The sequence below is a fragment of the Pseudomonas sp. Irchel 3H9 genome (genome assembly GCF_900187495.1).
Taxonomy (GTDB): domain Bacteria; phylum Pseudomonadota; class Gammaproteobacteria; order Pseudomonadales; family Pseudomonadaceae; genus Aquipseudomonas; species Aquipseudomonas sivasensis.
Map to the genome: position 1 here is coordinate 454,128 of NZ_FYDK01000003.1, position 57,671 is coordinate 511,798.

Annotated in this window: 48 protein-coding genes and 1 pseudogene (2 of these 49 cut by a window edge); 31 read left to right on the top strand and 18 right to left on the bottom strand. The window is 61.1% G+C overall.

The features are described from left to right. Nucleotides 1–228, top strand: partial view of an ABC transporter substrate-binding protein gene (locus CKW32_RS13880; protein WP_095185207.1) — the end only. 1,365 nt of this gene lie to the left of the window's left edge; only the last 228 of its 1,593 coding nucleotides appear in the window; its start codon lies off the left edge, out of view; the stop codon is at nucleotides 226–228. Between the two features lie 27 nt (nucleotides 229–255). Here CKW32_RS13880 and radC read toward each other — a convergent pair whose 3' ends face one another. Further along, on the bottom strand, nucleotides 256–930 hold the full coding sequence (gene radC, locus CKW32_RS13885) for a DNA repair protein RadC (protein ID WP_032884400.1): 675 nt from the start codon (nucleotides 928–930) through the stop codon (nucleotides 256–258). 143 nt (nucleotides 931–1,073) lie between these two features. Here radC and coaBC point away from each other — a divergent pair, with 143 nt between their 5' ends. From coaBC to argB, 4 genes and pseudogenes are all read left to right on the top strand, one after another. Then, nucleotides 1,074–2,282 carry a bifunctional phosphopantothenoylcysteine decarboxylase/phosphopantothenate--cysteine ligase CoaBC gene (gene coaBC / locus CKW32_RS13890; RefSeq protein ID WP_016970585.1) on the top strand — a complete coding sequence of 403 codons (1,209 nt, stop codon included), beginning with the start codon at nucleotides 1,074–1,076 and terminating at the stop codon, nucleotides 2,280–2,282. 5 nt (nucleotides 2,283–2,287) lie between these two features. Then, entirely contained in the window at nucleotides 2,288–2,743 is a 456-nt protein-coding gene (gene dut, locus CKW32_RS13895) for a dUTP diphosphatase (RefSeq protein WP_032884403.1), read from the top strand. Between the two features lie 240 nt (nucleotides 2,744–2,983). Further along, nucleotides 2,984–4,405, top strand: a pseudogene (locus tag CKW32_RS13905) (phosphomannomutase/phosphoglucomutase); the annotation flags it as partial. Between the two features lie 19 nt (nucleotides 4,406–4,424). After that, nucleotides 4,425–5,330, top strand: coding sequence for an acetylglutamate kinase (gene argB, locus CKW32_RS13910; protein WP_017735763.1), 906 nt, complete (start codon nucleotides 4,425–4,427; stop codon nucleotides 5,328–5,330). A gap of 62 nt (nucleotides 5,331–5,392) precedes the next feature. On the opposite strand, the gene pyrE is transcribed toward argB, so the two are convergent. After that, nucleotides 5,393–6,040 carry an orotate phosphoribosyltransferase gene (pyrE, locus tag CKW32_RS13915; RefSeq protein WP_027608288.1) on the bottom strand — a complete coding sequence of 216 codons (648 nt, stop codon included), beginning with the start codon at nucleotides 6,038–6,040 and terminating at the stop codon, nucleotides 5,393–5,395. Nucleotides 6,041–6,122: 82 nt separating this feature from the next. Here pyrE and CKW32_RS13920 point away from each other — a divergent pair, with 82 nt between their 5' ends. Further along, on the top strand, nucleotides 6,123–6,902 hold the full coding sequence (locus CKW32_RS13920; protein ID WP_003195493.1) for an exodeoxyribonuclease III: 780 nt from the start codon (nucleotides 6,123–6,125) through the stop codon (nucleotides 6,900–6,902). A 58-nt stretch (nucleotides 6,903–6,960) separates the two neighbouring features. Here CKW32_RS13920 and CKW32_RS13925 read toward each other — a convergent pair whose 3' ends face one another. Continuing rightward, nucleotides 6,961–7,329, bottom strand: a complete 369-nt coding sequence (locus tag CKW32_RS13925; protein ID WP_032884406.1) for a DUF4870 domain-containing protein — start codon at nucleotides 7,327–7,329, stop codon at nucleotides 6,961–6,963. A 22-nt stretch (nucleotides 7,330–7,351) separates the two neighbouring features. After that, nucleotides 7,352–8,074 carry a ribonuclease PH gene (gene rph, locus CKW32_RS13930; protein WP_017735760.1) on the bottom strand — a complete coding sequence of 241 codons (723 nt, stop codon included), beginning with the start codon at nucleotides 8,072–8,074 and terminating at the stop codon, nucleotides 7,352–7,354. Between the two features lie 216 nt (nucleotides 8,075–8,290). Here rph and CKW32_RS13935 point away from each other — a divergent pair, with 216 nt between their 5' ends. From CKW32_RS13935 to CKW32_RS13965, 7 genes are all read left to right on the top strand, one after another. Continuing rightward, the gene (locus tag CKW32_RS13935; RefSeq protein WP_095185208.1) at nucleotides 8,291–9,154 is read left to right on the top strand and encodes a YicC/YloC family endoribonuclease; all 864 of its coding nucleotides are present in this window, start codon (nucleotides 8,291–8,293) and stop codon (nucleotides 9,152–9,154) included. A gap of 10 nt (nucleotides 9,155–9,164) precedes the next feature. Continuing rightward, nucleotides 9,165–9,785: a guanylate kinase gene (gmk, locus tag CKW32_RS13940; protein WP_032884410.1), complete on the top strand. Its 621-nt coding sequence runs from the start codon at nucleotides 9,165–9,167 to the stop codon at nucleotides 9,783–9,785. 167 nt (nucleotides 9,786–9,952) lie between these two features. Next, nucleotides 9,953–10,216, top strand: a complete 264-nt coding sequence (gene rpoZ, locus CKW32_RS13945) for a DNA-directed RNA polymerase subunit omega (protein WP_017735757.1) — start codon at nucleotides 9,953–9,955, stop codon at nucleotides 10,214–10,216. A gap of 60 nt (nucleotides 10,217–10,276) precedes the next feature. Next, nucleotides 10,277–12,382 carry a bifunctional GTP diphosphokinase/guanosine-3',5'-bis pyrophosphate 3'-pyrophosphohydrolase gene (spoT, locus tag CKW32_RS13950; RefSeq protein WP_032884411.1) on the top strand — a complete coding sequence of 702 codons (2,106 nt, stop codon included), beginning with the start codon at nucleotides 10,277–10,279 and terminating at the stop codon, nucleotides 12,380–12,382. 40 nt (nucleotides 12,383–12,422) lie between these two features. After that, nucleotides 12,423–12,803: a RidA family protein gene (locus tag CKW32_RS13955; protein ID WP_003176922.1), complete on the top strand. Its 381-nt coding sequence runs from the start codon at nucleotides 12,423–12,425 to the stop codon at nucleotides 12,801–12,803. A gap of 56 nt (nucleotides 12,804–12,859) precedes the next feature. Beyond that, the gene (locus tag CKW32_RS13960; RefSeq protein WP_095185209.1) at nucleotides 12,860–13,600 is read left to right on the top strand and encodes a hypothetical protein; all 741 of its coding nucleotides are present in this window, start codon (nucleotides 12,860–12,862) and stop codon (nucleotides 13,598–13,600) included. Between the two features lie 77 nt (nucleotides 13,601–13,677). Next, on the top strand, nucleotides 13,678–14,400 hold the full coding sequence (locus CKW32_RS13965; RefSeq protein WP_032884413.1) for a hypothetical protein: 723 nt from the start codon (nucleotides 13,678–13,680) through the stop codon (nucleotides 14,398–14,400). 26 nt (nucleotides 14,401–14,426) lie between these two features. On the opposite strand, the gene CKW32_RS13970 is transcribed toward CKW32_RS13965, so the two are convergent. Next, nucleotides 14,427–15,278 carry an SDR family oxidoreductase gene (locus CKW32_RS13970; RefSeq protein ID WP_095185210.1) on the bottom strand — a complete coding sequence of 284 codons (852 nt, stop codon included), beginning with the start codon at nucleotides 15,276–15,278 and terminating at the stop codon, nucleotides 14,427–14,429. A gap of 189 nt (nucleotides 15,279–15,467) precedes the next feature. Here CKW32_RS13970 and exbB point away from each other — a divergent pair, with 189 nt between their 5' ends. The 6 genes from exbB (at nucleotide 15,468) to CKW32_RS14000 (ending at nucleotide 22,236) form a co-directional block, all read left to right on the top strand. Continuing rightward, on the top strand, nucleotides 15,468–16,436 hold the full coding sequence (exbB, locus tag CKW32_RS13975) for a tonB-system energizer ExbB (protein ID WP_095185211.1): 969 nt from the start codon (nucleotides 15,468–15,470) through the stop codon (nucleotides 16,434–16,436). A 6-nt stretch (nucleotides 16,437–16,442) separates the two neighbouring features. Further along, nucleotides 16,443–16,868: a TonB system transport protein ExbD gene (gene exbD / locus CKW32_RS13980; protein WP_032884416.1), complete on the top strand. Its 426-nt coding sequence runs from the start codon at nucleotides 16,443–16,445 to the stop codon at nucleotides 16,866–16,868. After that, nucleotides 16,865–17,614, top strand: a complete 750-nt coding sequence (locus tag CKW32_RS13985; protein WP_032884417.1) for an energy transducer TonB — start codon at nucleotides 16,865–16,867, stop codon at nucleotides 17,612–17,614. Before exbD ends, CKW32_RS13985 begins: the two co-directional genes overlap by 4 nt. Nucleotides 17,615–17,753: 139 nt before the next feature. Next, complete coding sequence (locus CKW32_RS13990; protein ID WP_003213305.1) at nucleotides 17,754–18,674, top strand: hydrogen peroxide-inducible genes activator; 921 nt, start codon at nucleotides 17,754–17,756, stop codon at nucleotides 18,672–18,674. An 8-nt stretch (nucleotides 18,675–18,682) separates the two neighbouring features. Further along, a complete protein-coding gene (gene recG, locus CKW32_RS13995; protein WP_032884418.1) occupies nucleotides 18,683–20,758 on the top strand; it encodes an ATP-dependent DNA helicase RecG in 2,076 nt (691 codons plus the stop codon). Nucleotides 20,759–20,835: 77 nt separating this feature from the next. Beyond that, nucleotides 20,836–22,236, top strand: a complete 1,401-nt coding sequence (locus CKW32_RS14000) for an aminoacyl-tRNA deacylase and HDOD domain-containing protein (protein ID WP_032884419.1) — start codon at nucleotides 20,836–20,838, stop codon at nucleotides 22,234–22,236. 76 nt (nucleotides 22,237–22,312) lie between these two features. Here the strand turns inward: CKW32_RS14000 and CKW32_RS14005 are convergent, their stop codons facing one another. After that, the gene (locus tag CKW32_RS14005) at nucleotides 22,313–22,687 is read right to left on the bottom strand and encodes a hypothetical protein (RefSeq protein WP_003195530.1); all 375 of its coding nucleotides are present in this window, start codon (nucleotides 22,685–22,687) and stop codon (nucleotides 22,313–22,315) included. A 300-nt stretch (nucleotides 22,688–22,987) separates the two neighbouring features. Between CKW32_RS14005 and CKW32_RS14010 the strand changes: the two genes are divergently transcribed. Continuing rightward, nucleotides 22,988–23,833, top strand: coding sequence for a hypothetical protein (locus CKW32_RS14010; protein WP_095185212.1), 846 nt, complete (start codon nucleotides 22,988–22,990; stop codon nucleotides 23,831–23,833). 70 nt (nucleotides 23,834–23,903) lie between these two features. Here CKW32_RS14010 and tagQ read toward each other — a convergent pair whose 3' ends face one another. The 12 genes from tagQ to tagH form a co-directional block, all read right to left on the bottom strand. Beyond that, the gene (gene tagQ, locus CKW32_RS14015; protein ID WP_032884422.1) at nucleotides 23,904–24,830 is read right to left on the bottom strand and encodes a type VI secretion system-associated lipoprotein TagQ; all 927 of its coding nucleotides are present in this window, start codon (nucleotides 24,828–24,830) and stop codon (nucleotides 23,904–23,906) included. An 84-nt stretch (nucleotides 24,831–24,914) separates the two neighbouring features. Beyond that, nucleotides 24,915–26,627: an SUMF1/EgtB/PvdO family nonheme iron enzyme gene (locus CKW32_RS14020; protein ID WP_032884423.1), complete on the bottom strand. Its 1,713-nt coding sequence runs from the start codon at nucleotides 26,625–26,627 to the stop codon at nucleotides 24,915–24,917. Then, entirely contained in the window at nucleotides 26,620–27,804 is a 1,185-nt protein-coding gene (locus CKW32_RS14025) for an ABC transporter permease (RefSeq protein ID WP_095185213.1), read from the bottom strand. The genes CKW32_RS14020 and CKW32_RS14025 overlap by 8 nt, the downstream gene beginning before the upstream one ends. Next, on the bottom strand, nucleotides 27,804–28,508 hold the full coding sequence (locus tag CKW32_RS14030) for an ABC transporter ATP-binding protein (RefSeq protein ID WP_032884425.1): 705 nt from the start codon (nucleotides 28,506–28,508) through the stop codon (nucleotides 27,804–27,806). The genes CKW32_RS14025 and CKW32_RS14030 overlap by 1 nt, the downstream gene beginning before the upstream one ends. Continuing rightward, nucleotides 28,508–31,480, bottom strand: a complete 2,973-nt coding sequence (locus CKW32_RS14035; protein WP_095185214.1) for a serine/threonine-protein kinase — start codon at nucleotides 31,478–31,480, stop codon at nucleotides 28,508–28,510. The genes CKW32_RS14030 and CKW32_RS14035 overlap by 1 nt, the downstream gene beginning before the upstream one ends. Then, a complete protein-coding gene (locus CKW32_RS14040) occupies nucleotides 31,477–32,196 on the bottom strand; it encodes a PP2C family serine/threonine-protein phosphatase (RefSeq protein ID WP_032884427.1) in 720 nt (239 codons plus the stop codon). The genes CKW32_RS14035 and CKW32_RS14040 overlap by 4 nt, the downstream gene beginning before the upstream one ends. Beyond that, on the bottom strand, nucleotides 32,197–32,850 hold the full coding sequence (gene tagF / locus CKW32_RS14045) for a type VI secretion system-associated protein TagF (RefSeq protein WP_095185215.1): 654 nt from the start codon (nucleotides 32,848–32,850) through the stop codon (nucleotides 32,197–32,199). Next, the gene (gene tssM / locus CKW32_RS14050) at nucleotides 32,847–36,347 is read right to left on the bottom strand and encodes a type VI secretion system membrane subunit TssM (protein ID WP_095185216.1); all 3,501 of its coding nucleotides are present in this window, start codon (nucleotides 36,345–36,347) and stop codon (nucleotides 32,847–32,849) included. Before tssM ends, tagF begins: the two co-directional genes overlap by 4 nt. Continuing rightward, nucleotides 36,344–37,633, bottom strand: a complete 1,290-nt coding sequence (locus CKW32_RS14055) for a DotU family type VI secretion system protein (protein ID WP_032884432.1) — start codon at nucleotides 37,631–37,633, stop codon at nucleotides 36,344–36,346. Before CKW32_RS14055 ends, tssM begins: the two co-directional genes overlap by 4 nt. A gap of 6 nt (nucleotides 37,634–37,639) precedes the next feature. Beyond that, nucleotides 37,640–38,974 carry a type VI secretion system baseplate subunit TssK gene (gene tssK / locus CKW32_RS14060; protein ID WP_095185217.1) on the bottom strand — a complete coding sequence of 445 codons (1,335 nt, stop codon included), beginning with the start codon at nucleotides 38,972–38,974 and terminating at the stop codon, nucleotides 37,640–37,642. An 18-nt stretch (nucleotides 38,975–38,992) separates the two neighbouring features. Next, nucleotides 38,993–39,502, bottom strand: coding sequence for a type VI secretion system lipoprotein TssJ (tssJ, locus tag CKW32_RS14065; RefSeq protein WP_095185218.1), 510 nt, complete (start codon nucleotides 39,500–39,502; stop codon nucleotides 38,993–38,995). A gap of 57 nt (nucleotides 39,503–39,559) precedes the next feature. Then, the gene (gene tagH, locus CKW32_RS14070) at nucleotides 39,560–40,891 is read right to left on the bottom strand and encodes a type VI secretion system-associated FHA domain protein TagH (protein WP_095185219.1); all 1,332 of its coding nucleotides are present in this window, start codon (nucleotides 40,889–40,891) and stop codon (nucleotides 39,560–39,562) included. Nucleotides 40,892–41,285: 394 nt separating this feature from the next. Here tagH and tssA point away from each other — a divergent pair, with 394 nt between their 5' ends. The 11 genes from tssA to CKW32_RS14125 all read left to right on the top strand — a co-directional run. Then, the gene (gene tssA / locus CKW32_RS14075; RefSeq protein ID WP_095185220.1) at nucleotides 41,286–42,305 is read left to right on the top strand and encodes a type VI secretion system protein TssA; all 1,020 of its coding nucleotides are present in this window, start codon (nucleotides 41,286–41,288) and stop codon (nucleotides 42,303–42,305) included. Nucleotides 42,306–42,359: 54 nt separating this feature from the next. Next, entirely contained in the window at nucleotides 42,360–42,866 is a 507-nt protein-coding gene (gene tssB / locus CKW32_RS14080; protein ID WP_010207547.1) for a type VI secretion system contractile sheath small subunit, read from the top strand. A gap of 2 nt (nucleotides 42,867–42,868) precedes the next feature. Continuing rightward, complete coding sequence (tssC, locus tag CKW32_RS14085) at nucleotides 42,869–44,365, top strand: type VI secretion system contractile sheath large subunit (protein ID WP_032884437.1); 1,497 nt, start codon at nucleotides 42,869–42,871, stop codon at nucleotides 44,363–44,365. 171 nt (nucleotides 44,366–44,536) lie between these two features. After that, nucleotides 44,537–45,025, top strand: coding sequence for a type VI secretion system tube protein Hcp (locus CKW32_RS14090; protein ID WP_017735732.1), 489 nt, complete (start codon nucleotides 44,537–44,539; stop codon nucleotides 45,023–45,025). A gap of 92 nt (nucleotides 45,026–45,117) precedes the next feature. Next, a complete protein-coding gene (gene tssE / locus CKW32_RS14095) occupies nucleotides 45,118–45,633 on the top strand; it encodes a type VI secretion system baseplate subunit TssE (RefSeq protein ID WP_005792513.1) in 516 nt (171 codons plus the stop codon). Further along, nucleotides 45,630–47,489 carry a type VI secretion system baseplate subunit TssF gene (gene tssF, locus CKW32_RS14100; protein WP_095185221.1) on the top strand — a complete coding sequence of 620 codons (1,860 nt, stop codon included), beginning with the start codon at nucleotides 45,630–45,632 and terminating at the stop codon, nucleotides 47,487–47,489. The genes tssE and tssF overlap by 4 nt, the downstream gene beginning before the upstream one ends. After that, entirely contained in the window at nucleotides 47,453–48,496 is a 1,044-nt protein-coding gene (tssG, locus tag CKW32_RS14105; protein WP_095185222.1) for a type VI secretion system baseplate subunit TssG, read from the top strand. Before tssF ends, tssG begins: the two co-directional genes overlap by 37 nt. Beyond that, entirely contained in the window at nucleotides 48,489–51,164 is a 2,676-nt protein-coding gene (gene tssH, locus CKW32_RS14110) for a type VI secretion system ATPase TssH (protein WP_095185223.1), read from the top strand. Before tssG ends, tssH begins: the two co-directional genes overlap by 8 nt. Nucleotides 51,165–51,323: 159 nt before the next feature. After that, entirely contained in the window at nucleotides 51,324–53,264 is a 1,941-nt protein-coding gene (locus CKW32_RS14115; protein ID WP_095185224.1) for a type VI secretion system Vgr family protein, read from the top strand. A 15-nt stretch (nucleotides 53,265–53,279) separates the two neighbouring features. Further along, complete coding sequence (locus CKW32_RS14120; RefSeq protein ID WP_032884442.1) at nucleotides 53,280–53,711, top strand: DcrB-related protein; 432 nt, start codon at nucleotides 53,280–53,282, stop codon at nucleotides 53,709–53,711. Between the two features lie 12 nt (nucleotides 53,712–53,723). Then, nucleotides 53,724–57,671: the 5' portion of an RHS repeat-associated core domain-containing protein gene (locus CKW32_RS14125; RefSeq protein ID WP_095185225.1), read on the top strand. Its footprint extends 504 nt past the window's final position; 3,948 of the gene's 4,452 nt are visible here — the first part of the coding sequence; its start codon is at nucleotides 53,724–53,726; its stop codon lies off the right edge, out of view.

Sequence of the window (57,671 nt, forward strand, 5' to 3'; positions counted from 1 at the left end):
TACTGCGACCCGGCGCTGGACAAACTGATCAGTGCTGGCAAAACCACCAGCGAGCAAGGGGTGCGCAGCAAGCTGTATCAACAGGCCCAGGCGCAAATCCAGCAGCAGGCGCTGTGGCTGCCACTGGCGCATCCGACGGCGTTCGCCCTCGCGCGCAAGAGTGTCGACGGCTATCAAGTAAGTCCGTTCGGGCGCCAGGATTTCTCGAAGGTCAGCGTCAAGCCCTGAACCGTAACCCCACCTGAAAGGGTGGGGTTACATCCATCCGTATTCCGCCATCGATAACGGATCACCATCTCCCACGATGATGTGATCCAGCACCCGCACGTCCACCATCTCCAGCGCTTTTTGCAGGACTTTGGTCAATTTTCGATCAGCTGCACTCGGCTCCACGCTTCCCGAAGGATGGTTATGACAGAGGATCAACGCCGCCGCGTTGTAAGCCAACGCGCGCTTGACCACTTGCCGGGGGTACACCACAGCAGCGTCGATGGTGCCCTCGGATAACGCCTCGAAGCCCAACACCCGATGCTTTGAATCGAGAAACAGGCAGCCAAAGATCTCGTGGGGCTCATGACGCAACAGCGCCTTGAGGTATCCCCGCACGACTTCCGGACTTTCCAGTGCCGATTCATTGCGCAACTGTTCGGCCATATGCCGCCGGGACATCTCTAGTACCGCCTGCAACTGGGCAAACTTCGCCGGCCCCAAGCCCAGTTGCTGATTGAACAGCGCCTGGCTTGCTTCCAGCAGCGGGCGTAAGCCGCCAAATTGCGCTAGCAGATGGCGCGCCAGGTCCACCGCGCTCCGACCTGCGACACCGGTGCGCAGGAAGATTGCCAGCAGTTCAGCATCCGACAGACTCGCCGCGCCCCACGCCAAAAGCTTCTCCCTGGGCCGCTCTGCCGCCGGCCAATCACGAATACTCATCCCACCTCCCTGTACATGTGCGCCGCTGTTGCGGGGCAGACGCTGTGTTATCGTAGGCCCTCTTTTTTGCGTGCGATTTCACCTGGGGAGGGGAGATCGCACGCACCACTGAACTGGCTTCACTGAACTGGAAAGGCAAACCAATGCAGCGTCTGTATCGGAAACGCATCGTTCTCGGCGTCGGCGGCGGCATTGCCGCCTACAAGAGCGCAGAGTTGGTTCGCAGGCTCCTGGACCAAGGTGCCGAAGTGCGCGTGGTCATGACCCGTGGCGGGAGCGAGTTCATCACACCCCTGACCATGCAGGCCCTGTCCGGCCACCCGGTTCATCTGGACCTGCTGGACCCGGCGGCCGAAGCCGCCATGGGCCACATCGAACTGGCCAAATGGGCCGACCTGGTGCTGATCGCCCCGGCCACTGCCGACCTGATCGCCCGCCTGGCCCAAGGTATCGCCGATGACCTGCTGACTACCTTGGTACTGGCCACCGACGCCACCGTTGCCATTGCCCCCGCGATGAACCAGGCCATGTGGCGCGATCCGGCCACTCAGGCCAACACCCAACTCCTGCAAAGCCGTGGCCTCAAGGTGTTCGGCCCGGCATCGGGCAGCCAAGCATGTGGCGACGTGGGCATGGGCCGCATGCTCGAAGCCACCGACCTGGCCCTGTGTGCCGCCGAGTGCTTCCAGCACTTGGCCCTGACCGGCAAGCACGTGTTGATCACCGCCGGCCCGACCCAGGAAAACATCGACCCGGTGCGTTACATCACCAACCATAGCTCAGGAAAAATGGGCTTTGCGCTGGCAGAAGCCGCGGTCGAGGCAGGCGCCCGCGTCACGCTGATCACCGGACCGGTACATCTACCGACCCCTGATCGCGTCACGCGAATCGATGTAGTCAGCGCCCGAGACATGCTCGCGGCCTGCGAAGCGGCTATTCCCTGCGACCTTTTTATCGCCTCGGCAGCGGTTGCGGACTACCGCCCGGAAGTCGTCGCCCCGCAAAAGCTCAAGAAAGACCCTACAAGCGGCGACGGCCTGCTCCTGCAAATGGTGCGCAACCCGGACATCCTGGCCACCATCGCCACACGTCCTGACCGCCCGTTCAGCGTCGGCTTCGCCGCCGAGACCGAGCATCTGCTGGACTACGCCGCACGCAAATTGAAAGACAAAAACCTCGACCTGATCGTTGCCAATGATGTCGCCAACCCGAGCATCGGCTTCAACAGCGAGGAAAACGCCTGCAGCGTGATTGACCGCGACCTGCACGCGACACTTTTCGCCCAGACCAGCAAGGGCAAGATTGCCCGCCAACTGATCTCTTTTATCGCCCAACGGCTGAACCAGGTTTAATTTCCATGCACGCTTTGCAAGCCAAGATCCTCGACCCACGCATCGGCACCGAATTCCCACTGCCGGCCTACGCCACCCCAGGCTCTGCCGGCCTGGACCTGCGTGCCATGCTCAAGCAAGACACCCTGCTTGAGCCGGGACAGACCGTCCTGATCCCTACCGGCCTGTCGATCTACGTGGGCGACCCTGGTCTAGCTGCGCTGATCCTGCCGCGCTCCGGCCTGGGCCACAAACACGGCATCGTGCTGGGCAACCTGGTAGGCCTGATCGACTCGGACTACCAAGGCGAGCTGATGGTGTCGTGCTGGAACCGCGGCCAAACCGCATTCAACATCGTGGTCGGCGAGCGCATTGCCCAGCTTGTTCTTGTGCCGGTGGTACAGGCGCACTTCGAACTGGTGCAGGAATTCGACGAAACCCAACGTGGTGCAGGCGGCTTTGGGCATTCAGGCAGTCTCTGACTAAGCTGAACGTGGCCGGGTGCTTTTGCCCGGCCAGACGCCACCGCATGGCTTTTCAGGATGAAGAATGCGCGGAATTTATCAGCGAGATTTCCCTAGCTAAATCAATGTATTACGCAGAAATAAGCCTGGCTTCCAAACGCCGATGGCATTTTTGCACCACGAACTCTCTGCCGAAAACACCGTCATACCCTTCAGTTTGAGCCTGCCGGTCAGCCACTTTAAGGCCAGCCTTGCCCCCTTCAGATGGAGTTTCCCCCCGCGATGAGTACCGCAGCCCGAGTAGCCCCGACATTCCCCGACAGCATCTTTCGCGCCTATGACATCCGTGGCGTGGTGCCCAAGACCCTGACTGCCGAAACGGCCTACTGGATCGGCCGCGCCATCGGCGCCCAGAGCCTGGCTCAGGATGAGCCCAACGTATCGGTAGGCCGTGACGGTCGTTTGTCCGGCCCGGAGCTGGTGGAGCAACTGATCCAAGGCCTGGCCGACGCCGGCTGCCATGTCAGCGACGTCGGCCTGGTACCAACGCCAGCTCTGTACTACGCCGCCAACGTCCTGGCCGGCAAGTCCGGGGTGATGCTCACTGGGAGCCATAACCCATCGGATTACAACGGTTTCAAGATCGTCATCGCTGGCGACACCCTGGCTAACGAACAGATCCAGGCCTTGCATACCCGCCTGAAAACCAACGACCTGACCAGCGGCAAAGGCAGCATCACCAAAGTCGACATCCTGCAGCGCTACTCCGACGAAATCACCCGCGACGTCAAGCTCGCCCGCCGCCTCAAAGTGGTAGTGGACTGCGGCAACGGCGCGGCCGGTGTGATCGCGCCGCAACTGCTCGAAGCCCTGAACTGCGAAGTAATCCCGTTGTTCTGCGAGGTTGACGGCAACTTCCCCAACCACCACCCGGATCCAGGCAAGCCAGAAAATCTGGTGGACCTGATCGCCAAGGTCAAGGAAACCGGCGCCGATGTAGGCCTGGCCTTCGACGGTGACGGCGACCGCGTAGGTGTGGTGACCGAGACCGGCGAGATCGTATTCCCCGACCGCCTGCTGATGCTGTTCGCACGTGACGTAGTGGCGCGCAATCCCAACGCAGAAATCATCTTCGACGTGAAGTGCACCCGCCGCCTCACGCCGCTGATCAAGGAATACGGCGGCCGCCCGCTAATGTGGAAGACCGGTCACTCGTTGATCAAAAAGAAAATGAAGGAAACCGGCGCGCTGTTGGCCGGTGAAATGAGCGGTCACGTGTTCTTCAAAGAGCGCTGGTTCGGTTTTGACGACGGTATCTACAGCGCCGCTCGTCTGCTGGAGATCCTCAGCAAGGAAAAATCCACTGCCGAAGAGCTGTTTCAGACCTTCCCGAATGATATTTCTACGCCAGAGATCAATATCCATGTGACCGAGGAGAGCAAATTCAGCATCATTGACGCACTGCACGACGCGCAATGGGGCGAAGGCGCCAACCTGACCACCATTGATGGTGTGCGAGTCGATTACGCCAAAGGCTGGGGCCTGGTTCGCGCGTCCAACACCACACCGGTGCTGGTGCTGCGTTTCGAGGCGGATACCGAGGCTGAGTTGCAGCGCATCAAGGACGTGTTCCACGCCCAGTTGAAACGTGTTGCCCCTGATCTCCAATTACCGTTCTGATTTTTTACCGGAGCCCTGAATGACCCTCGAACGCGAAGCCGCTGCCAACACCGCCAAGGTCCTGTCCGAAGCGTTGCCTTACATTCGACGCTACGTCGGCAAGACGCTGGTGATCAAGTACGGCGGCAATGCCATGGAAAGCGAAGAGCTGAAAACCGGCTTTGCCCGCGACATCGTGTTGATGAAAGCCGTGGGGATCAACCCTGTGGTGGTGCACGGTGGCGGCCCGCAGATCGGCGACCTGCTCAAGCGCTTGTCGATCGAGAGTCACTTCATCGATGGCATGCGTGTCACTGACGCGCAGACCATGGACGTGGTGGAGATGGTCCTCGGCGGCCAGGTGAACAAAGACATCGTCAACCTGATCAACCGCCACGGCGGCAGCGCCATCGGCCTGACCGGCAAGGACGCCGAGCTGATCCGCGCGAAAAAACTGACCGTTACCCGTCAGACGCCGGAAATGACCCAGCCGGAAATCATCGATATCGGCCAGGTAGGCGAAGTGATCGGCATCAACACCGACCTGCTGAACCTGCTGGTCAAGGGTGACTTCATCCCGGTGATCGCGCCGATCGGCGTGGGTGCGAACGGTGAGTCCTACAACATCAACGCCGACCTCGTCGCCGGCAAGGTCGCCGAGGCGCTGAAGGCTGAAAAGCTGATGCTGCTGACCAACATCGCCGGCCTGATGGACAAGGAAGGCAAGGTGCTGACCGGCTTGACCACCCAACAGGTGGACGAACTGATCGCCGACGGCACCATCTACGGCGGCATGCTGCCGAAGATCCGTTGCGCGCTGGAAGCAGTGCAAGGCGGCGTTGGCAGCTCGCTGATCCTGGATGGCCGTGTACCGAATGCAATCCTGCTGGAAATCTTTACCGATACAGGTGTGGGTACGCTGATCAGCAACCGCAAGCGCCCTTAAAACGCTGAAAACAAAAAGCCCCGCTCAACTTGGTTGAGCGGGGCTTTTTTATGGTTCGGCGATTACTGAACGCCGAACTGCTCGCGATACGCCTTAACTGCCGGCAAGTGCTGCTTGAGCTGCGGATCATCTTCCAGGAACTGCAACACCTGGTTCAACGAAACGATGCTTACCACCGGAATACCGAAATCACGCTCCACTTCCTGGATCGCCGACAACTCACCGTTGCCGCGCTCCTGGCGGTTCAGCGCGATCAGCACGCCAGCAGCCTTGGCGCCGTCTTGGGAAGCGATAATCTGCATCACTTCACGGATGGCGGTGCCGGCGGTGATTACGTCGTCAATGATCAGCACGTCGCCGGTCAGCGGCGCGCCCACCAGGCTGCCGCCTTCGCCATGAGCCTTGGCTTCCTTGCGGTTGAAGCACCATGGCAGATCGCGCCCATGGTGTTCCGCCAGGGCCACGGCTGTTGCAGCTGCCAGGGGGATACCCTTGTAGGCCGGGCCAAACAGCACGTCGAAGGAAATACCGCTTTCAACAATGGCTGCCGCGTAGAAACGCCCCAACTGAGCCAGGGCCGAACCCGAGTTGAACAAGCCCGCATTGAAGAAGTACGGACTGGTGCGCCCGGACTTGAGGGTGAACTCACCGAAGCGCAAAACCCCGCGATCGATGGCAAAACGAATGAAATCGCGTTGATACGCCTGCATGAAAAAAGCCTCAGATACCACGGATTTAGCTAATTAGGTAGACGGCGTGTATCATACACGCACGCGATTTTTGGGGCCATTTATGCGGATCATCAGTGTGAACGTTAATGGTATTCAGGCTGCAGTCGAGCGTGGTTTGCTCAGTTGGCTGCAAGCTCAGAATGCCGACGTCATCTGCCTGCAGGACACCCGCGCCTCCGCCTTTGAACTGGACGACCCAGCCTTCCAACTGGATGGCTACTTCCTTTATGCCTGCGATGCCGAAGTGCCCACCCAAGGTGGCGTGGCTTTGTACTCGCGGTTGCAACCCAAGGCGGTCATCAGCGGCCTCGGCTTCGAGACAGCCGACCGCTACGGGCGCTACCTGCAAGCCGATTTCGACAAGGTCAGCATCGCGACCTTGCTGCTTCCTTCGGGGCAGAACGGCGATGAAGACTTGAACCAGAAGTTCAAGCTAATGGACGATTTCGCCCGTTATCTGGATAAACAGCGGCGTAAACGTCGCGAGTACATTTACTGTGGCTCGCTGTACGTGGCGCAACAAAAGCTGGATATCAAGAACTGGCGCGACAGCCAGCAATCCCCAGGTTTCCTGGCGCCGGAACGGGCCTGGATGGACGAGATTGTCGGCAACATGGGCTATGTGGATGCCCTTCGTGAAGTCAGCCGCGAAGGCGACCAGTACAGCTGGTGGCCAGACAATGAACAGGCTGAAATGCTCAACCTGGGCTGGCGCTTCGACTACCAGTTGCTGACCCCAGGTCTGCGCCGGTTCGTACGCAGTGCACGTTTGCCGCGCCAGCCGCGTTTCTCGCAGCACGCGCCGCTGATCGTGGACTACGACTGGACACTGACCATCTAAGGTCTTTCTCCAGGCACAAAAAAACCGACATCGCTGTCGGTTTTTTTGTGGGCGATCACTATTTGACCAAACGCCAGGTCCATGGGTATCGGTAGGCTGTGCCGTTGTTGGCTTTAACGCCGCCAATGATCGTCAGCACCAGCGCCGCAACCACGAGCACCAACATCAACACAAAGCCGATCACCACAAACCCCAGCACCATGCAGACCAACCAGGCGATGGCCACCGTGATCTGGAAATTCAGGGCTTCCTTGCCCTGATCATCGATAAGCGGGTCCATATCCTTCTTGATCTGCCACACGATCAACGGCCCCAACAGGCTGCCAAAGGGGAATACCAACCCCAGAAACGCCGCGAAGTGACACAACATCGCCCATTGGCGAACTTCCTTGGTCGGTGCCGGAACCGGCAATTGACTGTCACTCATGGCGCTTCTCCTTGAAGTCGGCTTAGTCAGCCAGTGCGGCGTTCTGCAGTTCGAAGATCTCGGTCATGCCTTTCTGGGCTAGGGCCAGCATGGCGTTCAGCTCGGCCGGCTGGAATGGCGCGCCTTCAGCGGTGCCCTGCACTTCGATGAAACCACCGGTGCTGGTCATCACGACGTTCAGGTCAGTCTCGGCAGCCGAATCTTCCAGATAGTCCAGGTCCAGCACAGGCTCGCCCTGGTACATACCCACCGATACAGCGGCAATCATTTGCTTGAGCGGGTCGCCGCCTTTCAGGCCGCCACGTTTCTTGATCACTTTCAGTGCGTCGACCAAGGCCACCATCGCGCCAGTGATGGATGCAGTGCGGGTGCCGCCATCGGCCTGGATCACGTCGCAGTCGACGTAAAGGGTCACGTCGCCCAGCTTGGACATGTCCAGGGCTGCACGCAGGGAGCGACCGATCAGGCGCTGGATTTCCAGGGTGCGGCCGCCTTGCTTGCCACGGCTGGCTTCACGCTGGTTACGTTCGCCGGTGGCGCGCGGCAGCATGCCGTATTCGGCGGTCAACCAACCCTGGCCCTGGCCTTTAAGGAAACGCGGCACGCCATTTTCAACGCTGACGGTGCAGATAACCTTGGTATCGCCAAACTCGACCAGTACAGATCCCTCGGCGTGTTTGGTGTAGTTGCGGGTGATGCGGATCGAGCGGAGCTGATCGGCAACGCGACCACTTGGACGTTTCATAGGGGATACCTGTACTGAGGACGAAAAACTGCCGAGCATTATAGAGCCGCGAGCCGATTCGGGGCACTTCTAAAAATCTGGTTACGAATGGTCAGCCTATCGCCCATTGTTTGGGCGCACTCGCCCCACTGCGCTACAATCCTGCGCCTTCGCAGCCTGTCGGCTTCAATTTACCCATCAGCCCGTGTTTGCGGGACTGCATCGCGAGGTACCTCCATGGTGCACAGCATGACCGCCTTCGCCCGCGTCGAAAAAGCAGGCGCCCAAGGCACCCTGAGCTGGGAACTGCGCTCGGTCAACAGCCGCTACCTGGAGCCGCACCTGCGCCTGCCGGAATCCTTCCGCGACCTCGAAGGCGCCGTGCGTGAGGCACTGCGCCAGGGCATCTCCCGCGGCAAGCTGGAATGCACCCTGCGCTTTACCGAAGAAACCACCGGCAAGCCGCTGCAGGTAGACCGCGAGCGCGCCGCGCAACTGGTCGCTGCCGCCGAAACCATCGCCGGCCTGATCAAGCAGCCCGCAGCGCTGAACCCTCTGGAAGTGCTGGCTTGGCCCGGCGTGCTGGTGGCCGATGCCTCCGATCCGCAAGCCCTCAATGCCGAAGCCCTTGCCCTGTTTAATCAGGGCTTGAAGGAGCTCAAGGCCGGCCGCGAACGCGAAGGTGCCGAACTGGCACGCCTGATCAACGAGCGCCTGACTTCGATCGAAGCAGACGTGGTCATCTTGCGCGAGCTGGTGCCGCAGATGCTCGCCACCCAACGTCAGAAGGTTCTCGACCGCTTCACCGACATGAAGGCCGACCTCGACCCGACGCGCCTGGAGCAGGAAATGGTCCTGCTGGCCCAAAAGAGCGACGTCGCCGAAGAGCTGGACCGCTTGAGCACCCACATCCTCGAAGTGCGTCGCGTGCTCAAATCCGGCGGCGCCGCCGGTCGGCGCCTGGACTTCCTGATGCAGGAACTCAACCGCGAAGCCAATACACTCGGCTCCAAGGCATTTGACCCGCGCAGCACCACGGCTGCCGTCAACCTCAAAGTGTTGATCGAGCAAATGCGCGAACAAGTACAGAATATTGAGTAAGGCAACCTACATGACCCACAGCACCGGCACCCTTTACATCATTTCCGCCCCTTCGGGCGCGGGCAAGAGCAGCCTGGTCAAGGCCCTGACCGACGCTGACGAGCAGATTCGCATCTCGGTCTCCCACACCACCCGTGCCATGCGCCCGGGCGAGGTGAACGGCGTGCACTACCACTTCGTCGAGCGTACCGAGTTCGTCAAAATGATTGAGCACGGCGACTTCCTGGAGCGTGCCGAAGTGTTCGGCAACCTCTATGGCACTTCGCAGAGCCATCTGCAGCAGACCTTGGACGAAGGCCACGACCTGATCCTGGAAATCGACTGGCAGGGCGCCGAGCAAGTTCGCCAGCTGATGCCCAAGGCACGCTCGATCTTCATCCTGCCGCCGTCGCTCGAAGCCTTGCATCAGCGCCTGACCAACCGTGGTCAGGACAGTGACGAGATCATCGAAGGCCGCATGCGTGAAGCCGTCAGTGAAATGAGTCACTACGTCGACTACGACTACCTGATCATTAACGACGATTTTTCCCACGCACTGGACGACCTGAAGGCGATTTTTCGCACGAATCAGCTCCAGCAAAAGCGTCAACAGCAGCGTTTCGGCAAATTACTGGCCGAACTGCTTGGCTGATTGGGTCTTCCCAAAACGGCTGCAAGGGCTTTACATTGGCCCTTGTAGCGGTTTTGCGAGGGCCTGCGAAAAATCAGCGCTTCCCTAAACGCTGGTGATTTTTTAAACTGCTCAGTCCGCTCGCCCAACCGGGCAGCGCGCATCTTGCATTCGCTCCGAGGAATATCATGGCCCGCGTAACCGTTGAAGACTGCCTAGACCACGTGGCAAACCGCTTTGAGCTGGTCATGCTCTCTACCAAGCGTGCCCGTCAACTGGCCACTGGCGGCAAAGAGCCCCTGGTCCAGTGGGAAAACGACAAACCTACCGTTGTAGCCCTGCGTGAAATCGCTGAAGGCCTGATGAGCTACGAGTTCATCGCCAACGCTGAGATCGTTGAAGACGAACCGCTGTTTGCAGCGTTCGAGGACGAGTCCAACGAGGCCGTCTAAGCCTATGCCTGGTCGACGTAGCACGGCGCGGAGTCACAGCCTTCGGCAGGAGTTCACACTTTGCCGAGCATAGACGCCCTCGCCGATCGCTTATCGACCTACCTCGGCCCCGACCAGGTTAACCTGGTCCGCCGAGCGTATTTCTACGCCGAACAAGCCCACGACGGCCAACGCCGCCGAAGCGGTGAGGCGTACGTCACCCATCCTCTTGCGGTGGCGAATATCCTGGCCGACATGCACATGGACCATCAGAGCCTGATGGCCGCGATGCTGCATGACGTGATCGAAGACACCGGTATTGCCAAGGAAGCGCTCAGTGCGCAATTTGGCGAAACCGTGGCCGAACTGGTCGACGGGGTCAGCAAACTGACCCAGATGAACTTCGAAACCAAGGCTGAAGCCCAGGCGGAAAACTTCCAGAAGATGGCCATGGCCATGGCCCGGGACATCCGGGTGATCTTGGTCAAGCTGGCCGACCGGCTGCACAACATGCGCACGCTGGAAGTGCTGTCCGGCGAAAAACGTCGGCGCATCGCCAAGGAAACCCTGGAAATCTATGCGCCCATCGCCAACCGGCTGGGCATGCACGCCATTCGTATCGAGTTCGAAGACCTCGGCTTCAAGGCCATGCACCCGATGCGTTCGGCGCGCATCTACCAAGCGGTCAAGCGTGCCCGTGGCAATCGCAAGGAAATCGTCAACAAGATCGAAGAGTCGCTAAGCCATTGCCTGGCGATCGACGAAATCGAGGGCGAAGTCAGCGGGCGGCAGAAGCACATTTACGGCATCTACAAGAAGATGCGCGGCAAGCGTAGGGCCTTCAACGAGATAATGGACGTGTACGCGTTCCGGATCATCGTCGACAAGGTTGATACCTGTTACCGCGTGCTGGGCGCTGTACATAATTTGTACAAACCCTTGCCGGGCCGCTTCAAGGACTACATCGCGATTCCTAAGGCCAACGGCTATCAGTCACTGCATACCACGCTGTTCGGTATGCATGGCGTGCCGATAGAAATCCAGATCCGCACCCGCGAAATGGAAGAGATGGCCAACAACGGCATTGCCGCCCACTGGCTGTACAAGTCCAGTGGCGACGAGCAGCCAAAAGGCACCCATGCCCGCGCCCGCCAATGGGTCAAAGGCGTGCTGGAAATGCAGCAACGTGCTGGCAACTCCCTGGAATTCATTGAAAGCGTGAAGATTGACCTGTTCCCGGACGAGGTCTACGTGTTCACGCCCAAAGGCCGGATCATGGAGCTGCCCAAAGGCTCCACGGCGGTCGACTTCGCTTACGCGGTGCATACCGACGTGGGCAACAGCTGCATCGCCTGCCGGATCAACCGTCGCCTTGCCCCACTGTCCGAGCCGCTGCAAAGCGGCTCAACCGTGGAGATTGTCAGCGCGCCTGGCGCACGCCCGAACCCGGCGTGGCTCAACTTCGTGGTCACCGGCAAGGCGCGTACGCACATCCGTCACGCCCTCAAACTGCAGCGCCGCTCCGAGTCCATCAGCCTCGGCGAACGCCTACTGAATAAGGTGCTCAACGGTTTCGACAGTGCTCTGGATAAGATCCCGCAGGAGCGTGTGCAAGCGATGCTCCACGAGTATCGCCAGGAAACCGTCGAAGACTTACTGGAAGATATCGGCCTGGGCAACCGCATGGCTTACGTGGTCGCCCGCCGCCTGCTTGGCGAAGGCGAGCAGTTGCCAAGCCCCGAAGGCCCACTGGCAATTCGCGGCACCGAGGGTCTGGTACTCAGCTACGCCAAGTGTTGCACGCCGATCCCGGGCGACCCTATTGTCGGCCACCTTTCCGCAGGCAAAGGCATGGTCGTGCACCTGGACAACTGCCGCAACATCACCGAAATACGCCACAACCCGGAAAAATGCATCCAGCTCTCGTGGGCCAAGGATGTCACCGGCGAATTCAACGTTGAGCTGCGGGTGGAGCTGGAACACCAGCGCGGCCTGATCGCCTTGCTGGCCAGCAGCGTCAACGCGGCCGACGGCAATATCGAGAAAATCAGCATGGACGAACGCGATGGTCGCATCAGCGTTGTCCAACTGGTGGTCAGCGTGCACGACCGCGTGCACCTGGCCCGCGTGATCAAAAAGCTGCGTGCCTTGACCGGCGTGATCCGCATCACCCGCATGCGCGCATAGCTGTTCAGATAAGTCATCGCCCCATTACAAGGAGTCATTCATGACCAAGACTGTTATCACCAGCGACAAGGCCCCGGCCGCCATCGGTACTTACTCCCAGGCAATCAAGGCGGGCAACACTGTCTACATGTCCGGCCAGATCCCTCTGGACCCGAAGACCATGGAACTGGTGGAAGGCTTCGAAGCACAGACCGTGCAAGTTTTCGAGAACCTCAAGTCCGTCGCCGAAGCTGCCGGCGGTTCGTTCAAGGACATCGTCAAGCTGAACATCTTTCTTACCGACCTGAGCCATTTCGCCAAGGTCAACGAGATCATGGGCAAGTACTTCGAACAGCCTTACCCAGCCCGCGCCGCCATCGGCGTTGCTGCTCTGCCAAAGGGCGCGCAGGTTGAGATGGACGCGATTCTGGTCATCGAGTAAAACACCCGGCGCAGCCCTCACAGGCCGCGCCGACTTCGTTTTAAAAGGATTTCATGATGCGCAAAGCGCTTGTAGCCACTTCGTTGCTCGCCCTGATGCTCGGCGGCTGCGCCAGCAACCCGGCCGACCTGGATGTGAGCGGCACCTGGATCAACCAGGTCGCCATCGATGCGGCAGCCAAAGGCGGCCCTTTGCGCGAAGCACTGCAGAGCTTTGGCCCGAACCTCGAGTGGGAGGTCAACTCCAAGGCGGCGCAGGCGCGCTACTACAACGGTTTTGAGGTTGCCGAAGGCAAGCTGCTCGGCGAGCAATCCGGCGCCTGGAGCGTGGATTTCTACGGCAGCTCCGCCACTGAGCTCAAGCGCAAAGGCAAACAACTGCTGCAAGTGGCGAACGACAATGAGCCCGAACAGCGGTTTGCTCGCGCCAAAGATCCAGCCCCGGAAGGCGCGCCGCTGGGCGCGAACTTCGAACGTGCGCTGTATGCGGCCTATATGGGCGGCGACTGGAAGATCACCGACGGCTTCGGCAGCGGGGCCACGGTGCAATTCCAGTCTGACGGCAAAGTCGCCGGCTTACCGGGCGTCGATCGGTACTCACTGTGCCTGGCAGGTGATTGCGCATCCATGAGCGGCGGCTACGACAGCATGTGGCTGCAACTCAACGGCGTGGGTAACCCATGGATTTTTGCCCGCAAAGGCAAACAGCTGGAAATTTTCCAGGCGATCAACACTGCACAGACCGATGAGGTGCCTTCGTTTACGCCTGGGCCACGTCAGTGGTTGCTGGAAAAATAGTGATACAGAACAAAGGAGCCCAAAGGCTCCTTTTTCTTTAGCCTGCGCCACGGTTTCTTACCCTCAGAGATGGCTCCATGCGCGCATTGCTTACCTTCGGCCTGCTACTGCTTGGCGGATGCACCCATACGTCGCCGAAAACGGATATCAGCGGCATCTGGATCAACCAGACAATCCTTGATGCCGCTGCGTTGAGCCAATCGCTGAACACTCAGGGCTCAAATCTGGAATGGAATATCGATATCCACGCCGGCAAGGCGCAGGTGAGCAGCGGCTTCGAAATGGCCGAAGGCAACCTGTTGCAAACATCCCCTGACGCCTGGACCGTCGACTATGGCGGCTATAGCAGTGACGCACTGCGCCTCGACGGCAAACAGCTCATCCAACTGGGCAAAGAGCATATGAAGGAACAGGTGTTCAGCCGCCCTATCGACACCGCTAAAACCGAAGAAAGGTGGGGCAGCACTTTCAGGAGGGCCCTGAACGCCGCTTACATGGGTGGAAAATGGCGCATCATCGAGGGGCCAGGAACAGGTGAAACTGTAACGTTCACCGCGGATGGCCAGGTCTCAGGGCTTGCAAAAACGGACAGATACGAACTATGCCTGGACGGTGACTGCGCCTCCCAAGGCGCAGGCAATAACACCCTTTTCCTGACCAATGGAGACGTCGGTAATACCTGGATCTTCGTGCGCAAGGGCAAGCAGATGGAAATCCTCCAGGCAATCAACGGCGCGCAAAGCGACGAAATACCCACGTTCACGCCCGGCCCGCGCCAATGGCTGCTAGAACAGCAATAACACAGATCCAACGGTGGGGAGGGGCTTCAGCCTTTTAGAATGGCCGCATACCCTTCTCGATAGCTCGGATACGTCGGCACCCAACCCAGCGCTTTGATGCGAGCATTGCTGCATTGCTTGCTACCAGCACGCCGCACGCTGGCGTCCTCGGACCACTCCGTTACGCCCAGGTAGTCACGCAACCAGGCCACCACCTCGGCCAAGGGAGCCGGCGCATCGTCGACGCCGATATAGATTTTATCCAGCGAACCGCCCTGCTCCACATGGCGCAACAAGAAGGCCAGCAAACCCGCCGCGTCGTCCGCGTGAATGCGGTTGCCATATAAAGGTGGATCGATCGCCACGCGATAACCCTGGCGTACCTGGGTCAGAAGCCACTCGCGGCCCGGACCGTAAATGCCGGTCAGACGCACAATGCTCGCAGGAATGCCGCTATTGAGTGCGACCTGTTCGGCCTCCAGCATGACCTGCCCGGAATAGCCCTTCGCCTTGGTTTCAGAGGTTTCGTCGACCCACTCGCCATTCAGTTGCCCATATACGCTACTGCTGGATACAAACAACAAATGCTTGGGTTCCTGACCGTAATCTTTTAGCCACTCCAACACATGCTGCAATCCTTGCACGTAGGCCGCGCGATAACCGGCCTCATCGTGATCCGTCGCGGCAGCGCAATACACCAGGTAATCCACCCCGCCAATGGGCCAGGTGTCGGGGCAATCCTTGTTGAAGAGGTCGCCGGCAATGCCGATCACGCCGTTGGGCAAACGCGAAATGTCGCGTCGCAGGCCATAAACCTCCCATTCCGAGGCCAGCAATTGGCTAGCCAGGCGACCACCCACATCGCCGCATCCGGCAATCACAACAGAAGGTGCAGACATCACAAAACTCCATTCTCAAAGGTCTAGGTTAGCCTTCTCGGCTGACCAGCGGCCAGAAAAAGCACAAATAAAGTTACTGTATTACTTTTGTTAACAAGAATTACTTGCAATAATGACCGCCCATTTGTCCTCGGCCGCCTAGGGTCTGGTAGGACGATCACTCATTTTTTCTTCTCAGGTCCGGCCAGCATGACACGTAATACCACCCCCGCTTCGCCAACCAAGCTTCACAGCCCGTCCCGCGCCTGGCGCGCGATTGCTGCGATGCTGTTCAGCGTGCTGCTGGCGCCGACCGCCGCATTCGCTGATGCCAACGCCCCAGCCACGCCGGCGGCCGTCGAGCAAAACGCTGCTGCCCCGGCCGCTCCAGCCGCCACCGATCCAGCCCAGGCTGCTGCCCCAGCCGCCACTGACGAAACTGGCGTCGTGCTGGAAGAAGACAACACTCTGGGCATGGCCCATGACCTGTCGCCGTGGGGCATGTACCAGAACGCAGACGTCGTGGTGAAAGCCGTGATGATCGGTCTGGCCATCGCTTCGATCATCACGTGGACCATCTGGATCGCCAAAGGCTTCGAGTTGCTGGGTGCCAAGCGCCGTCTGCGTACTGAAATCGTCCGCCTGAAAAAGGCCACTACCCTCAAGGAAGCCAGCGAGAGCGCGACCAAAAAGGGCACCCTGGCCAATACCTTAGTGCATGACGCACTGGAAGAAATGCGCCTGTCGGCCAACACCCGTGAAAAGGAAGGCATCAAGGAGCGCGTGGCGTTCCGCCTGGAGCGACTGGTAGCAGCCTGCGGCCGTAACATGAGCAGCGGCACCGGCGTACTCGCCACCATCGGTTCCACCGCGCCGTTCGTCGGTCTGTTCGGTACCGTGTGGGGCATCATGAACAGCTTTATCGGCATCGCTAAAACCCAGACCACCAACCTCGCCGTCGTTGCCCCCGGCATCGCCGAAGCGCTGCTGGCAACCGCCCTGGGCCTGGTTGCTGCAATTCCTGCGGTGGTGATCTACAACGTCTTCGCCCGTTCGATTGCCGGCTATAAAGCCCAGGTATCCGACGCGTCGGCAGAAGTCCTGCTGCTGGTCAGCCGCGACCTCGATCACCTGCCTACCGAGCGCAGCTCGCAACCGCACATGGTGAAAGTGGGGTAATCGGCCATGGGCCTGCATTTGAATCAAGGCGACGATGAACTCGTCGAGAACCACGAAATCAACGTCACGCCGTTTATCGACGTAATGCTGGTACTGCTGATCATCTTCATGGTGGCCGCTCCCTTGGCCACCGTGGATATCAAGGTCGACCTGCCCGCGTCCAGCGCCAAGCCTGCGCCGCGGCCCGAGAAACCGGTGTTTCTCAGCGTCAAGGCGGACCAACGCCTGTTCCTGGGCGAAGAAGAAGTCAAAGCTGAAACCTTGGGCCAGGTCCTCGACGCCAAGACCCAAGGCAAGAAAGACACGACGATCTTCTTCCAGGCCGACAAGGGCGTGGACTACGGCGACCTGATGAGCGTGATGGATGCCCTGCGGGCAGCCGGCTACCTCAAGGTAGGCTTGGTCGGACTTGAGACGGCAGCCAAGAAATGATCACGACGCGCCACAAACTGACGCGTTATGGCACCAGCCTTGCCGTCGTGCTGGGCGTGCACGCCGTCGCGATTGCTATCGCGCTCCATTGGTCGGCGCCGCGCACTGTGCAGCTGCCGCCGGCCGCCATGGTCATTGACCTGGCGCCGATGCCAGCACCGCCGCCACCGGCTCCACCGAAAGTGGTCACGCCACCGCAACCGCCCGCACCGGTGGAAGAGTTGCCTTTGCCGAAACTGGCCGAGGCACCCAAGCCGACGATCCAGGTGCCCAAGCCGGTCAAGCCCAAGCCCAAACCTCAGCCGCCCAAGCCGGTAGAGAAAAAGATCGAGCCACCCAAGGAGAAACCTTCCGAGGATCCGCCGAGCGATGCTCCGCCGACCAAAGCGCCGGCCGAAAAATCGGCGCAGCCGGCTCCAGGCCCGTCGCCGCAGCAGCTTGCAGCCAAGGCCTCTTGGGAAGGCACCCTGCTGGCGCATTTGCAGAAGTACAAAAAGTACCCGCCAGGTGCCCAGGCCCGTGGCAAGGAAGGCCTGAACCGCTTGCGCTTCGTGGTCGATGCCGAAGGCAACGTGCTGTCCTACGAGTTGGTGGGCCGTTCCGGCAACGCTGACCTGGACCGTGCAACCCTGGACATGATCCGTCGTGCCCAACCGCTGCCCAAGCCACCGGCCGACATGGTGAAAAGCGGCAGTGTCGAGATCGTTGCACCGTTCGTGTACAACATCGAAAAGCGCCGCCGCTGATATGACTGTGGCAAGGGGCAACCCTTGCCATTCTCAGCAAACAGCAAAATCCCCCGCTCAATCCCCAACAAACTTCTGATAACGTGCGTCTATCGATTGCAGCCGGTATGCTTGGCCCGCAACTTCATGGACGCCTGCTATGACTCTTACAGAATTACGCTACATCGTTACCCTCGCCCAAGAGCAGCACTTCGGCCATGCGGCCGAGCGTTGCCACGTCAGCCAGCCGACGTTGTCGGTGGGCGTGAAAAAGCTTGAAGACGAACTCGGTGTGCTGATTTTCGAGCGCAGCAAAAGCGCCGTGCGCCTTACCCCGGTGGGTGAAGGCATTGTTGCCCAGGCCCAGAAAGTCCTGGAACAAGCGCAAAGCATTCGCGAGCTGGCACAGGCCGGTAAGAACCAGCTGACCGCTCCGCTGAAAGTCGGCGCCATCTACACCGTCGGCCCGTACCTGTTCCCGCACCTGATCCCGCAACTGCACCGCGTCGCACCGCAGATGCCGCTGTATATCGAAGAAAACTTCACCCACGTGCTGCGCGACAAACTGCGCAACGGCGAGCTGGACGCGATCATCATCGCCCTGCCGTTCAACGAGGCCGACGTGCTCACGCTGCCGCTCTACGACGAGCCGTTCTACGTGCTGATGCCCGCCTCCCACCCGTGGACGCAGAAAGACACCATCGACGCCGGCCTGCTCAATGACAAGAGCCTGCTGCTGCTTGGCGAGGGCCACTGCTTCCGCGACCAAGTGCTGGAAGCCTGCCCGACGCTGACCAAAGGCAACGACGGCGCCAAGCACACCACCGTGGAATCCAGCTCCCTGGAAACCATTCGCCATATGGTCGCTTCCGGCCTGGGCATTTCGATCCTGCCGCTGTCAGCGGTGGATAGCCATCACTACGCCCCCGGCGTTATTGCAGTACGCCCGCTCACACCTCCGGTGCCCTTCCGCACCGTGGCAATCGCCTGGCGTGCCAGCTTCCCACGGCCTAAAGCCATTGAGATCCTCGCCGACTCGATCCGCCTCTGTTCGGTGGCCAAGCCGCCTGCTGCGAGCTAAGTAGCCGTATGACTGAGCTGTCGCAGGTGTCGGTGACGGCACTCAAGGGTGTCGGTGAAGCCATGGCCGAGAAGCTGGCCAAGGTCGGGCTGGAAAACCTCCAGGACGTATTGTTCCACCTGCCCTTGCGGTATCAGGACCGCACCCGCGTGGTGCCCATCGGCCAGTTGCGCCCAGGGCAAGACGCTGTAGTGGAAGGCACCGTCAGCGGGGCCGACGTGGTCATGGGCAAGCGCCGCAGCCTGGTCGTGCGCCTGCAGGACGGCACCGGCGGTCTGAGCCTGCGCTTCTACCATTTCAGCAACGCGCAGAAGGAAGGCCTCAAACGCGGCACACGCGTGCGCTGCTATGGCGAGGCGCGACCCGGTGCCTCGGGCCTGGAGATTTACCATCCGGAATACCGCGCGATCACCGGCGACGAACCGCCTCCGGTGGACACCACCCTCACGCCGATCTACCCGCTCACCGAAGGCCTGACCCAGCAACGCCTGCGCCAACTGTGCACGCAGACCCTGACCATGCTCGGCCCGAAAAGCCTGCCCGACTGGCTCCCACTGGAGCTGGCTCGCGACTACCAACTGGCGCCGCTGGACGACGCAATTCGCTACCTGCATCACCCGCCAGCCGACGCCGACGTCGACGAGTTGGCCCTGGGTCACCACTGGGCCCAGCACCGCCTGGCCTTCGAAGAACTGCTCACTCATCAACTGTCCCAGCAGCGCCTGCGCGAAAGCATGCGTTCCCTGCGCGCCCCAGCGATGCCCAAGGCCACGCGCCTGCCTGCGCAATACCTGGCCAATCTTGGCTTCGCGCCGACCGGTGCCCAGCAACGTGTAGGCAATGAAATCGCCTACGACCTCAGCCAAAAAGAACCCATGCTCCGGTTGATTCAGGGTGACGTGGGTGCAGGCAAGACAGTGGTCGCCGCCCTCGCCGCCTTGCAGGCGCTGGAAGCCGGTTACCAAGTGGCGCTGATGGCACCCACCGAGATTCTCGCCGAGCAGCACTTCATCACCTTCAAGCGCTGGCTCGAACCCTTGGGCCTGGAAGTCGCGTGGCTGGCGGGCAAGCTCAAGGGCAAGAACCGCGCAGCGGCACTGGAGCAGATCGCCGGCGGCGCCCCGATGGTGGTAGGTACCCATGCGCTGTTCCAGGAGGAGGTGAAGTTCAAGAACCTGGCCCTGGTGATCATCGACGAACAACACCGCTTCGGCGTGCAGCAGCGCCTGGCCCTGCGCCAGAAAGGCGTGGGCGGTCGCATGAACCCGCACCAGTTGATCATGACCGCCACGCCGATCCCGCGCACGCTGGCCATGAGTGCCTACGCTGACCTCGACACCTCGATCCTCGACGAACTGCCGCCCGGCCGCACTCCGGTCAACACCGTGCTGGTCACCGATACCCGGCGTGTCGAAGTGATCGAACGGGTACGCGGCGCCTGTGCCGAAGGGCGCCAGGCTTACTGGGTGTGCACGCTGATCGAAGAGTCTGAAGAACTGACCTGCCAGGCCGCCGAGACCACCTATGAAGACCTCACCAGTGCCCTCGGCGAACTCAAGGTCGGGCTGATCCACGGGCGCATGAAGCCCGCCGAAAAAGCCGCCGTGATGGCCGATTTCAAGGCCGGCAACCTGCAACTGCTGGTGGCCACCACGGTGATCGAAGTCGGTGTGGACGTGCCCAACGCCAGCCTGATGATCATCGAAAACCCCGAGCGCCTGGGCCTGGCGCAACTGCACCAACTGCGCGGCCGCGTCGGCCGGGGCAGCGCGGCCAGCCACTGCGTGCTGCTGTATCACCCGCCGCTGTCGCAGATCGGTCGCCAGCGTCTGGGCATCATGCGCGAGACCAACGACGGGTTCGTCATTGCCGAAAAAGACCTCGAACTGCGCGGTCCCGGCGAAATGCTCGGCACCCGCCAGACCGGCCTGCTGCAATTCAAAGTCGCCGACCTCATGCGCGACGCCGACCTGCTGCCCGCCGTGCGCGATGCGGCACAGGCCCTGATGGAGCGCTGGCCGGATCACGTCAGCCCGCTGTTGGATCGCTGGCTACGCCATGGGCAGCAATACGGCCAAGTGTGACGCCTGACTCACTTAAGCGACCTACAAATGTATCAAGCTGGTTATACTCCGATGACTGTAAGAAATTGGATCAGGCCATGTCAGAAGTTGCCCTCGCCACAGCCCCGCTGACCGCCCCACCGGTCATCCGGGCTCTGCTCGCAAAGCTCGCCATCCCCTACACGGAAGTTGCTGAACACCCTGGCCTGAATCCTGCGCAAAAGGTGCAGGCTGTGCTGCTGGAAGATGCGGTGGGTGCACTGATGGTGCTGTTCCCCCAAAACCAGTTGCTCGACCTCAACCGCCTCGCCGAACTCACCGGTCGCCGCCTCATCGCGGTGTCGCCGGATCGCGTCAAGCGTATGCTGGACAAGCATGAGCTGAGCCTGCTGCCAGGCCTGCCGGCACTCACCAGCTCGCCGTGCCTGTACGAAGGCAGCCTGCTCGACGAGCCGAGCCTGCTGGTGCATTCGGGCGAGCCAGGGCTGCTGCTGGAGATCGCCAGCGATGCGTTCAAGACCATGCTCACCAAAGCCAGCGCCGCAAACTTCGGCGAGCCGCTGAGTAATATCCGACCGAACCTCGACCGCCCCAATGATGACCGAGAGGAAATCACCCAGGCGATGCAGGCGTTCACCGCTCGCCGTATCCAGCAGCGCCTGGAAGCGACTATCGAGATTCCACCACTGGCTGACACCGCGCAGAAGATCATCAAGTTGCGCGTCGACCCTAACGCCACCATCGACGACATCACCGGCGTGGTCGAGACCGACCCGGCCTTGGCGGCCCAAGTAGTCAGTTGGGCCGCGTCGCCGTACTACGCGTCGCCCGGCAAGATCCGTTCAGTAGAAGACGCCATCGTGCGCGTACTGGGTTTCGATCTGGTGATCAACCTGGCACTGGGCTTGGCCCTCGGCAAGACCTTGAGCCTGCCCAAAGACCACCCTCACCAGGCCACGCCGTACTGGCACCAGTCGATCTACACCGCCGCCGTGATCGAAGGCCTGACCCGCGCCATGCCCCGCGCACAGCGCCCGGAAGCAGGCCTGACCTACCTGGCCGGCCTGCTGCATAACTTCGGTTACCTGCTGTTGGCCCACGTGTTCCCGCCGCACTTCTCGCTGATCTGCCGCCACCTGGAGGTCAACCCGCATCTGTGCCACAGCTACGTGGAGCAACATTTGCTGGGCATCAGTCGCGAGCAGATCGGTGCCTGGTTGATGCGCTACTGGGACATGCCGGACGAACTGTCCACCGCCCTGCGCTTTCAGCACGACCCAACCTACGACGGCCAATATGCCGAATACCCGAATCTGGTTTGCCTGGCCGTGCGCCTATTGCGCAGCCGAGGGATTGGTTCTGGGCCGGATGAGGCGATCCCGGATGCGTTGCTGGAGCGCCTGGGGTTGAGCCGTGACAAGGCTGAAGAAGTGGTGAGCAAGGTGCTGGATGCAGAAGTGCTGTTGCGTGAGCTGGCGTCCCAGTTCACTCAAAACTGAATCTGTCGCCTCTCAGATAGCTATCGGGGGCAGTGCGACTTGCCCCCGATGAATCCAACTTGGTTTCCCTGAACGCCTACTTCTTTTTCTTCGGCTTCAAATACTTGGTCAACCCCTGGAACCAGATCACCAGCGCCGGGTTGCCCTTGATCTGTATCGACTTGTCCTGAATCCCCGTCATGAACGCCAGTTGCTTGTTCTTTGCCTGCATCGTGGCGAAGCCGTACGCGGCATCTTTAAACGCAATGGCGAACGCCGGCGCAGGATGAACACCTGAGCGGCTGGTAATACGTTGGTCTTTGACGATGAAGTGACGGGCAACCTTGCCGTCGAGGGTCTGCAACTGGAACGCCAGGTCTTTATCACCCAACTGTTGCTGGAAGGCGGGATTGGTCCGGCTGGCTTTGCCCATCATCAGGCCCAGCACCCAGAGGAGAAGACGAAATTTCATAAACTCACAGACCTCGCAAAGGTGAACGGCTCGCGCAGTTTAGCGATTCTTTTGGGGAACGCCACTATCGCTTTTTAGTTCACCTCCTTGCGTTTTATTACTGCCACGCAATGACTGAACAGTCTAAATTCAGCCTCTAAAGTCCGCTCGGCCAATATCGCGTTGATTCCATTCCCGAATACCGTGTATTCAAAAAAACTCTAATTACCTGTGAAGGATCACAGTATCCCCTGATCTGCACGCGCACTAGTCTGGCCCAGTACTAAACCTTAGAGAGTCTGTATAAAGGAGCGCGCCAGCATGACAACTAATACAACAACTCGAGCGGGACAAGTAAGGGTCAAAATCACACAGTCCGGTGCTACTCATCAATTTGTCTCACAAATCACCAGGGCTACGGTAAAAGACAACTATATGGTGATTTATGCCAGTCAGAATGCCTTTTCACCCTTTCGTATTTATTCCCTCGACGTGAAAGTCGCCCTGGGTGCCACGCCGGGTACTTATACGCTTGATGGTCAAGCGGGAAACATCGTCGGCCTGATCTATCTTCCGCCGGATACAAACTTGCTGAACTATTACCAAGACATTTCCGGTGAATTCAGACTCAAGGAGAACGCATCGTTGCAGCAGGTCGAGGGTAGTTTTGATTGCACCGTAAAAAGCGTAGGGTCTGGTGGTGAGGAAGCCGAGTTAACCGAGGGTGAGGTCACATTCAGCCAATCACTTGATACAGACACTAAGGGGTATCTGCGCGGCACCGTCGACCCGGATGGCTATACCTTTGACTCAACTATCCTGAGCATGCAGTTTGTAGAGCCTAAAAATCACCCGCACTTTCTCGAAGTGCTCGCGGTGACTGACAAGCACGGCGACAAGCGGGTTTACCTGCACATTCCAAAATCAAAACTAGGGGAAACGTCACTGCCAATTACCAACAACGAAAATGGGGAATCAGCGATTGCGACGTTATTATTTGCGGGCGTACACCGGGCTACCGAAGGAACCGTCACTTACACGTACGATGCCGACTCGCAAAGACTGAGCGGCCAACTGAGCTTCAAGGCTCTCGTTCCCGGCCAACCCACTGTCCAATTTGAAAACGGCAAATTTGATATCGCCGGGCTGACCCCGACGGCCTCATAGATACACAAAAACCGCCAGCCGATCATTCCACTATCGACTGGCGTTAATGCGTCAGGACAACGCGCCGCCCTTAAACGTTAGGGCAAGGCACCGGCGCCCAGTCGGCCAGGTTTGGATCGCGGCAAGTGCCTTCGATCTGCGCTTTACCGGCGCTGGCGACCTTCTTGCTCTCATCTTGCTTGGTCTGGGCAGTCTGGAAGGTTTTTTCGGTGCTCACTGCTTCTGTTGGGACAGTTGGAAGAGGCGGCTTCTTCGGCGGTTTAGTGCCTGTACCTTTCTTCTTACCCGGTGTCACAACGGGTTTTGAATCGGCCTGGGCCACGGTGACCACGTCGGCACGCTGTACGCCAACCTGCTGCAGGTCTTTCTCATAAGCCTGGGTGTAGTTGTTCAGGTCTTCGCTGGCCTTGCCGTTGACTGCAACAATCAGGTCATTGGATTCCTTCAAGCCCGAGACGATTTCCGCCAGGCGCTTGCGGCCTTCGGTGTCGTTGACGGTCTTGGCCTTACGGTCAGCCACCAGCTTGGTGAACGCGCTCTGATAGCACTGTTGCGACGCTTTGGCATACGCGGTGCTGCGGTCGATGTCGGAGGCGCTTTTGTTTACGTCAGCCGCATACGAAGCAATGCGCTGGTTGTCGTCGGCGATCTGCTTCTGACGCTCGGTGTAGTAACCCGCCGCGCCGCCGGCGAGGGCGCCGCCCGCTGCGCCAATGGCAGCATTACGGCCGCGCTTTTCGGAGTCGCCGGTCAGGGCGCCCAGCAGTGCACCGCCGGCCGCGCCGATGGCCGCGCCGGTGACAACCGACTTGGTCATGTTCGAATCGGTGGCGCGCAAGTGCTGCACCGGCTCGTAGCAGTTGGGGTAGTACTCGACCTTGGTGCTGGACGCCACCTTGGAGGCCGGCGATGTGGCGCAGCCTGTCAGCACGGTGCTGAAGCCAGCGGCAATCAGCAACAGGTGACGCTTGGAAACCGCCTTACGGGAAAAAAGCATAGGTTGTGTTCTCTTCTAAGTTTGACTTGCCCAGCGCGGCAACTGCCGCCTGAGTCCCTTCCAAGCTCGCTATACAGCCAACGATCAAGACCGCTGACCGCTCGCTGCGAGCAATTCCTTCAAGATCGTCGCCGGGTCAGCCCGCTGTTGTTTGCGGTAGTTGCCGACATGGCGGACGAACAGTGTCGCGCGCGTCACCAGGCTCTTGCCGAGCACTGGCTTGCGATCCAACTCTTCCTTGATCCTTTGAAACTGCGCCTGGATCACCGCATCGGTGTAGCGCGTGCCCGTCGCCAAGTTATCGATGTAAATCGCGACCGCGCCGTCGAGGGCACTGCGGCCGTTGGCAATGGCCATATCAAACAGCTTCGCGCTGGCCTCATCCTTATTGTCCAGAGACTGTTGGCGGCTCTTCTGCAGGTTGGCCAGGCGGATGTTGTAGTTGCTGATGGTCTCAGCCACCAATGCAGCCGACTGAATCAGGTTGCCCGCCGCTTCTTCGCGTTGCTGGGCGATCAGCGAGACGTTGCGCTTGAGCTCTTCGTTAACCAGCCCCAATTCGGCTTGCAGCTTGGGGTCGACGCTGGCGGCGATGATGCTGTCCAGGCGTTTGGTCGGGTCTTGGGCGTCATCGATGGCGTCGGTCAGCGCGGCCAGGCGCCCTTCCTTTTGCCACTGCGCAAACAACTCCTTGTAACGTGAACGCGGGGCCGACAACGCACCAATTGCCACGCGGAAACCGGTGGTTTCATTGCTTTGCTCGGTGCCGTCGGCGGCGAAAAGCGGGTATTCGCGGCGCATGCCAGTGAACAGCGTGCCCTCGCCTTCCAGGTAGTTGCCGCCCTTGACCACAAAGCCGCCGTAAGTGCCCTGGCGTCGACCGGCATGGACCAATTGGAAAGACTCCTGGACCATTTCCGCCGCGTTGCCGATCACGTCGAACATGCCAATTGGGTTGGGTAATTTGGTGCCAATGGGCATCAGGCGCGCCGCCTGGCCAGTACCGCCAGCAACTTGGTTGAACACGGCGTAATCACCCAGAGGGCCATCGCTTTCGCTGCCTTCAGTGCGACGAGGAAACAGACGCCCCTCCAGATCCTGACGGCTCACCGCCTGGCCACCGCGTGCGGCAAACTCCCACTCCACTTCAGTGGGCAAGCGCACAAAACCAAGGCCGCCGTCTTCTGCCGACGAACCGCGCCCGCTCACCGGTAGCAAGTCGCGGTGGTACTTCATCAGCCAGGCGCTGTACACCGCAGAGAACCGCTCGGCCTCAAACCGCGACAGTTTCACCTTGGGCAAACGCCCGGCCATACCGGTCGGCGCATCGCAGGCCGGCGCCGGCTCGCCACTGGCCAGGGACTGCGCCTGGGCCATCACTTGGGCGTATTGGCGAGCGGTCACTTCATACTTGCCGATGAAGTACAGCATCGGCTTGAGTGGGGTCTTGGCGTCTGTCTTCGGCATCAACGGCGCGATGACTTTGTTCCAGTCTTTCGGCAAATCCTTGAGGGTGAACTGGCCGTTGATAAAGTCGCGGCGATAGCCGGAAATAAACGACTGCTGGTAACCGGCCTCGCCTTCGGCGAAGGGGTAGCCGAGGCTGATTTCGCGGTCATCCAGAGTGCCTTGGGCCAGTACGTAGGCGTAGCGGAACACCATGTTGCCCTCGCATGGCAGCGGCAGGCTCACGTCATCCGGCAACGGTTTGGGGTTGTCCAGTTTATCGCTTGCTTCATCGGCCCAGGCCATCGAGGCCAGGCTCAGCGCCACGACGGCGCCCAGTAACTTATACATCTCTGATTCCTTCAGAAGCCTGGATACGCGCCACTCGCCAGCCACCACACGCCGCCGCCACGGCGCTGACGCCGAGGACTGCAACCAGGGCCATGCCGTAATGACGCGCCAGCAGATGACTGGCGTACTCGCCCGGCACTTGCGCAAATAATTTGTTCAACGCTGCTTCGGCCAAGCCATACAGCCCGGCGCTGAGCAAGGCCGCAAACCCTGCGCTATACAGCGCCTGCACCACTACAAACAACAACAACCCGCCGGTGGAAAACCCCAACAGGCGCAGCACTGACAATTCCCGTCGCTTGCGCGCCACGGCGGCCAAGGCCCCAGCGAAGATCGCCGCAAACGCCCCCGCCAACGCCAGCCCGGCGATAACCCAGAATACGATCGACAGGTTGCGGCTCAACGACTGCACCTGGGCGATGGTGTTCGCCTGGGTCGATACCAACACGTTCTGCCCAGCGAAATACACCCGCAGGGTTTCTACATCAGTGAGATTGCGCGCGTACAGGCGAAACGCCGGGTACACCCGCTGCTCACCCACCGCCACCTCTTCGCCCGTCCATCCCAACGCCGGTACGGCGCGACCATCGCGGTAATCTTCCGCCGCTTCCAGCAGGGCCAGATCGGCGAACAAAGCGTCCCGCGCGAAGGCTTCCAGCGGCAGTACCGCAACCACCTGTACCTTTGTGCGCTGCTCCTCGACACGTCCTGCTACCTGGCGGGCAAAGCGGGTTTCCAATAGATCCCCAGGCCGCGCTGCAAGCTTCTCGGCAGCGGTGTGGCTCAGCACGATCTGGTTCAGGCCATGCGGCAGCACCAGCGCACCCAACAACGGATCACCCGGCGCTGTCGGCAGCATCTCCAACGTCAGCGCGCCCACCTGCGCCGTCGCCGCAATCTGCCGCGTACGCGGTATGGCAAACGCCACATCGGGGCGCTGGGCAAGCTGCTCAATCAATGCGCTGCTGAATCGACCACCGCCCAACGGAATAATTTCACGGGTGGCGGGGTCGGTCTGTAAACGTTCGGTCAAACTGCTAACCAGTCCAAATTTCAGGCCGAATAACACCAGCAACGGCGCGATCACCGCCACCAATGCCAGCACCGAACAGGCCGACAGCCACGCGTCGTTGCGGTAATCCTGCCAGGCCAGGGAAGCGATCAAGGGGATGCGCATCAGCACGCCTCCCCAAGGGTGGCGGTGACGCCACCGTCAGCATCGCGACGGCAACTGATACGCCGAATCTGCAAGCCACTGGCACGGGCCAGAGGTTCGTCATGGGTGGCGATCACACAGGCGGCGCGGTGCTCATGGGCCTGGGCCAACAGGGCGTGCATCACGCGCTCGGCATTCAACGGGTCAAGGGACGCGGTCGGCTCATCCGCCAGCACCAGTTGCGGTGCATGGGCCAGGGCTCGGGCGCAGCTCACGCGCTGGCGCTGGCCCACCGACAGCGCCGAGGGTTTCTTCGCCAACTGGTCACTGATTTCCAACTGCTCGGCCAGGCGCGCCACACTGCCATCGTCTTTCAAGCCCAGCAGTTGCCGGGACAGGGCGATGTTGCCGCGCACATCGAGAAAGCCAAGCAGGCCACCGGTTTGCAGCACGTAGCCCAAGTGCTGGCTGCGCAACTGCGCCAGCCGCGATTGCTGATCCGCACGCCACAGACTGCCAATGTCGATCGCATTAAATTCGAAGTGCCCCACCTGATCCGGCGCCAGGACCAACGCCAGCAAATCCAGCAAGGTGCTCTTGCCGCAACCGCTGGGCCCAACAATCGCCACTTGCTCACCCGCGCGCAGCGCCAGCGCCGGGATCACCAGGCTATAGCGCTGGCTACCGACGCCCCGGCTCTTGTGCACCGCGCTCAGGGTCAGCATTACGGCAGCGTCGACAACGGCACGCGGTACAACGCATCGCCCGGCTCGGCATCGCCGAAACGGACCCAGTTGGCCACGTCGTTATGGAAGGTTTCGTAGAGGCGGATTTTCGAATCCAGCTCGTCGATAAAGTCTTCCTGCTCGGCCACGCTCAACGACAACCACAAGTCCTGGGTCATGTTCAGCGACTTGCTGCGGTACGGCAGGCCTTCCAGGTATTCGCCGAGAATGCCGCCATCGGCCAAGTTGCCGCCCTTGCGCAGGGCTTGCGGGTCGCGGCTCATGTAGGCAGAGGCGCTGGCAATTTCCTGGAAGAAATCCTTGGGTGACGTCTGGGTCTTGCGCGCCGCGTCAACGATCAGTTTGAGTGACTGCTGCAAATCGTTGAGCTGCAACTTGGTCAGCATCACGCACACCTGGAACGCCGGCAGCGCCGGGTTGGTCAGGTCGCGATCGGCAGTCCAGGCGCTAACCAGCTGCGGCGCCTGGCTCGCGGTTTTGCGGCCCAGGAAATCCATGTGCATGGCGTAACCAACGGCGGCAGATTTATCCGCCAAGGTCGGTGCCGAACTGAGCAGCGGGACCGGTTGCGGCGTGTTGCTGCGCACTTGATGCACCAGGTTGGCGAACACGCTGCCGATCTCGTCGACACGCTCACCCAACTTGCGCACATCACCACCGGGCACCGGTGTGTACAAGTCGCCGATCTGCGGGTTGGCGTCGGCGGTGAGGATGCGGTACTGGCTCTCGGCGCCAGCGTGAGTTTTCTTGCCGGCGTCGGTGCGCAGGTGCAGAGCGTAAATCTTGATCTGCTTGCCCAGCGCGGCCTGGCGCACTTCGGCTTCGTTCATCTGGGTGGCGGCGAACGGGTCGTTCTTGCGCAGCGCCCCAGCATCGGTGACCAGCAGAATGATGCGCCCGCCATAACCGGACCAGTCCATGCCGTCCACAGCCTGCATCACCCCGGCAAACGCGTCTTCGTTGAACGAATGGCTGGAAACGCTGGACGCTTTGACTTGCCGCGCCATGTCGAGGAAGCGTTGTGGATCACGCCCCTGGTCGAGGCTGATCAGGGTTTTGGCCACGTATTCCAGGCCAGGGGTTTTCTTGATGCTGCTGCGAAAACCGACCATACCGAAGCTGACGCTATCGAGTTCGCCGCGTTCGGCGATGCGGGTTTGCAGCTCATGAACCACGTCACGGATCTGGTCGATATACGGCTGCATCGACACGGTGGTATCCACTACCAGCACCACCGCAGTGCGGAAGGCATCGGCATTGGCGTTGATCACCGGCGTGGCGGGCTTGGCCACGGCGCTGCTGCCGGGGTCGATGGAAGCGACATTGAGCAACTGCACCGGCTGACCGTTTTCGTCGAAGCTCTCTTTGGAGTCAAAGATCGGCAACAGGTAAAACTGGTTCTGCGGCACGGCGCTGGCCGTCGGTTCCAGGGCAAGGATTTGCCCGTTGTCTTCGCTGTTTTTCTGCGCTTTGGCCAGCGCGCTCTTGGCGGCGGCCGGGTCGGCGAGCAGCTTTTCCACTTCCCCCGATTGCCGCAGGAACATCACCGGCGCACGGCCCGAGCGCTCGGTGAACTTGAGCACCAGGCTTTGTTTCCAGTCGCTGACTTGCGAGGCCGGCAACCAACCGTCGCTGCGCCCATCGGTGGCGGTGCCGACGCGTACCCACGGTTGACCCTCAATGTCTTTGCGTTGGTACACGTAAAGCACCGAGAACGCCGGCAGCGCCTTGCCAGCCGCGCTGCCTGCCTCATCCGAAAGCTTCGCGCCCGGCTTGCTGAGGACGCGCTGGAACAGGGTTTTCTTGCCCGCCATCAACAGCGGACGTTGACCGCCATCCGCCTCAACCACTGCCGCTGCAGGTGTTGCTGGGGGTGTTGCTGCGGGGACTACGGCGGCCGGTGGTTTGGCCGGTTCATCATCGCCACTCAGCCACCAATAGGAAGCGCCGCCAATCGCCAGGGCAACCGCCACAGCCACCGCTGCCAGCGCCAACACAGGCCCGCGACGCTGCTCGCTGTGCTGCGTCGGCGGCACCACCGGTTGGCGCACTGGCTCGGGTTTGGCTGTCGGGATTTCGATGGACTCCGGCGTGATACCCGCCAGGTCAAAACTCACCGGGATCGGGAGTGGTCGCACCAGCGTGGCTTCCGGCGAATCCGCCGGCAGTTGGTCCAGCGCCAGCAGCAATGCCGCTGCATCCGGGAACCGCTCGGCCGGATCCTTGGCCAACAACTTACGCAACACGCCCTGATAACGACCGTGGTGCACCGGCAATTCCGGCAACGGTTCGGTCAGGTGCGCCAGCGCGGTGGAGAGCGCATCGGTGCCGCTATACGGCAGCTTGCCGACGAGAATTTCATAGAGCACCACGCCCAACGCATACAGGTCAGCGCGCCCGTCGATCTCCTGGCCCCGCGCCTGTTCCGGGCTCATGTAGCTCGGCGTACCGACGGCGAAACCGGCCTGGGTGAACTGGGTGCGGTCGTCCAGGGACTTGGCGATGCCAAAGTCCGAGAGCACCGCCGTACCGTCAGCGCGGAACAGGATGTTCGCCGGCTTGACGTCCCGGTGTACCAATCCTTGAGCGTGGGCATACCCCAGCGCCGAGGCGATCTGGCGGATCAATGTCACGCCCTGTTCCGGCGTCATACCCGCGGCGATACGCTCCTTGAGCGTACCGTTGGGCAGGAACTCCATGGCCATGTAATACAGCTCACCGACATTGCCGATGTCATGGATGGTCACCGTATGCGGGTGCGACAGGCGCGCCAGGGTCTTGCCCTCGCGCAGGAAGCGCTCGCAAAAGCTCGGGTCGGCTGCCAATGCCGCCGCCATCACCTTCAATGCCACCTTGCGCTCCAGCGAGCGCTGGGTCGCCAGGTACACGCTGGCCATGGCGCCTTCGCCGATCTCGCCTTCGATGTCGTAGCCAGGAATCACAATGTTCATGCCGATACCTTCACAACGATGGCGGTGATGTTGTCCGGCGCGCCGCGATTGAGCCCCAGGTGCACCAGGCTGCGCACGATTTCATCCGGCGCGTCGTGGCTGAGCACTTCGCGAATTTCATGGTCTTCGACGGTCTTGTTCAAGCCATCGCTGCACAGCAGGTAGCTGTCGCCGGGGGCGATCAACAGGTCGACCACCGCCACTTCAAGCTGGGCTTCCACGCCAATGGCGCGAGTGACGATATTGGCGCGCGGATGCACGCGAGCGTCGGCTTCGCTGAGCAGGCCGCTGTCTTGCAGGTCTTGCACGTAGCTGTGGTCGCGGGAAATACCTTCGAGCACGCCATCGCGCAGGCGGTACAGGCGACTGTCACCAGCCCACAGGCATACACCGCGCAAGCCACGCGTGGCGAGTACGACCACGGTGCTGCCCATCATGGTCACGCCACGATTGGCGGTTTCTTCGCGCACGGCGGCGTTGATGCGGATCAGGTCATTGCGCAGGGCCGCCGAGTATTCGTCCAGGGAACGGCCCAACGGCACACTGCGCAGGCTGTCGACGATCAGGCTGCTGACATAGTCCCCTGCCGCATGCCCGCCCATGCCATCGGCCACCACCCACAGGCGGTTTTCCGGCAGGTCCAAGCACGCGTCTTCGTTAACTTGGCGCACCATGCCCACATGGCTTTTGCTCGCGGATTTGTACGTCGCCCCCATCTACACCACACCTTCTTGTCCGAGCAAAAACTGCGCAAAATCACCGGCGGCAGGCAAGCCCTGACACCGTAATAAACCAGGGGAAATACGTTCCGACCCTCGGCCCCACCACAGGCTTGCGCCTTCGCAGGCCTGTTCGGCGAGCGCGGTCATGCGCCCATGGGGCACGGTGGCGGACACCCTTTGCAGGCCCGCGAAACGGCTATCGACCGCGCGCGGCTCACTGGCTGGAAAGCCGAGGGTATCGAGGCCATCGTTGAAGCTTTCAAAGGTCGCGCCGGTGTCCAGCGTGCTGAGCAACAGCTCTTCGGCATGCTCGAACCACGTGTCCGGCCCGCCTACCAGTGAGGCGGGATTGGTGTCGTGATCAAGCAAGGCCACCACCGCCAACGGAAAATAGCGCCCGACCCGATCGATACTCGGCATCACCACACCCGCCGCCGCATCCGGCCCGCACACGCCCGGCGCCAGTACAAAACGCCAAAGCGGACTGACTAGGTAAACGTTGAGCCAATCACCGCCCAGGCTGTTCTGGCTGGCCAGCAAACCCGCGGCCAGCCAACTGTCCCACGGACCGACAAAACTCTGGGGCAATGCGCGGCTGACAAAATCCCCGCGACTGGCCAACTTGCCGTAGAAACCCAGTGTCGTCATAGCCGCTCCGGCAGGCTGAAGCCACTGAGCACGCGGCTCTTGAACGGGTTGAAAGCACTGTTGGCGCGCAACTCGTAGGCGATGCTCGCGCCGTCGACCCGCAGCCGCAGATTGAAGCGGTCCGGCGAGTTGCCAGCGGTGAGGTCCGATTGCTCCAACAGGCGGAACCACGCCCATGGGCCGTCAAGTGTCACGCCCGAACGGCCGCTGGCCGATGGCGGCATGATGGAAATGCGCACCACGCCAATGCTGCCGGGGTTAGGCCATTGCATCGCCACCGGGCGGCTTGGACCGTGGTCGTAGCTCAGTTGCTGGCCGTCGAGATCGAGCAGGAACTGGGTGATGGTCGGGTCCATCGACACCGGTTTGAGTTCGAAACGGACGATGGGCTGCGTGCCCCCGGAGCGGAAAAACGCATCGCGGATTGTCGCGGCGCGCTGGAAGGTTTGCAGCACACCCGGCGCGATCCCCAGCTTCTGCGCCGCGCCCGGCTGCCAGCGCCAAGTCTGCGCAGACGTGTCCACATACGGCTGCAGGTATTTGCGGAAGTAGTTATCCATCACCCCGCCCACACCAAAGAACTGCCCGAAGTCATCCAGCGTGGCGTCCCGCGCACTGCCCGGCGACATCGGATAACGCCCTGCCAGGGACTGGCGATACACGTTGACCACTTCGCTGACCCATGCCGCGTTCAGTTGGTTACGCACCCCGCCCATCATGCTGTTGGTGGTGGAGTTGACCACCGACTTGACCATGCCCTGCACCAGCGGCGGCTGGCGTTCGGCGTTCAGGCTGACCCGCGTGGCAGCAGCGGCCGCCTGGTTCTTCGCCTCACCGAGCAACGCGTCGCCACTGGCACCGACCATGGCGCTGACCTGCACATACAGCGCGTTCATGTCCGACAACAAGCCATCAATAGCGGCTGGCTCGCCTTCATTTTTACTGACGATGCTGTTGAGTTCAGCAAAGTGCGCGGTGACCGGATCATCCGCTGCCGCCGGCGCATTGGCCGTCGGTTGCTCCTGGCCGAGCAGGCTGCCGAGGCGCTCCTTGAGCTTGTCGACGCCGCCTTCCACCGGCACGCCTTTGGCGGCCAATTGGCGCTCTTCAGTTTGCAGATCGGTTTCCTTGGCCACCGCCACCAGCAGCTTTTTCAGCGGTGAAGTCGGCCCGGAAATTACCCGCAGGACATCGGCCGCCTGGGCCACGCTGGTGATCGGCACAAAGTCGATGTCGGCGAGCAAGGCATCCCACTGGCGCTGGTAGTCCTGGAAGTACAGGCGACGCACATCGGCGGCGAGGCTGACCACGTTCTGCTGATCGGCCTGCTCGCGGCCCAACACCCACTGCTCTTCAGCCAAGGTGCCGGTCTGGTTCAGGCTGCTCAGCAGGAATGCCTGGCGATAGCCCTTGGCGGTGAAAAAACCACTCAACGGCTCGCCCAACGGCTTGCCGCTTTTACGGCTGAACACCAGCGCGGCATCGCGGCCAGCGGCTTCGTTGATACGGAAGTCCGGGATGCCTTCAGGCAGTTTCTGGCGTTTGACCCGGTCGTAGACGCGCTGGGCCACTGGCAGCTGTTGCAACTGGCGACGCAGGTCATCAATCAAGCGCGGATCGAGGCGTGCGCTCGGAGGGTGACGATCAAACAGCGCCTGCAAGTGCCCGGTCAGCGCCTGGCGCTGATCGGCCGGCAGGTCGCGCGGCAGGTTGCGGTCCCAATCGAGGGCGATCCAGGCCTTGATGAAGTCCGGGTCGTAATGCTCGCTGTCGGCGAGCATCAGGTAGGCCTTGAGGCCTTCGTAGAGGAAATCGGAATTGCCACCGCCGTGCAGCTGCTCCTCGATACGCGTCACCAAGCGTGGCGCGAAGACCGCGATCAACAACTTGCGGTACACGCTGGCGGATTCGGCTTCGAGCATGTCGCCCTGATACAAGCCAAGACCTTCGGACCAGCTCGGCGAGTCGCCCGCGAGGTTCTTCACCGCGTTGAGCAACGGCAGTACGGCGAGGACTTCACGCTGCGCCGGGCTTAGGTTCTGCACGGTCTGGCCCAACGGCGCGACCTTTTGGTCGACCTGGGCGATATACGCCTGGTTGGCGCGATAACTCACCCACCACAGGCCGCTGACCACCACCACCAACGCCACGGTGGCCGCCAGCACGCCGCGCGCAATCCACTTGCGCCGCCGCTCGACCTTCGGGTTCACCCCCACCAAGCCACGCTCGGCAAACGCCACCGCGGTGAAGAGTTTTTCGATGAAGTAACTGCGCCCGGTGCCGCTCTGCCGTGCCAGGTGCTGGCGGTCCAGGTTCATGCTCTGGGCCATGGCGCCGATCAGGCGGTCAATCGGGCTGCCTTCTTGGGTACCGCTGGTGAAATACACACCGCGCAGCAACACGCGCTCTTCAAAGGCGTTGGGTTTGAACACGCCTTCGAGGAAGCTTTGCAGGCAATCCTTCAACGCGCCGAACTGCTGCGGAAAGCCGTAGATCAGGTCGCGCCGCGCCGGGTCGCGTTCCTGTTGCAGACGCTCAACCAAACGCTCATTGAGACGTTGCTCCAGACCCGCGAATTCGCTTTGCAGATGGGCCAGCGGGCTGTCGCTGTTTTTACCGTCGTCCAGGGCAAAGGTCATGCCCCACACCTGGGCGCGCTCTTCCTTGCTCAGGTTGTCGAAGTACTCCATGAAACCCGGCACCAGGTCGAGCTTGGTCAGCATCAGGTAGATCGGGAAACGCACGCCCAATTGGGTGTACAGCTCCTGGATGCGCAGGCGAATCGCGGCAGCATGGGCAGCGCGCTCGGCATCAGTGCCGAGCAGCAAATCCGAGAGGCTGATGGCGATAAATGCGCCGTCGATAGGGCGGCGTGAACGCTGCTTTTTCAGCAGGTCAAGGAAGCCCAGCCACGCGGCTTTATCCACCGTGGAGTTGCTGTCCTGAGTGGTGTAGCGGCCAGCGGTGTCGAGCAATACTGCTTGATCGGTGAACCACCAATCGCAGTTGCGCGTACCGCCGACGCCACGCACCGCACCGGCGCCCAACTGCGCAGCCAACGGGAAGTGCAAACCGGAATTGACCAGCGCGGTGGTCTTGCCCGAACCCGGCGGGCCTATGATCACGTACCACGGCAGCTCATAGAGATTGCGGCGCTCGTCACCGCCGAGCTTGGCTTTTTTCAGCAGCGCCAGGGCTTCGTCCATGCGCTGGCGCAGGGTGGTCAGCTCTTCGGCAGTGGCCACGCTGTTGGGGTCGGCCGGGGTTTCGGCAGCCAGGCTGCGCATCACTTCGGCCGCTTGGCGCCGCGCCTGGATGATGCGGAACACGCGGTAGGCGATCCACACCGCGAACACCAGGATGATCAGCGCCCAACGGCGCCCTTCCGGCACCAGCACGTCGAGCAACGGCCCGACAAACCAGATGATCAGGCTCAAGGCGATCAGGCCCAGCAGCGGGATCACCCAGCGAATCATAAAACTGAAAAACGCCTTCACTCGACGCCCTCCGCCAATACGGTGATTTCAACCCGACGATTGCGGGCGCGGCCTTCGGCTGTGCTGTTGGTGGCCAACGGCTCGGTGTCGCTTCTGCCCTCGGCACTGAAGCGATCCGCTTGGCCAGTCTTGGCCGCGAGGATTTCCAGCACCGACTTGGCCCGTGCTTCGGACAGCGCCCAGTTGGACGGGAAGCGCAGCGTGGCAATCGGACGATTGTCGCTGTGGCCGGTCACGCGCACCTGGCCCTTCACTTTGCGAATGGCATCGGCGATGCGCAGCATCAGCGGCTGGTAGTCATCGACAATGCTGGAGCTGGCCGATGCGAACAGTTCATCGCCACGAATGGTGACCACGGAACGGTCGACTTTATCTTCAACGGCAACGCGACCGGCCTTGATGTCTTCAGCCAGGAACCCCGCCAAACGCGGCCGCTCGATGACTTTAGGCTGCGCCACCGGACGGTCGATGGCCTGCACCGGGATCTCGCCCAGTGCATGGATATTCTTGAACACCGGCTCCGCCTGCGACGCCAGGAGCATGCGCAAGGTGAACAGCAACGCCAACAACAGCGCCACGCCAATGGCTACGGCGATCCACGGCGGCATGAATTGCGCCAGGCGATCACGGGCCACGGTCACCCCACGCCAGTGCGGCGACAGCTCGCGCTCATGCTCGCCACGAGCACTGCGAATCGCCGCAGCGGTGCGCTCGCGCAGGGCTTCCAACTGGCTGCGACCGTCGTTCATCACGCGGTAGCGGCCTTCGAAACCCAGGCACATGCACAGGTACAACAGCTCCAGCAGGTACAGACGTTCCCGTGGGCTTTGCAGGCAGTGGTCGAGCAACTGGAAGACTTTTTCGCCGCCCCAGGCTTCGTTGTGCACAGTGATCAGCAGGCTTTGCTTACCCCAATCGCTGGTGCTGCCCCATGGCGTGCTCAATACGGCTTCATCAAGGGCGGTACACAGCGCATAACGGGCCAGCAGCACTTCGTTGCGCGCCACGCCGGCGGCTTCGGCGCGCTCTTCGAACTGACGCAGGTAGGCCAGCAACTGCGCACGCAGGCTGGCTGGCGCGGGGTGGGCGATGGTGTTGCGCAGGCGCGTCAGCAAAGCCAGCAGCGGGCCGGCGGCGCTTTCCAGCGGGTTGAGGCCCTGGCTTTTGCCGGTGAGCATCGGTGCTGCCGGCATCGACAGCGGAGCCGGCTCTGCACGCACAGGTTCAGGCGCGCGGCCACCTGGGCGGGGCATGAACTGGGTGCGGTCGTCATCATTGGGATGCATCGCGGATTATCCTCGGATCGCCCAGAAGGCCAAGTTCAAGCCCGGGAACTGCCCGGCGATATGGAAGGCAAAGCCGCCGGAGTTGCTTAGTTGCTGCCAATGCTCACTGCCCCGGTCCAGCTCGTAATAAGTGCTGCCCGCGTGGTACGGCAGTTGGCGCGGCGCCACCGGCAACGGCACCAGGCCAATGCCCGGCAGTTGCAGGTTGACCATGTCGCGGATGTGCTCCACCGCGCCGACCTTGCTCTGCTGGCCGAAGCGGCCGCGCAGGGTTTCGCCAGGCACATCGGCACGCACCACCAGGATGAAACTGGCGTTGTCGAGCAGGGTCTTGTCGGCGAGCATCGCCACGTGGATGCCGTAGGCTTTCTCGACAATCGGGATCGGTGTGGCTTTGCTATCGATCAACATCGACAGCGCTTCACGCAGAGCCGCCATCACCGGGGCGTAGCTCAGGGCCAAGTCATCGTGCTGGTACTGCGGGTATTCCTGGGGACGACGACCCGAGGTGGAAAAGGTCGAGAACTCACCGGCCAGGCTCACCAGTTCGCTGAAGAAGCGCTCCGGATGCAGTGGGCTCAACTGGCTGAAATGCTGGATAAGCGGCTGGGCGCGGTTGACCAATTGCAGCAGCATGAAGTCAGCAATCTCCGACGCACCACCGGCGCCCGAGGCGACCACGCGGCCGGCCAGGGCTTCGCCGCGCTGGTGCAACAGGCCCAGCAGTTCGCTGCGAAACGCGGTCAGCGGCTTGCTCGCGGCCACGTCCAGTACCGGAGGGATGTAGGTGTCGTCGAGCACCAGGGCACGGTCTGCACGTTTTTCCTTGATACGCACCAGGCCGATGGCGGCGTAATCGCTGATGCCATCCTGGGCAGTGAGCAGGCGCAGGGCACGGGACCCCACGGCCACGGGCGCACGGTTTTCGAACGGGGCGTTGTCGTCGCGCACTTCGCGCACCTGGCTCACGTAACGTGCGGCTTCCAGCGCTTCACCTTCGTCAACCGTGTCCCGCGCACCCGCGCGTTTGAGGGGCAAGGCCAGGTAGACCAGGCCATCGCGCAGGTTGTCGTCGATGTTCAGCGGGCTTGGTGCCAGGTCGTCCTGGGGGATATTGAACGGCGTGCCGTCGGGCAAAAGGCCACGCGCCGAGACGATGGCCAGCTTGCCCTGGGCCAGCAGGCCCTGGTCGATCAGCAACTCGGAAAAGCCCCAGGCACCAGCGGCCAACGGGCGGCTGCGGGCGTCGATCAGGTTTTCCAGGTAACGGTCATGCTGCTGAAAGTGCTGCGTTCCGATGAACATGCCTTCCGACCAGACCACGCGATTGTTCCAGGACATGGGGGCTCCGATTGCTTGTTATTGGGCAGGGCTGGATGGGGAAACCACGACGTCGGCGCGCACGGCACGCACATCGAGGCTGATCTGGTATTCGGTGTACTGGCGCGCCGGCACGTTGATCACCGTGCGCCATTGCGCGCGGTCCAACTCGCGGTAACCCACCAGCAAGCCGATCTGGCGCGTGGACGGGTCGAGATCGCGCTGGATACTCAGTTGTTGGCCGGGCTGGATCATTACTTCGTCTTGGTCCAGCAGGTCCAGGCCGAGGGTAGATTGGGCGCGGTCCGCCAGGGCGAAGTAGTCGGAGCGGCCGAAGGTGGCGGCGTTTTTCAGCTCGAAAATGCGCACCCGAACCGGCGCGGCCTGGCCGTTGGGGCCGGGGTTAAGCCCGGAAATCGCGTGGAAGTGCAACTCGACCGCAGCGGTATCCGCTTGCTCCTCGGCCGCCGCTTCGGGTTTGACGGCGTCATTGGCACACGCCGTCAGCAGCAGCGCGGTGGCGACTGCGAGTAAAAACCTGGGAATCATCCTGCGTCCTCAATGACGTACTTAGCTATCCGTTGATCCATTGTTGCGGCGCCGCGATTAGCGACGCTGTCGTGCGCTGTGTTCTTCGTAGGCTCGGCTGAATTCGCGGCCGAACAGGTCCTGGAAGTCTTCCTGGGCCTCGCGGGAAATATTGCTGTAGAGCTCGGTGAACTGCTGCCAGTACTGGGCCTGGCGCGAGCCGTTGAAAATGCTCGATAGCCCGCCGGGCTTGCCCATGCGTTCCTCCAGCTGGGCCGGTTCGAAACGCGTGAGCAGGTGTTTGATTGCGGCTTCCACCCCGGCCATCACGGCCAACTGATGGGCACGCAAGTCGTCGAAACTGTCCCGCACGGCAAGGTCCGGCGCCATAAACGCTTGGTTTCCATGACGAAGCAAAAGCAGTAACGCTTCCTCGGCATTCGGGGCAAATTTCAACGGATTGTTTTCAGCAGGCTGGATCATCGTCTGCTGCATGCGGAATTCGCCCTTGAGGCTGGCGCGTGCGCGCAACACGTCGATCAAGCCTTCGACCATCAGCCGGTAGCTGCGGCCGATGCTTTCCATCTGGGCCTCTGCTTGGGCTTTGTCCAGACGCAACTGGTCGAGGCCAGCGCCGCGCAGGAAGGCTTGCAAGAGGTCGGGTTGTTGGCTGTCGGCCACGGGGAGCATAGGCTCGACCACGGGTGGCGACGGGATGATCGGCGCGGTTGGAGGTGGGGGTGGCGGCGCGCTGACCAACGGCGCTGGCGCGTCGCCGAACAAGTCCCAGTCTTCAGGAATCACCGAGCCCGACACTGGGGGCGCTTCGACCACCGGTACAGCCACAGGTGTCGGCGGACGGAAGTCGTGTTGTTCGCAGGGCACGTGGTCCGGCACGGTCGGCGGCGGCACGGCGGTGGGGCTGAGGAAGTCGAACAGGTCCGGCAAGGTGTCCATCGACGAGGCGCCCTGAAACTGCGGCGCAATTACTGGGGTCGCCACCGGAGCGTTCACCACGGCCCCCATCAGTGCCTCAAAGCTGTTCGGCGATTCACCGGCAAACGGCTGGCTATCGGCGACCTGAACGTTGAAGTCGATACGCGCTTGAATCTCGTAATCGCCGATGCGGATCAGCTCGCCATTTTGCAGCAGCTCGCTATTACCCCGGCGCATGCGAACACCGGCGTTAACCAACTCCACACCGTTTGTGCTGTTATCGGTTAAATAATAACGGCCATCTTTGTATTGAATTACGCAATGTTGTGAAGACACCAGCCGCTCAGGATCAGGCAATACCCAGTCATTATCCGAACTGCGGCCGATCGCCATCGAGCCCTGGTTCATGGACTTTTCGGCGCACTGCCCTGGGGTAATCTTGTGATAACTAGTGATAGTCAAACACAGCGACATCTTGCCTCCTTGCTGATACTTCGCGCGCGAGCGATTCACGGGACAGAGAATCCCGCGAGTTCCCCATCAGATCGTGCCTCCGACCGTCTACAACCGGCCGATGCCAGCATGATCGCTGATCTTAACTGGGCTCTATGACAAAAATCCTGTCCCGGTGCGCCGTTCGACCCACCAGTCGCGCAGGTTGTTAAGCACCGCACATCTGTCACAGAGGGCGAATAGCTTACCTTGACAAGCCCTAACTACTACACCAAAAATGCACAACTTCTTGAACACCAATGATGGCACATTAGTAGCATCGTGCTTATATGACCAAGAAAACATGCAAAGTTCCTCGCGCAACTAATGCATGAATTGCCCGCCATATAACGGGCTGATAGGGAGATCAATTTCAGTGGATGTGCCGTTGCTGCTCACCGCCGTTTCCGCGACTTCGCCTTGTGGCGAAGACATGGAATATGACGCGCAATTTCTCCAACTGGAGCGTGATGCCAAGGGCCAGCCTGAGCGCAGCATGGGTGATTCCATCTTGCCCGCCGAGCCGCCGGACTGGCGCAGCATCCAGCAGCAGAGCCTCGACTTGCTGCAGCGCAGCAAAGACCTGCGCATCACCCATTTCCTCCTGCAAAGTTCCCTCGCCCTCCAGGGTGTGGCCGGGCTGGCCGACGTTCTGAAACTGATCGACGCCCTGTTGCGCGAATACTGGTCCGACCTGCACCCGCGCCTGGATGCCGACGACGACAACGACCCGACCGTGCGCATCAACGCCCTGTCTGGCCTGACCAGTGACGCGACCATTCGCCTGCTGCGCGAAAGCATCCTCACGCGCTCGCGCACCTTCGGCCCCGTGAGCCTGCGCGCCGCGCTGAATGCCAGCGGCCTGATGAATTTCCCCGACGAACAGCTCGGCGCCCAGCAACTGAACGCCGCGTTCCTCGACAGCGACCCCGAACACCTGCAAGCCACCCGCGACGCCTTGAGCGCCGCGCGTGCGGCTTGCGAAGCCATCGAGCAGCAGGTCAGCGACCAGGTCGGTTCAGCCCAAGGCGTGGACCTGACCCTCTTGAAACAACCGCTCAAGCAGGCGCTGCAAGTGCTTAATCAAGCGGTTCCAGACACCCAAGGCAGCAGCGAACCCGAGGCCGTCAGTGACGACAATGCCCCCTCGGTCGAGTACGCCACTGCCCCTGCGGCATCGCGCCCGGCCGGCGATATCGCCAGCCGCGATGATGTACTGCGCAGCCTGGACAAGATCCTTGCGTACTACACCCGTCACGAGCCTTCGAGCCCGCTGCCGGTGCTGTTGAACCGAGCGAAGAATCTGGTGCATGCCGACTTTGCCGCGATCGTGCGCAATCTGATTCCCGATGGCATGTCCCAATTTGAAAACCTGCGTGGGCCGGACGGCGAGTAAGCCGTCCGACTGCGCAGTAACAACACCGTCGCTCAAGCGACCAGGAGCAGCAACGTGGCGAAGCAAAGTTCTCAGAAATTCATCGCGCGCAACCGCGCGCCTCGGGTGCAGATCGAGTACGACGTCGAGCTCTACGGCGCCGAGAAAAAGGTCCAGCTGCCCTTCGTGATGGGTGTGATGGCCGACCTCGCCGGCAAACCTGCCGAGCCTCTGGCGCCAGTGGCTGATCGCAAGTTCCTTGAAGTGGACGTCGACAACTTCGACTCGCGCCTCAAGGCCATGCAGCCGCGCGTAGCGTTCCACGTACCGAACGAATTGACCGGCGAAGGCAACCTGAGCCTGGATATCACGTTCGAAAGCATGGACGACTTCAGCCCGGCCGCCGTGGCGCGCAAAGTCGACTCGCTGAACCAGTTGCTCGAAGCCCGCACCCAGCTGGCCAACCTGCTGACCTACATGGACGGCAAGACCGGCGCTGAAGAAATCATCATGAAGGCAATCAAGGACCCGGCACTGCTTCAGGCACTTGCCAGCGCGCCTAAGCCTGCAGGGGACCAATAATCATGACTGACAATACCGCCCGCGAAGGCAGCCAGATCCTGGGTGCCACCGAAGAAGCCAGCGAGTTCGCCAACCTGCTGCTACAAGAGTTCAAACCCAAGACCGAGCGTGCCCGCGAAGCCGTGGAAACCGCTGTGCGCACCTTGGCCGAACAGGCTCTGGCGCAAACAGACCTGGTGTCCAACGACGCGATCAAGTCGATCGAATCGATCATCGCCGCCATCGACGCCAAGCTCACCGCCCAGGTCAACCAGATCATCCACCATCAGGACTTCCAGCAGCTGGAAAGCGCCTGGCGTGGCTTGCACTACCTGGTCAACAACACCGAGAGCGATGAGCAGCTCAAGATCCGCGTGCTCAACATCTCCAAGCCGGACCTGCACAAGACCCTGAAGAAATTCAAGGGCACCGCGTGGGACCAGAGCCCGATCTTCAAGAAAATGTACGAAGAAGAATACGGCCAGTTCGGCGGCGAACCGTATGGTTGCCTGGTCGGCGACTACTACTTCGATCAGTCGCCTCCGGACGTCGAGTTGCTGGGCGAGCTGTCGAAAGTCTGCGCGGCCATGCACTCCCCGTTCATCGCTGCGGCCTCGCCGACCGTGATGGGCATGGGCTCGTGGCAGGAACTGTCGAACCCGCGCGACCTGACCAAGATCTTCACCACCCCGGAATACGCCGGCTGGCGCTCGCTGCGTGAATCGGAAGATTCACGCTACATCGGTCTGACCATGCCGCGCTTCCTGGCGCGTCTGCCGTATGGCGCCAAGACCGACCCGGTGGAAGCTTTCGCCTTCGAAGAAAACACCGACGGCGCCGACAGCTCCAAGTACACCTGGGCCAACGCCGCATACGCGATGGCGGTGAACATCAACCGTTCGTTCAAGCACTACGGCTGGTGCTCGCGCATCCGTGGCGTGGAGTCCGGTGGTGAAGTGGAAAACCTGCCGGCCCACACGTTCCCTACCGACGACGGTGGTGTGGACATGAAGTGCCCGACCGAAATCGCCATCAGCGACCGCCGTGAAGCGGAGCTGGCGAAGAACGGTTTCATGCCGCTGCTGCACAAGAAAAACACCGACTTCGCCGCGTTCATCGGCGCTCAGTCGTTGCAGAAACCGGCCGAATACGACGACCCGGACGCCACCGCCAACGCCAACCTGGCCGCGCGCCTGCCGTACCTGTTCGCCACCTGCCGTTTCGCGCATTACTTGAAGTGCATCGTGCGCGACAAAATCGGTTCCTTCAAAGAGAAGGACGAGATGCAGCGCTGGTTGCAGGACTGGATCCTCAACTACGTCGACGGTGACCCGGCGCACTCCACCGAAACCACCAAGGCCCAGCACCCATTGGCTGCCGCCGAAGTGATCGTGGAAGACGTCGAAGGCAACCCGGGGTACTACAACTCCAAGTTCTACCTGCGCCCGCACTACCAGCTCGAAGGGCTGACCGTGTCGCTGCGCCTGGTATCGAAACTGCCTTCGGCGAAAAGCGCCTAACCCACGGATGAGCTGGCTCTTCTGTGGGAGGGGGCTTGCCCCCGATAGCATCACTGGGGTGTGACTGACACACCGAGGTGCCTGCATCGGGGGCAAGCCCCCTCCCACACAAAGGCACTGCCCATTTGGAGTTACTCAAATTCAGTGGCAAGCGCCACACAGGGAGAAAACATGGCTGTTGATATTTTCATCAAGATCGGCGACATCAAGGGCGAGTCCATGGACAAGGCCCACAAGGACGAAATCGACGTACTGAACTGGAGCTGGGGCATGGCCCAGTCCGGCAACATGCACGTGGGCGGTGGTGGTGGTGCAGGCAAGGTGAATATCCAGGACCTGTCGCTGACCAAGTACGTCGACAAAGCTTCGCCGAACCTGATGATGCACTGCGCCAGCGGCAAGCACATCGACAAGGTCAAGCTGACTGTGCGCAAGGCCGGTGGTGAAAGCCAGGTCGAGTACATGGTGATCAACCTGGAAGAAGTGCTGGTCACGTCGCTGAGCACCGGCGGTTCGGGCTCCGATGATCGCCTGACCGAGAACGTCACCCTGAACTTCGCCCAAGTGATGGTTGACTACCAGCCGCAGAAAGCCGACGGCACCAAAGACGGCGGTGCAATCAAGTTTGGCTGGAACATCCGTTCCAACACCAAGCGCTGATAGCCCTGGTGGCCGTGGTCTCATGCCACGGCCACTAGCCCTGCCCCTCAGAACAATCGTCCCTCTCACAACCCGTCCGTGGAGCTGCTTTGGTGGTAACTGAAATCGCTTCCCGCGACCGTCTGCAACCGTCCTTGCTGGACCGGCTGACTGACGACGACCCAACCAATCCCAAGGAAAGCGCCGACAAACGCGTGCTGTCCCTGACCCAATTGAAAGCCTCGGTGCTGCGCGACCTTGCGTGGTTGCTCAATACCACGTCGTTGCTCGATGCCGACGCCACGCTGCACACCCCGGCCGGTACCTCGGTGGTCAATTACGGCCTACCTGCATTGGCGGGCAACAGCGTTTCCAGTGTCGATATCAAGGCTCTGGAAGCCCTGATCTACCAGGCGATTGCCACCTTTGAACCGCGCATCCTTCGCCATACCCTGCGGGTGAAGGCTCGCGTCGGCCATGGCGAGATGAATCACAACGCCCTGAGTTTCGAGATCGAAGGCGACCTGTGGGCGCAGCCAGTGCCGTTGCGCCTGTTGCTGCAAACCGACCTCGACCTTGAATCCGGCCACGTGCGCGTGGTCAATGCCGACCAGCGGAGACGCCCATGAATCCGCGCCTGCTGGAGCTGTACAACCAAGAACTGCATCACGTGCGCGAGAGCGCCGCCGAGTTCGCCAAGGAATACCCGAAGATCGCCAGTCGGCTGACGTTGTCTGGCATGGACTGCGCCGACCCGTATGTCGAACGTTTGCTTGAGGGCTTCGCTTACCTCACCGCCCGCGTACAGCTCAAACTCGACGCCGAGTACCCGACCTTCACCCACAACCTGCTGGAAATCGCTTACCCGCACTACCTGGCGCCGACCCCGTCGATGACCGTGGTGCAATTGCAGACCGACCCCGACGAAGGCTCCCTGGCCAGTGGTTTCCCGCTGCCGCGCGACACCGTGTTGCGTGCCGCCCTGGGCCGCGAAACCCAGACCTGCTGCGAGTACCGCACCGCACACCCGGTGACGTTGTGGCCGTTGCAGGTCAGCAATGCCGAGTACTTCGGCAACCCCGCCGCCGTACTCGGTCGCCTGGCCGCCAGTGAGCCGAAAGCCAAGGCCGGCCTGCGCCTGACCCTACGCACCGGCGCAGAATTGCCGTTCAACAGCCTCGACCTGGACAACCTGCCGCTGTACCTCAGCGGTGCCGACGAGCAGCCGTTCCGCCTTTACGAACAACTGCTGGGCAACGCCTGCGCGGTGTTTGCGCGCAAGCCCGGTGGCGATTGGGTTGAGCGGTTGCCCCAGGACGCACTGCGCTCCCGGGGTTTCGACGATGCCGACGCGGCTATGCCGGTCGTTGCGCGCGCATTCCAGGGCTATCGGTTGTTGCAGGAATACTTCGCCCTGCCCCACCGTTTCCTGTTCGTCGAATTCGCCGAACTGAGCCGCGCGGTCAAACGTTGCGACGGCCAGGAGCTGGAGCTGATCGTGCTGTTCGACCGTCACGAACCGAGCCTGGAAGGCAGCGTCGGCGCGGCGCAATTCCTGCCGTTCTGCACCCCGGCGATCAACCTGTTCCCGAAGCGCGTGGACCGCATCCACTTGTCCGACCGGGTCAACGAGCACCACGTGATCGCCGACCGCACACGGCCAATGGATTTCGAGATTCACTCGCTGAGCGGCATCACCGGCCACGGTACTGGGCCAGAGCAGCCATTTTTGCCGTTCTATGCAGTACGCGATCCATCCCGTTATGGCCGCGACCAGGCGTACTACACAGTGCGTCGCGAGCCGCGCGTGCTATCCAGCGACCAACGCCGCAATGGCCCACGCTCTACCTACGTGGGCAGCGAAACCTTCGTCAGCCTGGTGGACAGCCGCCAGGCGCCCTACGGCCACGACCTGCGCCAACTGGGCGTGACGGCGCTGTGCACGAATCGCGATTTGCCGTTGTTCATGAGCGTGGGCAATGGCAAGACCGACTTCACCCTCTCCGACAGCGCGCCGGTTTTATCCGTGCGTTGCGTCGCCGGCCCAAGTCGCCCGCGCGCCAGCCATGCCCATGACGCCAAGGCCTGGCGCCTGATCAGCCAGTTGTCGCTCAACTATTTGTCCCTGAGCGAACAAGGCCAGGGCGCGGGTGCCTTGCGCGAATTACTGCGCCTGTATGGCGACAGCAATGACGCCGCCCTGCAATTGCAGATCGAAGGTCTGCGCGACGTCAGCAGCAAGGCCGTCACCCGGCGCCTGCCGATGCCCGGACCGATCGTATTTGGCCGCGGTCTTGAGATCACATTGGAGTTCGATGAAAACGCGTTTCGCGGTACCGGCGTGTTCCTGCTCGGTGCGGTGCTGGAACGCTTCCTGGCACGCTACGTGTCGATCAACAGTTTTACCGAGACGGTGATCCGTACCACCGAACGCGGCGAGATCATGCGATGGAAAGCCAAGCCCGGGCGTCGTCCGACCCTGTGAGTACTTTGGATGCGATGCATCAGGAGCCCTGGGAATACGATTTCTTCCAGGCGTTGCGGCGTATCGAGTGCGAATCGCCGGACCTGCCGCGCCTGGGCCATTCCCTGCGCCTGGCAGACGACCCGCTACGCTTGGGGCAACAGGCCGATTGCACGTTCGCCCCGGCCACCCTGGCGTCGGTCGACCCCGGCGGCGATGGCAAACCCGCACGCCTGGAGCAGTTCTTCTTTGGCCTCGGCGGCCCGAACGGCCCGTTGCCGCTGCACATCACCGAGTACGTACGCGAGCGCCAGCGCAACAATGCCGACAGCACCAGCAAGCAGTTCCTGGACGTGTTCCACCACCGCCTGCTAAGCCTGTTTTATCGGGCTTGGGCCGAGGCGCGGCCGACGGTCAGCCATGACCGACCGGATGATGACTACTGGTCTGCACGCCTCGCCGCCTTAAGTGGTCGAGGCATGCCGAGTCTGCTCAACCAAGGGCTGATTCCCGACACGGCGAAGCTGCATTACAGCGGTCACTTATCAGCGCAAACCCGTTACCCAGACGGTTTGAAGGCAATCCTCGGCGAGTATTTCGGCCTGCCGGTGGAGATTGAAGAATACGTCGGCCAATGGCTGGAACTGCCAGAGCGCAGCCGTGTGAGTGTCAGCGCCAACCGGCTGGGTGTGGACTTTTGCCTGGGCAGCCATGTGTGGGACCGCCAGCACAAATTCCGTATCCGCCTGGGCCCGCTCAAGCTGGACGACTACATGGGCATGCTGCCCGGCAGTCAGCCGTTCAACGAGCTGGTGGCGTGGGTGGCCGAGTACCTGGGCCATGAATTGGACTGGGACTTGAACCTGGTTTTGCAACAACCCGAAGTACCGGCGCTGCAACTCAATGGCGAGTTCCGCCTGGGCTTTAACACCTGGCTCGGCAATCCCGAGCATGACGCCAACGACCTAATCCTGGCCCGGCATTACGCCGATCAAGCCACCACCTCAAGGAATCCAGAGCATGGGTGAAATCAGTCGCGCCGCACTGTTCGGCAAACTCAACAGCGTGGCCTACAAGGCCATCGAAGCCGCCACCGTGTTCTGCAAGTTGCGGGGCAATCCGTATGTGGAACTGGCCCACTGGTTTCACCAGTTGCTGCAACTGCAGGACTCGGACCTGCACCGCATCATCCGCCAGTTCAACGTCGAGCCGGCGCGCCTGGCCCGTGACCTCACCGAAGCCCTGGACCGCCTGCCGCGTGGCTCGACGTCGATCACCGACCTGTCGTCCCATGTGGAAGAAGCCGTGGAGCGCGGCTGGGTATACGGCAGCCTGATGTTCGGCGAAAGCCAGGTGCGCACCGGTTATCTGGTGCTAGGCATCCTCAAGACGCCAAGCCTGCGCCACGCGCTGCTGGGGTTGTCTTCGGAATTCGACAAGATCAAGGCCGAGGCACTGAGCGAGCGTTTTGATGAATACGTCGGCGACTCGCCGGAAAACGCCCTCAGCGCCAGCGATGGTTTTAACGCCGGTGTTCCAGGCGAGGCCAGCGGCGCCATGGCACCGAGTGCGATGGGCAAACAGGAAGCCCTCAAGCGTTTCACCGTCGACCTGACCGAACAGGCTCGCAGCGGCAAGCTCGACCCTATCGTCGGCCGTGACGAAGAGATCCGCCAACTGGTGGACATCCTCATGCGCCGCCGCCAGAACAACCCGATCCTCACCGGTGAAGCCGGCGTCGGCAAGACGGCCGTGGTCGAAGGTTTCGCCCTTCGCATCGTCGCCGGTGACGTGCCGCCTGCACTGAAAGACGTGGAACTGCGCAGCCTCGATGTAGGCCTGCTGCAAGCCGGCGCCAGCATGAAAGGCGAGTTTGAACAGCGCCTGCGCCAGGTCATCGAAGACGTCCAGGCCTCGCCCAAGCCGATCATTCTGTTTATCGACGAAGCCCATACCCTGGTAGGTGCCGGTGGCGCCGCCGGGACGGGTGATGCGGCCAACCTGCTCAAGCCCGCCCTTGCCCGTGGCACCTTGCGTACCGTGGCCGCCACCACTTGGGCCGAGTACAAGAAGCACATCGAGAAAGACCCAGCGCTGACCCGCCGCTTCCAGGTCGTGCAAGTTGCTGAACCGTCGGAAGACAAGGCTCTGCTGATGATGCGCGGCGTGGCCTCGACCATGGAGAAACACCACCAGGTGCAGATCCTCGACGAAGCCCTTGAAGCCTCGGTAAAGCTGTCTCACCGCTATATCCCGGCGCGCCAGTTGCCCGATAAATCCGTAAGCCTGCTGGACACCGCCTGCGCCCGCGTCGCCATCAGCCTGCACGCCGTACCGGCCGAAGTGGACGACAGCCGCCGCCGCATCGAAGCCCTGGAAACCGAGCTACAAATCATCGCCCGCGAGCATGCCATCGGCATCGACATTGGCGCGCGCCAGAGCAACAGCGAAACCCTGTTAAGCGCCGAGCGTGAGCGCCTGGCGACCCTGGAAAGCCGCTGGGCCGAAGAGAAAACCCTGGTGGATGAATTGCTCGCCACCCGTGCCACCCTGCGTGAAAAGGCCGGGGTTGTGGACAGCGATGCGGGTAACAACGAGAGCGATGAGTTGCGCGCGAAACTGGTCGATCTGCAACAGCGACTGACCTCGCTGCAAGGCGAAACTCCGCTGATCCTACCGACCGTGGATTACCAGGCCGTGGCCTCGGTGGTCGCTGATTGGACCGGTATCCCGGTGGGCCGCATGGCTCGCAATGAACTGGAGACGGTGCTTAACCTCGACCAGCACCTGAAGAAACGCATCATCGGCCAGGACCACGCCCTGCAGATGATCGCCAAGCGCATCCAGACCTCCCGAGCCGGCCTCGATAACCCGAGCAAGCCGATTGGCGTGTTCATGCTCGCCGGCACCTCCGGCGTGGGCAAGACCGAAACCGCCCTGGCCTTGGCCGAGGCCATGTACGGCGGTGAGCAGAACGTGATCACCATCAACATGAGCGAGTTCCAGGAAGCTCACACGGTGTCGACCCTCAAGGGCGCGCCACCGGGCTATATCGGCTACGGCGAAGGCGGCGTGCTGACCGAAGCAGTGCGGCGTAAGCCCTACAGCGTGGTGCTGCTGGACGAGGTGGAGAAAGCCCACCCGGACGTACATGAAATTTTCTTCCAGGTGTTCGACAAAGGCGTGATGGAAGACGGCGAAGGCCGGGTGATCGACTTCAAGAACACCCTGATCCTGCTGACCACCAACGCCGGTACCGAGCTGATTTCCCGCGTCTGCAAAGACCCGGCGAACATCCCCGAGCCAGAAGAAATCGCCAAGGCCCTGCGTCAGCCATTGCTGGAGATCTTCCCGCCTGCCTTGCTCGGCCGCCTGGTGACGATCCCCTACTACCCGCTGAGCGACGAGATGCTCAAGGCGATCACCCGCCTGCAACTCAACCGCATCAAGAAGCGCGTGGAGAATACCCACAAGGTCGCCTTCGACTATGACGACGCGGTGGTCGACCTGATCGTCTCGCGCTGCACCGAAACCGAAAGCGGCGGACGCATGATCGACACCATCCTCACCAACAGCCTGCTGCCGGACATGAGCCGTGAATTCCTCACGCGCATGCTTGAGGGCAAGGCGCTGGCGGGTGTGCGCATCAGCAGCCGGGATAATGAATTGCACTACGACTTCAGCGACGCCGAATAACGACTGTTGGAATGCGGTTTAAGTGTGGGAGGGGGCTTGCCCCCGATGGCGGTGAATCAGTCGCCTGATACCTCAACTGACACACTGCTATCGGGGGGCAAGCCCCTCCCACATTTGAACTCAGTTTCTTCAGTTATTTAGTCATTTTCGAGACGCCCGATGCTATTCAACCAAGCCTCACGCCTGGCCAAGATCACCAGCCCCCTCGGGCCGGATGTGCTGCTGCTCAATGAAATGGGCGGTGGCGAAGAGCTGGGCCGACTGTTCAACTATGAGCTGCAACTGACGTCCCTGGACGCCAACATCGACCTCAACCAGTTGCTGGGCAAGCCGATGAGCGTCGGCGTGCAACTGGCGGACGGTGGCGAGCGGCACTTCCACGGCATCGTCGCGCGTTGCAGCCAGAACATCGATCAGGGTCAGTTCGCCAGTTATCAGGTGACGCTGCGCCCGTGGTTCTGGCTGCTCAGCCGCACCTCCGATTGCCGGATCTTCCAGAACCTGAGCATCCCGCAGATCATCAAGCAGGTGTTCCGCGACCTGGGTTTTTCCGACTTCGAAGACGCCCTGAGCCGGCCGTACCGCGAGTGGGAGTACTGCGTGCAGTACCGCGAGACCAGCTTCGATTTCGTCAGCCGCTTGATGGAGCAGGAAGGCATCTACTACTTCTTCCGCCATGAACAGGACCGTCACGTGCTGGTGCTGGCCGACGCCTATGGCGCCCACACCACGGTGCCAGGCTACGCGTCTATCCCGTATTACCCCAAGGACGAGCAGCAGCGCGAACGCGACCACATGCACAACTGGCACCTGGCGCAGGAAGTGCAACCGGGCTCCCTGGAGCTCAACGACTACGACTTCCAGCGCCCCAGCGCCAGCATCGACGTGCGCTCGGCCATGCCGCGCCCGCACACCGCCGGCGACTACCCGCTGTACGACTACCCCGGCACCTACGTGCAAAGCGCCGACGGCGAACACTACGCGCGCACCCGCATCGAAGCCCTGCAAACCCTGCATGAGCAAATCGAGTTCGCCGGCAACGCGCGCGGGCTAGGTTCTGGCAACCTGTTCAGCCTCACCGGCTTCAGCCGCCAGGACCAGAACCGCGAATACCTGATCGTCGGCTGCCGCTATTACATCGTCCAGGAAAGCCTGGAAAGCGGCGGCGGCTCGGGCTCGGCGCAGTTCGAAAGCAGCCTGACCTGCATCGACGCCCAACAAAGCTTCCGGCCGCTGGCCACCACCCACCGGCCCATCGTCAAAGGCCCGCAGACCGCCTTGGTTGTGGGCCCCAAAGGCGAGGAGATCTGGACCGACCAGTACGGCCGCGTAAAGGTGCACTTCTACTGGGACCGCCACGACCAATCCAACGAAAACAGCTCGTGCTGGATTCGCGTATCGCAGTCCTGGGCTGGCAAGAACTGGGGCTCGATGCAGATTCCACGGATTGGCCAGGAAGTGATTGTCAGCTTTCTTGAAGGCGACCCCGACCGGCCGATCATCACCGGCCGCGTGTACAACGCTGAGCAGACCGTACCGTACGACCTGCCGGAAAACGCGACCCAGAGCGGCATGAAAAGCCGTTCGAGCAAGGGCGGCACACCGGCCAACTTCAATGAAATCCGCATGGAGGACAAGAAGGGGTTGGAGCAGTTGTACATCCATGCCGAGCGTAACCAGGACATCGTCGTCGAAGTGGACGAAAGTCACTCGGTAGGGCATGACCGCAACAAGAGCATCGGGCACAACGAGACGGTGACGATTGGGAATAACCGTGTGCGCATCGTCAAGCAGGAAGACATCCTTTCTGTGGGCAAGAGGAAAACCGACAGTATCAGCCAGAGCTACGTGATTGAAGTGGGCGAAAACCTACGCCTGGTCTGCGGTAAAAGCATTCTGGAGTTGAACGCCAGCGGGCAGATCAACCTGAGCGGCGTCAATATCAGCTTCCACGCCAGCGGCGATGCCGAGTTCAACACCGGCGGCGTGCTGCACCTGAACAACGGCGGCGGCCCCGGCGCCACGCCCGATGGCCAAGGCCAGAAAGGCGCCATTGACGCCAATATCAAGGCAGCGTTCCCCGCACCTAAAAGCTCCTGACGAGACCTGTTTGCCATGACGTACCGAATCAACGAATTCCAGTTTCAACTGCCCGCCAGTGAGTTGCAGGACGCGACGATCAACATCCTCAAGTTCCCCGAACTGGGCACGTCCCTGATCGTCAGCCGCAGCCTGCTGGCCGAAGGCGAAACCCTGCACAGCAACTTCAACGACCAACTCCAGCGCCTGGAAAAACAGGTGCAGGACTTGCGCTACCAACCGGGTGTCGATGTGCGCCTGGGCGCCGCTCAAGAGGTCGAAGGCATCGAGCTGCGCAGCCAGTTCAACAAGGGCAATGACAAGGTGTTCCAGTATCAGTTGGCCCTGGTGATACCGGGCACACGCAAGATGCTCGCGTTGAGTTATGTGAAGGCGGATAAGCTGGGTGATGCCGAGGCGGCGCATTGGGCGTTGATCAAGAACTCGCTGTCGTTCGACGCGCTTTGATGAGCGGCCTGCATGTCTGACGCACTTTGGGCGGCCCGGATGGGCGATGCGCTGACTCACACATCCATGATGGCCGATATCCTCGGTGGGGTGCTGGAGGTGGCGGCTAACGTGGCGATTACGGCGCTGGCAACAGCAGCAGTCGCGGCGGCTGTAGGCGTGACGATTGCCACTGCCGGTATTGGCGGCTGCATCCTTGGCGCGGTGGTGGGCATCGTGGTGGGCATGGCGATGAGCAAAACGGGGGCAGATAAAGGCCTCAGTAAGATGTGCGAGAACTTCAGCAACGCGCTATTCCCGCCCACGGTCGAAGCCACTATCGCCGTGGGGTCCACCAATACCTTTGTCAATGGCATTCCCGCTGCGCGTGCAGCCGGCTCCATTCCCTCACATGTGGCACCGGCAGGCACGGAGCTTGAACAGACACCGCCTGAACCCGACCCCATGCCGCAGCCCGAACCTGGCTTCCTGGATATGGCTGAGGGCTTCTTTTCCCAACTGTGGCGGCCGACCGTCGCCACGCCGTCTCCAGGCGTCATCCCTGCCCTCACGGACCTCGTCCTATGTGCCCGTCACCCACCGATGCCGCCGCAGCTTCTGGCCGAGGGTTCGGACAAAGTCACCATCAACGGCCAACCTGCTGTGCGCAGTGGCGACCGCAGCATGTGTGATGCGACGGTGGTGTCGTCGGGGCTGATCTCGCCGAACGTCACGATTGGTGGCGGTACCGTGGTCGTACAGGAGATTCGCAGCGGCAAGACGCCGGGTGTGGGCTTGGCGATTGAAGCGCTGATGATGTTGAAGGGGGCAAAAGGCAAAACCCTGAGCAACCTGCCGTGCATGTTGCTCAGTGGGGTGACTTCCTACGCGGTCAGCCAGGCCATGGGCGCAGCAGCCAATGCGACGATGGGGTCGCCCAACCCGGTGCATGCGGCGACTGGGGCAAAGGTGCTGGGCGGTGATACCGAGCTGGACTTTGTATTGCCGGGTATCTTGCCGATCGACTGGCAGCGTTTTTACAACAGCCGGGATGAGCGCCGCGACGGGATGTTTGGCGCGGGCTGGAGTGTCTCATACGAAGTCAGCGTAGAGATTCTGCCGCATCCGGATGGCGGTGAAGAACTGATCTACACCGACGAACAGGGTCGACGCATCAACCTGGGCTCGGTATCGCCGGGCAGTGCGATGTTCAGTGCGGGCGAAGGTTTGAGCGTTCGTCGGCACCGTAACGGGCAGTTGTTGATTGAGAGCAACAACGGGCTGTACCGATTGTTCGACAGCTCACCCACAGCCCCGTCACGTCTACGGTTGAGCCAGCTGGGAGACCGCAATGACAACCGCATTTACCTTGATTATGACCAGTCAGGGCAACTGTTTCGGCTGCGCGATACATTTGATCACGTACAGATTGAGCTGGTACACGCACTAGGCCGCGTCAGCCGTATCGATCGTGTGCGCGCCGACCAGCAACGCGAAACGCTTGCCAGCTATGGGTATGACGTAGCCGGAGAGTTGGCCGAAGTTCGCGATGCGTCTGACCAGATTCAGCGACGTTTCAGTTACGACGCTGGGCGGAGGATGGTCGAACACCAATTGCCAAGCGGACTGCGCTGCTTCTATGAATGGGGCCTGGTTGACGCCACTGAGTGGCGAGTTTTGCGACACTGGACCGATGAAGGCGATGAGTACTGGTTTGAATACGACCTGAATGCCGGCCTGACACGCATCACTGACAACCTTGAGCGTGTCAGTACGCGACTGTGGAATATCCAGCATCAAATCATCTCCTACACCGACAATCTTGGGCAGACGTGGCTCTTTGAGTGGAACGATGAGCGCCAACTACTCAGTACAACCGATCCACAAGGTGGGCGCTATGAGCTCAGCTATGACGAATCCGGCAACCTAATCGCTGAGCTGAACCCACTGGGGCATTCTCACTCAACGCTTTGGCTGGAGCATTGGGCTTTGCCTTTGGTGCAAACAGATGCTGCAGGCAACAGCTGGCGATATCGGTATGACCCGCGTGGGAACTGTGTAAGCGAAACCGATCCTCTGGAACACGTCACTCAGTACCGTTATGACGCCCATGGTCAGGTGGTGGAAATTATCGATGCGACAGGAAAGAGCAAACGCCTGAAATGGAATCACCTGGGCCAGCTCACCGAACGCATCGACTGCTCGGGCTACCCAACCCGGTTCAGCTACGACGACCGTGGCCTGCTCATGACCATTACCGATGCGCTTGGAGAGCGCACTCAGTTCAGTTATGACATGCAAGGCAGATTACTTCGCAGTCAACTGCCCGATGACCGAAGTGTTCACTACCAACGAGATGCCAGTGGCCAGCTGGTGAGTTACACCGACCCCGACGGTCACTCCACTTACTACGAGCGTAACCGCCGAGGCCAGGTCCGTCTGCGTGTGGACGCTCATGGTCGCCAGGTGCATTTTGCTTATGACGCCTATGGTCGATTGCAAACACTCACCAACGAAAACGCGCAGAGCTATCGATTTGCTTGGGATGCAGGGGACCGACTGACAGAGCAGTACAACCTGGATGGCAGTGTGCGTCGTTATCGCTACGGTGCTCTGGACAAAGTCGCCGTTGTTGAGGCTGTTCCTGCGGCCTATGGCAACGGCTTGGCGCTAGTCTCCTCTGAGCCGCAGGCTCCCATCGTCCATCACCTGGAGCGCGACGCCGTCGGGCGCCTGACTGCCAAAGTCACCAGCGATGCGCGCACTGAATATTGTTATGACGCCTTGAACCAACTGACGACTATCAGGATGGTTGACCGCCAAGACCGCGAACATCTGTTGAGCTTTGCCTATGACGCACTAGGACAACTGGTGGAGGAGCACAATACTGCCGGAACCTTGCGCCATCGCCATGACGAACTTGGCAATCTGATACAAACCCAACTCCCCGACGGACGCTGGGTCAATCGGCTTTACTACGGCAGCGGACATTTACATCAAATCAATCTTGATGGCCGAGTCATCAGCGACTTTGAGCGTGATCGTTTGCACCGTGAAGTATTAAGGACTCAAGGCCAGCTCAGCACGCGCAGCGAGTTTGATCGTGCTGGGCGATTGCGCTCACGCCAGCGCATATTTTCCGCTGCGCTCTCGCCGTTCCCGAGCGCCGATCAACGTCAGTTTGAATATGATCCAAGCGATAATCTGATCGGTCGGCTCGATCAGCATTCGGGCCGACAACGCAGAAACTTGCTGCATTACGACGCTACCCACCGAATCATTGCCAGCCAGGACAGCCTGGGTGGACAACGTGAAACGTTTGCCTACGACGCTGCAGCCAATTTACTCGATGGTCCAGCCACAGGTGCCGGGCTTGTCGTTAATAACCAACTGCTCACCTATCAAGACAAGCGATACCGCTATGACGGGTTTGGCAGGCTGATCGAGAAGCGTAGCGCTAGCCGAGGCGCACAGCACTTCAGCTATGACGCAGAACATCGCTTGGTTGAAGTCGTCAATCAAAGCAGCGCCGGCCAAACCATTGTGCGCATGACTTACGACCCGGTGGGACGACGGGTCGCCAAGTGTGAATATGACAGTAACGGCTACGTCCTTGGGGAGACCCGCTTCACATGGGGCGGTTTGCAATTGCTGCTTGAGAACCGTAACCAGCAGACCAGCCTGTACTTATACGAAGGCAGTGGCTACCAACCGTTAGCACGCGTTGACGGTGTAGGTACGTTGTCGAAAGTGCGTTATTACCACAATGACCTCAATGGCCTGCCCGAACTGCTGACCGAGTCCAACGGGCATGCACTATGGCAGGCCAGTTACCGGGTATGGGGTAATACGGTAGAAGAAATCCGGGAACCTTATTACATCGAAGAACAGAACCTGAGGTTTCAGGGGCAGTACTTCGATCGAGAAACGGGACTGAATTACAACACGTTTCGATTTTATGACCCCGACATCGGCCGGTTC

Bases quoted from the DNA above. Each gene is read 5' to 3' on its own strand.
- radC (WP_032884400.1), bottom strand. From the start codon at position 930: ATGAGTATTCGTGATTGGCCGGCGGCAGAGCGGCCCAGGGAGAAGCTT.
- CKW32_RS14040 (WP_032884427.1), bottom strand. From the start codon at position 32,196: ATGGGGGCGACGTACAAATCCGCGAGCAAAAGCCATGTGGGCATGGTG.
- dut (WP_032884403.1), top strand. From the start codon at position 2,288: ATGCACGCTTTGCAAGCCAAGATCCTCGACCCACGCATCGGCACCGAA.
- exbD (WP_032884416.1), top strand. From the start codon at position 16,443: ATGGGCCTGCATTTGAATCAAGGCGACGATGAACTCGTCGAGAACCAC.
- tagQ (WP_032884422.1), bottom strand. From the start codon at position 24,830: ATGCTTTTTTCCCGTAAGGCGGTTTCCAAGCGTCACCTGTTGCTGATT.
- tagF (WP_095185215.1), bottom strand. From the start codon at position 32,850: ATGACGACACTGGGTTTCTACGGCAAGTTGGCCAGTCGCGGGGATTTT.
- CKW32_RS14115 (WP_095185224.1), top strand. From the start codon at position 51,324: ATGCTATTCAACCAAGCCTCACGCCTGGCCAAGATCACCAGCCCCCTC.
- CKW32_RS13985 (WP_032884417.1), top strand. From the start codon at position 16,865: ATGATCACGACGCGCCACAAACTGACGCGTTATGGCACCAGCCTTGCC.
- CKW32_RS13970 (WP_095185210.1), bottom strand. From the start codon at position 15,278: ATGTCTGCACCTTCTGTTGTGATTGCCGGATGCGGCGATGTGGGTGGT.
- CKW32_RS14005 (WP_003195530.1), bottom strand. From the start codon at position 22,687: ATGAAATTTCGTCTTCTCCTCTGGGTGCTGGGCCTGATGATGGGCAAA.
- tssJ (WP_095185218.1), bottom strand. From the start codon at position 39,502: ATGATTCCCAGGTTTTTACTCGCAGTCGCCACCGCGCTGCTGCTGACG.
- tagH (WP_095185219.1), bottom strand. From the start codon at position 40,891: ATGTCGCTGTGTTTGACTATCACTAGTTATCACAAGATTACCCCAGGG.
- CKW32_RS13925 (WP_032884406.1), bottom strand. From the start codon at position 7,329: ATGAGTGACAGTCAATTGCCGGTTCCGGCACCGACCAAGGAAGTTCGC.
- recG (WP_032884418.1), top strand. From the start codon at position 18,683: ATGACTGAGCTGTCGCAGGTGTCGGTGACGGCACTCAAGGGTGTCGGT.
- CKW32_RS13960 (WP_095185209.1), top strand. From the start codon at position 12,860: ATGCGCAAAGCGCTTGTAGCCACTTCGTTGCTCGCCCTGATGCTCGGC.
- pyrE (WP_027608288.1), bottom strand. From the start codon at position 6,040: ATGCAGGCGTATCAACGCGATTTCATTCGTTTTGCCATCGATCGCGGG.
- tssG (WP_095185222.1), top strand. From the start codon at position 47,453: ATGGAAAGCCAAGCCCGGGCGTCGTCCGACCCTGTGAGTACTTTGGAT.
- CKW32_RS14120 (WP_032884442.1), top strand. From the start codon at position 53,280: ATGACGTACCGAATCAACGAATTCCAGTTTCAACTGCCCGCCAGTGAG.
- tssK (WP_095185217.1), bottom strand. From the start codon at position 38,974: ATGTCCTGGAACAATCGCGTGGTCTGGTCGGAAGGCATGTTCATCGGA.
- CKW32_RS14010 (WP_095185212.1), top strand. From the start codon at position 22,988: ATGACAACTAATACAACAACTCGAGCGGGACAAGTAAGGGTCAAAATC.
- exbB (WP_095185211.1), top strand. From the start codon at position 15,468: ATGACACGTAATACCACCCCCGCTTCGCCAACCAAGCTTCACAGCCCG.
- coaBC (WP_016970585.1), top strand. From the start codon at position 1,074: ATGCAGCGTCTGTATCGGAAACGCATCGTTCTCGGCGTCGGCGGCGGC.
- CKW32_RS14090 (WP_017735732.1), top strand. From the start codon at position 44,537: ATGGCTGTTGATATTTTCATCAAGATCGGCGACATCAAGGGCGAGTCC.
- CKW32_RS13990 (WP_003213305.1), top strand. From the start codon at position 17,754: ATGACTCTTACAGAATTACGCTACATCGTTACCCTCGCCCAAGAGCAG.
- CKW32_RS13955 (WP_003176922.1), top strand. From the start codon at position 12,423: ATGACCAAGACTGTTATCACCAGCGACAAGGCCCCGGCCGCCATCGGT.
- tssF (WP_095185221.1), top strand. From the start codon at position 45,630: ATGAATCCGCGCCTGCTGGAGCTGTACAACCAAGAACTGCATCACGTG.
- CKW32_RS14025 (WP_095185213.1), bottom strand. From the start codon at position 27,804: ATGCGCATCCCCTTGATCGCTTCCCTGGCCTGGCAGGATTACCGCAAC.
- tssC (WP_032884437.1), top strand. From the start codon at position 42,869: ATGACTGACAATACCGCCCGCGAAGGCAGCCAGATCCTGGGTGCCACC.
- CKW32_RS14055 (WP_032884432.1), bottom strand. From the start codon at position 37,633: ATGCATCCCAATGATGACGACCGCACCCAGTTCATGCCCCGCCCAGGT.
- argB (WP_017735763.1), top strand. From the start codon at position 4,425: ATGACCCTCGAACGCGAAGCCGCTGCCAACACCGCCAAGGTCCTGTCC.
- tssH (WP_095185223.1), top strand. From the start codon at position 48,489: ATGGGTGAAATCAGTCGCGCCGCACTGTTCGGCAAACTCAACAGCGTG.
- CKW32_RS13935 (WP_095185208.1), top strand. From the start codon at position 8,291: ATGGTGCACAGCATGACCGCCTTCGCCCGCGTCGAAAAAGCAGGCGCC.
- CKW32_RS14030 (WP_032884425.1), bottom strand. From the start codon at position 28,508: ATGCTGACCCTGAGCGCGGTGCACAAGAGCCGGGGCGTCGGTAGCCAG.
- CKW32_RS13965 (WP_032884413.1), top strand. From the start codon at position 13,678: ATGCGCGCATTGCTTACCTTCGGCCTGCTACTGCTTGGCGGATGCACC.
- rph (WP_017735760.1), bottom strand. From the start codon at position 8,074: ATGAAACGTCCAAGTGGTCGCGTTGCCGATCAGCTCCGCTCGATCCGC.
- rpoZ (WP_017735757.1), top strand. From the start codon at position 9,953: ATGGCCCGCGTAACCGTTGAAGACTGCCTAGACCACGTGGCAAACCGC.
- CKW32_RS13920 (WP_003195493.1), top strand. From the start codon at position 6,123: ATGCGGATCATCAGTGTGAACGTTAATGGTATTCAGGCTGCAGTCGAG.
- CKW32_RS14000 (WP_032884419.1), top strand. From the start codon at position 20,836: ATGTCAGAAGTTGCCCTCGCCACAGCCCCGCTGACCGCCCCACCGGTC.
- CKW32_RS14020 (WP_032884423.1), bottom strand. From the start codon at position 26,627: ATGTATAAGTTACTGGGCGCCGTCGTGGCGCTGAGCCTGGCCTCGATG.
- CKW32_RS14035 (WP_095185214.1), bottom strand. From the start codon at position 31,480: ATGAACATTGTGATTCCTGGCTACGACATCGAAGGCGAGATCGGCGAA.
- gmk (WP_032884410.1), top strand. From the start codon at position 9,165: ATGACCCACAGCACCGGCACCCTTTACATCATTTCCGCCCCTTCGGGC.